This window comes from Streptomyces sp. CBMA123 (assembly GCF_014596465.1).
In the GTDB taxonomy this organism is placed as follows: domain Bacteria; phylum Actinomycetota; class Actinomycetes; order Streptomycetales; family Streptomycetaceae; genus Kitasatospora.
This window is the reverse complement of the sequence record NZ_MECK01000223.1, coordinates 1-55,733: the sequence shown is the minus strand read 5'-3', so window position 1 is coordinate 55,733 and position 55,733 is coordinate 1. Positions and strand designations below refer to the sequence as shown.

Sequence of the window (55,733 nt, the reverse complement as noted above, 5' to 3'; positions counted from 1 at the left end):
CTCTCGCGGTGGTCACCTTGGATGGGAAACCTGTTCGCCTAAGGTGATCAGATCAATTCGACCAGGTCGGCAATCGACTTGACCACATGGGTCGGGCGGTAAGGAAAGCGCTCGACGTCTTCGGCCTGGGTCAAGCCGGTGAGAACCAGGTAGGTCGACATTCCGGCTTCCATGCCCGAGACAATGTCGGTGTCCATACGGTCGCCGATCATCGCGCTGTGCTCCGAGTGGGCGCCGATGGCGTTCAGGCCGGCGCGCATCATCAAGGGGTTCGGCTTACCCACGAAGTAGGGCTCCACGCCCGTCGCCTTCGTGATGAGCGCTGCCACGGCCCCGGTAGCGGGAAGCGCGCCTTCGGCGGAGGGGCCAGTCTCGTCCGGATTAGTTGCGATGAATCGAGCGCCGTCATTGATGAGGCGGACGGCCTTGGTCATCGCCTCGAAGGAGTAGGTTCGCGTTTCTCCGAGAATTACGAAGTCGGGGTCGGTGTCCGTAAGGACGTAATCGACTTCGTGAAGCGCCGTAGTCAGGCCAGCTTCCCCGATAACGTAGGCGGTCCCGCCAGGGCGCTGATCGGCGAGGAACTTCGCCGTCGCCAGGGCGGAGGTCCAGATGTGCTGGACCGGAACGTCCAGTCCCATTCGAGCGAGCCGGGCGTGCAAGTCGCGCTGGGTGTACATGGAGTTGTTGGTCAGCACCAGGAACGGCTTACCGGACTCCCGCAGCTTCCGGAGGAATTCGTCGGCGCCGGGGATCGGGGTGCCCTCGTGGATGAGGACCCCGTCCATGTCGGTCAGCCAGGACTCGATGGGCTTGCGCTCTGCCACGTTGGTGTCTCCTTGGTCTTGCGATGGTTCTGATCGCACCGAACCGGACACCAGCGGCCGGCCGGGCGCCACTGGCTGCCCCAACTCGGGCCAGCCTAGTCGCCCCGGGGCTTCGCTCGTAGGGGTGTTCGGCTGGTGGGGCTGTACGTCATGCCTGCAGGGGATCTCCTCGTCTGGCCACGGTCCGGGCGGTGACCCAGGGTGGGTTGGGCCTTTGCTTCTCTTTCGAAGCCCCAGTGCGGAGAGCGGTGTGAGACGCGGCACGACCACCGTGGAACAGGGGGCGGTTCATGTGATGGCGAGACCGACCGCACCACCGCTAAGGAGTGCGCCGTTGAACGCCCGTTCGGTCTTCGGAGCAGGGGCGGCGTCGTCAACATGACCGTATTGCCGCCCCTCGATGGTTTGTATCGGGATCGTTGCCCGTGCCTCTTCAAAAGGGCGCCTCGTTGGGGTTAGTCGGTCGAGCCGTGCCGTGCGGCGCCGCGAAGTTGCGATGGGGGCCCGATGCCGGGCAGGTTCAGGATCACCAGGCAGGAGTTCCAGATCGACGGAGCCTGGGACGGGCGAAGTCACGACGCGTTCCTGAGGCAGTTCAAGGCCGGCATCGGCGCGGGGTGCAGCACGGCGGCGGAGGCCGCCTTCGCGGCGCTGGGCGCATCGTCGCCTGTGCTGACCGGGGTGATCGTCGACCAGGTCGAGGCGATCCGGGACACCGTGGAGGTCGACTCCGGGACGTGGACCGTCACCCTGGACCTGGCCCGTCAGGAGGTCACCTTCCTCAACACTGGGACGGGGGAGATCGAGGTCCTCCCGGTGAAGTCGAACGGCGGGCAACGTAGCGCCGGCTCTTTCGCGTTGGAGTTGATGGGCATCCCCGCGGTGGAGACATCGCGCGGCTGCGTCACCATCGACAGCGTGATGGCGCTGCTGTACCTGAGGCAGGCGTACGCGGGTGTGCGGGCCTTCGGTGGCGCGACCGCCCAGGACATGGCTGTCACCATCGAGGTGGTCTTCGGGCTACTGGACGAGAAGGCAGCCAGGCTGAAAGCGGAGGCATCGTCCGCCGGGCGCCGAGCGACCCGGGCGGCGACAGACCTGCGCAAGGCGGAGGAGCAGCGGCTGGCCTATGGCCTCCCGACCGCCGCGGACCTGGATACGGCGGCAGCCACCCTGGCCAAACGGGCGGACGCGGCGGCGGCCGACGCACAGCGGCTCGCGGGTGAACTCGACCCACATCGAGCGGCGCTGACTGGCCGGGAGCAGACAGCCGCGCGGGCCCGTCAGCGCATGTCGCAGTGCGCGACGGACGCCGACCGCGCCCAGAAGGCACTCGGCCCCCTGCATGAGGCGAGGGGCCTGGCCCGCCAGACACTGCAGCGCGCGCAGGAACGCTGCCAGCCGATCACGCAGTGCCCGGAGTGCGAGCAGAGCCTCGACCAGCGAACCGGACCGGGGGAAGCCTGCCCGTTGTGCCGCCAGCCGGACCCCGGCCGCGCTGCCCGCCTGGAGCGGAGGGTCAGGGAACGCGAATCCGCCCAGAAGGCGGCTCACGGTGCGGACGACGCGCTGCAGGCGGGGAACACTGCAGTGGAGAAGGCCGTGGCAGTCCGACGCAAGGCCGAGGAGGACGTCAGCAACACGGCCGGCCAAGCGGAGGCGTACCGCCTCGCGGAGGTGGCACCACGCGAGGCGGCGCTGGCCCAGGCGATCGCTGCTGAACGCGAGGCGAAGGCCGAGTACGCCGCAGTGCTCGAACGCCGCAAGGAACTGGCGCGCATCGTCGAACTGCAGCGTGCGGCCGACCAGGCGGCGAAGCACGCGGACGACGCGCGGGCGGCCTGGGCCGAAGCGGAGGGCGACGCGCAGGAGCGCCGGAAGAGGACGGCTGCGGACCTGTCGCTGATCTTCGCCGAGAAGATGATGCAGATGGCCCCGGACAAGGTGCGCTCCGCCAGTCTCGACCCGAAGACGTTCACTCCGCGGGTGAACGGCCGCTCCCTTCGCCACGTGGCCCTTTCCGCTGGTCTGATCAGTATCGCGAACCTCGCCCTCCACCTGACGCTCCTGGAGGCCGCCAGCACCATGCCGGACGTACTCCTGCCGGCCATGCAGTGGCTGGACGCCCCGATCGACGGCGTGGGCGGCGGGCCGGAAGGCGAGCGCCTGGCTTCCGCGGTTCTGCAGGTGACCGCCGAGACGGCAGCCACTCACGGCGCCGGCGGCGCCCAGGTCATCCTCACGACGCCGCAGGATCTGCCCGTCGACGTCCCCGGCGCCGAGATCACCGAACTGAACAGCGAGAACCGCTTCATCCCGCACACCCGTCCCGACAACGACGAGACCGGAACCCTGCAGCATGTCCCTGCACAGTCCACCCACCGAGACTCCGACAGCCACGACCGCGCCGGGGCGCACTGACACCTCCGACACCAACGTCCAGACGCTCGGCATCGACGACTTCATGCTCGTCCACACCAGCGAACAGTGGATCGACCCGTACTTCGACGACGGCGTCGACCAATGGGAGGTGGGCATCTACACCAAGTGGGACGGCTGTCCCGACGCCCGTGTCGGCGGCATCCGGATCACGATGGTCGACACCACCGACTGCGCCAACCCGGTCGCCGCCCTCGACGAGATCAGCGAAGACCTGTTCAACGTCGCCAAGGCGTTGTACGACGAGGCCGAACCCGGCAGCCTGCGCAGCGACCTGGACGAGCAGCTGGCATTGCCCTACGGGAAGATCATCATCGTCGACGAGGTGAAGCTCGACAGGCGCCTGCGCGGGCACGGGCTCGGGGTCTTCCTCACCGGCATGGCGCTCAAGCACCTCAACCACGGCACAGGGCTCTTCGCCCTCTTCCCCGGGCCGTTGGAGCGTGACGACACTCCATACGAGCAGGCCGTCGAACGGCTGGGCAGGGCCTGGTCCCGGATCGGCTTCGAACCCTACCGGGACGGCACGTGGATCCTCGATCCCGGCCTTGTCACACTCCACCGCGCCATCCAGGACGAATACCAACGCCTCGCGGACCACAGCTGGTGCTTCACGTTCCAGTACAACCCCGACAACACCGGCAGCGACATCATCGACATCACGACCATCGGCGGACCCGCCGACCTGACCCTGCCTGAGGCGAACAGCGGCGGATGAGCACCGCCGGACAAGACGGCATGGTGCCTGCCCCCGTTAGATCCGAACAACTCCCTAGCAGGGCCCAGAACGGAGAGGACGCCGGGCTCGGGGCCTTGCCGGTGCCGGATCGCAGTTGCCAACTCACCGGGCCCGCAGGGCTACCTCGCACGCTCGGCACCGCCGATCGGCCAGGTGCGGCGGGTACCAAGGTGCTCCTGGGCGGGCGGGGCGGTAGTTGGCGTGCTCCATTGGGCCGGTGTCCAGTCCGCACAGAGTGCGCGGCAACGGGTCCTCGGGCACGTCGGGGTCCGAGCCTGCAGCGTGTACGGCCAGCACTACCGGCCCGACGTCGTCCGGGCCTGGTTCCTCGCCTTGCCCAAGCTCGAACAACACGATGATCGATCCCATGACGCCGAGCCTCGACCAGACCGAGGCGGGCCACACCTCGGGGATACGCTGTCCGGCCGCCATGGACGGGGTCTGCCGGTCGGGAATTGGGCCGATCGGGTGGAAGGCAGCCGGGCGGCTTGCTCCCGCAGGTTCCACTCCGACAATCTTTGTCCAGGTCTTGCGGGAGATCCCTTCGCCCCACCGGAACCGACCACTCGGTGAACCGCGGCGAACCAAGCCGGTCAGGCAGCCCGCGCCCACCCCTCAGCACTCGCTGCACCAACACCCCGTTGTCGTGCTCCGAGGTCGGCGGCAGCACGGGAACAGGACCCTCATGCGCTCGCGCGCCAACCGCCGACTCCTCTGCCGGTACACCGGCGACTCGGCCTGGTACTTCGCCCGAAGCGGCCAGGACGCCCGCGCCGGGATCCGGGCCGCCGGCGACGACCAAGCCCTCATCGAGCACCACTTCCTCACCAAGTTCAGCGGCGGTTTCGCCTACGCGGCCCACCCGGTTGCCATCCGTGCCACCCGTGTCCTGGACGATCGCACCGACGTCCTCCTCGACGACCACGCGTACACCAGCCGCCCTGACCACCCCTACGACGTCGCCGACCATGCGATCAGGAGCATCCTGCCTTCCGGCACCAGCCCGCACCAGCTCCTCGGCGTCTGCGGACTACGGGTCGGACACATCGACGACCGGGGCCTGCACCTTCGCCTGCTCCAGGCCCCGACCGCACACCTCACCCTCACCGGCCCTCCGCCCAGCCGCTGGCGCCAACTTCTCGCCGACCTGCGGAACGACACGACCGAGGACGGGGTGCCGGTGCTGTGGGATCGTCCGCAACTCGCGGCGGTGGAGCGCGACTTCCGTAATCACCACGGTGAGTGGGACGACGAAGAGGCCGAGATGCGCTGGCTCACCAGCGGTCTCTTGCGCCGCATTGGGCTGTGGCACACCGTCTCCACGGCTTTCTGCAGTCGCTACTGGCAGCGCGGAGACCAGACCATGATCTGGGAACTGCGCCACGCCTACGGCGTCCGCCCGGCCCACGACGAACTCGCGGCGGCGTTCCGCAATCCGGTATGGGGGCAGCCGCTAACCATCTTGAAGTCACACTGCGACTGCCACCACCGCCGACCCGACCCGGGCAACCGACCACACCCGGACTTCGGGCGGCAGTGCCTGTTCGAGTTCCACCACCCCGACCACCCTGGCGTCATCCAGGTACGGTTCAACACCGAGGCCCCTCGGCTTGAGGACGAACCGAAGGTCCACGTCGCCCTGACGGCCGCCCGCGCGAACGCGGTCTGGCTGGAACGGGTGCTCCCGTCCCGCAGGTTCAGGGCCACCGGCTGAGCCAGCCCGCCCACCTGTCATGAGAGCGATGCCGACAGCCCCGGCTGCCCAGTCTCCTCCAGTTCGACGAAGCCGCCTTTGGTGACGGCCGGGACGGTAGGACGAGTACTAACGTCGGGCCGCGGAACCTTGCCCGCGCGAAGACCTCCCGCCGCATCGTTCCGTGCACCCCGTGGCCCGGCGTGGCGCTGACTGGTTGGCGCCCCGCCCGCCGTATTTGCAGATCCGGGGGCCCGTTAACCCCTGGCACCGTCCGCTGGGCTACGTGGCGGCGAGGGCGGCGCGAAGTGCAGCGTGGCCCTCCCGAGAGAAATCGTCATGGCCCGCGGCGGCAGCGGAGACGGCGATTGCGGCGGCGTCCCCAACCCCGCACCACCGGATGAGGCGTTGTTCCTCCTCCGTGGGCTGTCGGCCGTACCCGTCGTAGAAGGCGGCGGCGAGGTCGGACCGAGTGCGCAGGGTTCGCTGGGTGATGCGGAGGAAGTCCCGGCCGATGGCCTCGTAGCGGCTGGTCTCGAAGTCGATCACAGCGATCCTGAGCCGCCCGCGCTCGTCGGCGTCGACGAGGAGGTTGCGGGCGGTGAGGTCCAGGTGGGAGGGCTGGGACCTCTGCGGGGGCAGGCTCTCCAACTGGTCGATGGCCGCCAGGGCGAAGTCGAGTTCGTAGGGGGCAAGGGGGTGGGTCGGTCCGGTGAGCTGGGCGCGCAGGTAGGCGGCGCGCTGGCGGCCGAAGTCCGCGATCGTTTGCTGCGGGCCGGCTTCGTGAAGGCGGCGCAGAAGGCGACCGGTTTGCCGGTAGGCGTCCTGTTCCTGGGCGGTGGTGAGGACGGCGAGGTCGAGTCGGGTGCCGGGCAGCGCAGTCATGAGCAGCACGCGGGCGTCCTCGTCGGCGTCGATCAACTGCGGTGCGGATTCACCGAGGGCGGGCGTCCAGGTGCGCAGCGCGTGCAGCTCGCGGATGAAGCAGGCCGGGCTGCTGTTTGCCTTGACGATCAGGCGCTGGCCTCCGCTGCGGCGCAAGAGGCGGACGGTTGCGGTGGTGCCGGGCCAGCTGAGGTCGGTGACGACCTCGGCTGGCCCGGTGAGGCGCGCTATCGCCTCGGAGACGCTGCTGGTCACAGGGTGCCGATGATCTTCAACGCCTGGTCGGCGACCTGGCGGGGGGTGAAGTGGGTGGTGTCGATGACCTCGGCGTCGGCGGCGAGCCAACTGTCGTACGCCGCGGTGTAGATCGGCAGCTTCTTGCGGCGGAAGGCGCGGACCTTCTCGCTGCGCGCCTCGTCGTCGGGGAACTCGACGCTGGAGTCGATGCGGGCGCTGACGGTGTCCGGGTCAGCGTGGAGCAGGAGGTGCTGGAGCGGGACGCCGGCAGCCCGGACGGCCCCGTGGATCTCGGCGGCGTAGTCCTGGCGCAGCAGGGTCATCGGGATGATCACCGGGTGGCCGTCGTTCTCCTGGTGGCAGCGGAGAGCGACCTCGGCGACCAGGGGGCGCCAGGCCGGGATGTCCTGGAAGTCCTTGTACTTGCCGGGGAAGATCTGGCGCAGGAGGAAGCCGACCTCCTCGGCGTCGAAGAGGACGGCACCGGGCAGCTCCTGCTGCAGGGTGGTGGCGAGGGTCGTCTTGCCGCCGCCGAAGGGGCCGTTCAGCCAGATGATCACTTTGTCTCGCTTTCGTCGCTGGATGTTGGTGTTTGGGCCAACTGCGTTAGCTGGCCGGCGGTTACGACGCGCGGGTGCTCCTATCAGGGTTGCACCCGGCGGGCAGGACGGGCACACGCCGCTGGTGGAGGGCGAGGCGGAACCGGTCGGCGTGGACGAGCCAGAGCCGGTCGAGTTCGGGAACCAGGTCAGTGGGAACGTCGAGGTCGATGGACAGCGGTCCTTGCGCGAGGTCGGTGGTGGTGTGGGCGTAGCTGCCGGAGCGGCTGCTGCGTGGGCGCAAGTGGACAGCGAGCAGGCCGCGTTCGGGTCCGTCGAGGGTGAGGGTGAAGGGCTGGCCGGGGTGGACGGCGGCGGGGGCGTGGACGGTCAGCAGGGGCTGGCCGGCGGGGTGGCTGTGGGCGGGCCCGCAGCGCGGGCAGGTGACGGCGATGCGGTCGCAGGGGCCGAGCACGCTGGTGAGGTGCTCCGCGGTCAGCGGCATCGCGCAGTGCGGGCACGGCGGGGCCGGTGTCGTGTGGAGGGTTCGGTGGGTGGCCCGCAGGGCGGTGAGCTGGCGGCCGAACGCTCCGCCGCGGGTTCGGGTGAGCAGGGCGAGCGCCTGTTCGGCCCACTGGCCGGCGAGGCGTTCCAGCTCCTCCTGGTTGAGGCCCCGGGTCGGGGCGGCGCGCCGCAGGAGGGTCTGGGCACTGCTGCGCGCTTCGCCCATGGAGCGCAGGCACTGGTCGAGTCCCGGGTCGGAGCGGTGAGCGAGGGAGTCGCCGAGGGCTGCCTCGAACAGGGCGGCCTCGGTGGTGCGCTGCGTCCAGTCGGCCAGGGCCCGGTCCTGCTCGGGGGTGGGGGCGGCGGGTGGACGGGGGTGGCTGGTCCGGGGTGCGGGGGGCGCGGGGCGGTCGCTGTGCACGGGGTGGGGGTGGTGGTCGGGGTCGCCGAGGAGGATCGCGGCCCCTCCGGTGAGGCCGCGTTCGGCGGCGCGGCGGTTGGCGTCCATGGTGACGGTGCCGAGGTCGGCCCCGGTGTGGAGGAGGTCGGCGGCTGCATGGGGGTCTTCGGCGGTGGTGTCGGCGTCGCCGCGCACGAGACCGAAGACGGCGGCCGGGTGTCCGTCGACGGCATCCAGGGCGAGGTTCACCGTGGTGGGGTACTGCTCGTCGGGGCCGAGGCAGATCGCGTTGCAGATGTAGAGGCCAAGGATGTCGGCGTGCAGGTCGTGGGGGTGGTGGACGGTGGTGCCGCTGGACGGGGAGGTCTTGCACCGGCCGGGGGTGCAGCCGCCGGGGACGAGGTGGCCGGTGCGGGTGGTGCGTTCGGCGTCGCCAGGCAGGCCGCACAGGACGGCGGTGCCGAGGTGGGCGTGGGCGGCGGAGCCGTGCGCGTCGATCAGCAGGGTGCGCCACGGGGTTGTGATCGCGTCGGCGGTGGTGATCCGGGGCGCGCCGGGCCGGTGGAGGTGGCGGGAGCGGCCGGTAGTGCCGTCGATCAGCGCGGATACCCCGTCTGGGGTCGAGGGGGCGGCGAGGATCTTGGCGAGGAGGAACACAGCAGCGGGCGCGTCGCGTCCGGTGAGCAGGCCGAGGCGGGTGCCGCGACGGGTCCACGTGTCGTGGGCGGGCAGGAGGTCGGCGAGGGTCAGGTGGGCGGCGTCGGCGGTGAGCAGGACACTGCCGCCAGCCGGGCCGGGGTCGGCGAGGGCCTGGGTGAGGGTCGGGTAGTGGTGGTGGGGGCGGCCGAGCGCGGTGGCGGCGAGCCGGCCCAGGCGCGGGTCGTCGCCGGTGGACACGACGCGGGCGCACGCCCGGGCCGCGCGCGGGAGCGGTCCCGCGGCGGGCCCGTAGCGGGCGAGTACGGTGGCGATCCGCTCGTCGCGCTCCCGATCGCCGGTGGCCAGGAGGGGGACGATCGCGTCGGTGAGCAGGGCGTGGGCGTCATCGAGTCCGGTTGCCCAGGCGTAGCCGTCCGGCAGGCGTGCAGGGGCGTTCACCGCGTCTCCAGCCGGGTGGTCAGAGCGCGCAGGCGGTAGCGCACCGGCCCTCCCGCGAGCGGGAGGGTCTGGGCGAGTTCCTCGGCGGCGGCCATCCCGGCGGCGTGCTGCTCGGTGTCAGCCTGGTGCTGGTAGGGCCAGGCCCGGGCGGCGAGCGTGGCCAGGGCCTGGGCGGGGCTGCGGTGGTCGTCGTACTCGGCGAGGAGTGTGTCGGTGGTGGCCAGACCGTGGTCGGCGAGGTGGGTGGTGACGAGGTGGTCGGTGCCCTTGCCGGTGATCAGCGGAGCGGGCCGGCCCTGGAAGGCAGCCTTGCGGTAGGCGGCGTCCAGGTCGGCGGCCGGGTCGTCGCCGTGGGCGTGCAGGAGCAGGCGCACGAGCACACCGCCGGGGCGCAGCACTCGCAGGGCCTGGTCGGTGGCGGCGAGCGGGTCGTCGGTGAACAGCAGCGCCTCGTGCTCGACGACCGCGTCGGCGCTGGCGTCCGGCAACGGGATGGCGAGGGCTGTCCCGAGGAACAGCCGCACTCCGGACAGGTTCCTGGCCGCCAGGAGGGCGGCCATGTCCGGGGACGGTTCGAGTGCGGTGTAGGTCGCGGGCCCGGAGGCTAGGCGGGCGGTGATGCGACCGGTGCCGGCGCCGAGTTCGAGGACGTCTCGTCCGGCGAGGTGGTCGGCGGCGAAGGCGCGCAGGGCGTCGGCGAGAGCCGGCGCGACCGGCCGGTGGTCGTCGTACGACGTCGCCAGGCCCGTGCCGTACAGCACGTCGGGCACGGGCGCGGTGAGGGTGGCGTCGAGGAGGGGGATGAGGTGGCGTTCGAGGTCGTGCCAGGGCCAGGCGGCTTCGGCGCCGAGCAGCAGGGCGGAGTTCTGGCGGAGGCGGCCGAGTAGGTGGAACAGGGCGGTCACCGAGCGGGCGAGCCCGGTGGGGGTGGTCGGGTCGGCTCGCAGGGAGGCGTTGAGCAGCGCGGTGGTGGCGTGGCCGAGGTAGCGAGTGATTGCGGCGTCGGGCCAGGGGCGCGGCTGGCGTCGTGCGAGCATCGCGGCGAGGCGGGTCAGGGCGCGGCGTGCGCCATCCAGGTGCAGCGCCGCGGACAGTCGGTCGCCGACGCCGTGGGCGTCTGCGGCGTGGGTGAGGGCGGCGGCGGCCTCCGTCAGCAGAGCGGTGGCGTGCCGGGCGGCCGAGGCCCGGGTGGCGGCAGTCCAGGGCGGCAGGTACTCGGCACCGGGCGGCGCCGGCTGCGGCATCCAGGCCCCCGGGTGCCCTGCCGCGTGGGCCGCCTCGGTGCCGGGCGGGACGAGCCGCCACTGCGTGAGCTGGCCGTTGTCGTCGCCGGAGGTCAGCGTGTGCTCGCCGGTGGGCTGCGCCCAGGCGGCGTCGCAGGTGGTGAGACGGGTGGCGACGGTGTCGGCGGGCAGGCCGGTGGCGAGGTAGCGGGTGCGCACGGTCCGGTGGTCGTCGTGCTCGGCGTGGCCGGGCGGCGGCGCGACGGCTTTGACCGGTTCGGGCGGGGCCGGGCGTCCGGGATCGTAGGGAAGGGCGACGCCGAGGTCGGTGAGGTGCCGCTCGAAGGCGTCGGCGCCGCCAGGCTCGCGGAAGTGGTGGGCGTGCAGCCCGACCGCGCGGGCCGCTGCGGTGTTGATGTCGGAGTCATCCGTGAAGGCGACCTGGCCGGCGGCCAGTCCCATGGTGGCGAGGGCGTGTTCGTAGGCGCGCGGGGACGGCTTGGTCAGGCCGGTGATGGCCGAGTTGAGGACGTGGTCGAAGAGATCGTCGAGCCGGTGGTGGGTGAGGTCGGCGGCGAGGATCGTGGTGTTGTTGGTGAGCACGGCTGTGGTCAGGTCGGCGGCGCGGGCGCGGCGCAGCAGGGCGACCATCGGCGCGTTGGGCTCGCCGCGGTCGGCGCTCCACAGGGCGAAGGCCCGCTCGGCCCGCTCGGCGCCGAGGCCATCGGCCATGCGCTCGCGGACCCCGGTGGTCCACTCCTCCCAGGTGAGCGCCCCGGCGTGGGCGGCGTCGCTGTGGCGGCTGGAGGTGTAGGCGCTGAGGGTGCGCGGCGGCAGGCCGAGTTCGGCTTCGGCCGCTGCCGCGCCCTGGCGGCGCCACAGGCGCACGACGCCGTCGAGGTCGACGAGGATGCCGCGGATGCGGGGCGGCTCGGCGGCGGGGCGGTTCATCGGCTCCTCCGGATGGTGTGCAGCAGGTGGGTCGCGGTGGGGTCGCCGGCGAACTGGGCGATGGTCAGGTCGGTGTCGTAGTGCTCGTTGAGGCGGGCGAGCAGGGCGAGGGCGCCCAGCGAGTCGCCGCCGGCCGCGTAGAAGTCGCCGCACTCCGGGGCGGGAGTGCCGGTGGCGTCGTGCCACCAGGTCGCCAGCGGCTCGGGCAGCACGGTGCCGGCCGCCTTTGGCGGGGTGTTGGGGTCGGGGGGTTCGGTGGCGAGGGCGTGGCGGTCGAGCTTGCCGGTGGCGGTGCGCGCGAGGTGGGGCCGGCAGGTGATGCGGGCGGGGACGGCGGCCGGCGGCAGGTGCTCGGCGAGGTGGCGGCGCAGCGCGGCCGGGGTGAGGCCGGTGGCCGTTTCGGCGTGGAGGGCGATCTGCTGCCGGTCGGGGTCGAGGACGACGCATGCCGCCTGGACATCTGGGTGGTCCAGGGCGCGGGCCTCGATCTCGCCGGGCTCCAGGCGCACGCCGTGGAGGTTGAGCTGGTGGTCCGTCCGGCCGAGGAATTCGAACTGGCCGTCCGGAAGACGGCGCACGCGGTCGCCGGTGCGGTAGGCACGCACCGGCCGGCTGGTGGCGGGGTCGGTGATGGTGAGGAACGCGGCAGCGCTCTCCGCGGGCCTGTGCAGGTAGCCGTCCGCGAGTCCGGTCCCGGCGAGGTGGAGTTCCCCAGCTTCGCCCTCCGGCACCGGCCGGCCCTCGGAGTCGAGGACGATCGGGACGACGCCGGGCAGGGGCCAGCCGATCGGGACTGGGCTGGCGTGCGGGTCGACGTCGGGCGCGAGGAACGCCTCGATCCCGGCCTCGGTGGGCCCGTAGGCGTTGGCGATCCGCCGACCGGGCGCGAACCAGGCGACGAGCGGGCGGGTGTGGAGGGCTTCGCCACCCAGAACGATCAGCCGCAGATCGGGCAGATCGCGGGCCGGGGCTCCGGTGGCGGCGAGCTGGCTCGGGGTGCACGTCAGCGCGGTGATTCGCTGCTCGGCGAGGAACCGTACGAGGGCGGGCCCGGGAGTGCGGGCAGCGGCCGGGGCTGTCACCAGGGTGGCGCCAGTGGCCAGGGCGCACAGCACCTCCCACAGCGCGGCGTCGAACGCCGGGGAGGTGAGTTGGGCGATCCGGTCGTCTGGGGTGAGGCCGGCGGCGGGCGGCATCTCCCGGGCACGCTCGGCGAGGGCGCGGTGGGAGAGGACGACGGGCTTGGGGGTGCCGGTGGAGCCGGAGGTGTGGAACAGGCACGCCGCCGCCTCGTCCGGAACGCGCGGCAGGTGGCAGGAGCTGCGGGCACTGGCGGCGATGGCGGGCAGAGCGGGCGCCCAGTGGGGGGCGGTGCCGTCTGGGGTGACCGCCGCGCGGGCCCGGCAGCCGTCCGCAAGACGGGCCAGGCGGGCGGGCGGGTGCCCGGCGTCGAACGGCACCGCGACCGCGCCGGCCCGCCACGCCCCGAGCAGCGCGGTCACCCAGTCGGTGCCGGGTGCCACGGCGAGCAGCAGCGGTCCACCCGCGCATCCGGCGTCCAGTAGCGCGGCGGCGAAGGCGCGGGTCTCGGCGTCCAAGTGCGCCCACGTCCAGGAGGTGCCGTCAGGGGTGGTGAGGGCCATGGCGTCGGGCCGGGTGCGGGCGGCAGCCCTGATCAGCCGGGTGAGGGTGCTCATCGTGCGGCCCCCACCCGGTTGAGTTCGTGACGGGCGGTGCGCAGCAGGTCCAGGGTGTGGACGAGGTCGTGGTGGGGGACGGACAGGTTGACGCGGATGCGCGGCTCGCCGGGGTAGAGGGCGTTCCAGGAGGCGAGGTTGCCGCCGAACAGCAAGCTGGGGTTGAGCTTGAGGTCGAAGCGCCGACCGACCGTGTTGACCCAGCCCACCAGGTCCTGCGAGGTGGGCAGGTCGACGTTCAGGCGCGGCAGGAGCGAGTACCCGGCGATGGGCCGCATGTCGTCGCTGACCTGCAGGAGGCCCATGCCGTGGTGGGTGAGCAGGCGGAACGCCTCGGCGAAGTGCCCGGCCATGCGGTCCAGGTGGTTGGTGATCGCCCGGCAGGTGGACTCGGTCGGGCACGTGGACACCCGATGGCGCCTGTACTGGGCGCGGACCCAGGCGTGGCGCCGGGTGAAGGTGCCCGGGGCGCTGTCGTGGGCGGCCTCGGCCATCAGCAGGACGGTGAGGTAGAGCAGGACGAGCTGGCCGGTCATCGGGTTGGCGCTGGCGGTGCGGTCGAACACGTCGTCGCGGCTGGCGGCGATCAGGGTGGTGTCGCCGCTGATGAGTAGTCCGGCCCGCAGGCCGGGCAGGGACAGGTCCTTGGACGGGGTCATCAGGACGGCGGTGTCGGTGAGTCGGCCGGCCAGTGCGGTGCGGGCGTGGTCGGCGACCAGGTGCCGCCTGCTGCTGTGCCCGCCGGCCTGGAAGACCAGGTCGACGAGGCGGAAGTCGGCTTGGACGGCGGGTGGGCGGAAGCCGGTGCCGGTGACGCCGTTGGGGAGGATCTCGACGACGGCGGTGTGACTAGCTCCGCCGCCGGACCAGTGGACGGCGCCGTCGCCGCGGTAGCGGCCGGCGACGGCCAGCGGGTGGCGGCGCGGTGTCTGCTCGAACGCGAAGTAGCACGGCGCGGGCAGGAGCATGGCGGTGTCGCACGCCGTCAGGTACCGGGAAACCAGGCCGATTCCCTCGCTCGCGCCCGCGCAGAACATCACCTGGTCCTCGTCGACGGCGACGCCGAGGTACTCGCTGGCGAGGGTGGCGGCGAGGGCACGGTCGTGTTCGTCGTGGACGGTGCCGTACTCGTGCATCCGCCCGTCGCGCAGGCACGCTTTCAGGACCTGCTGCAGGTGCCGGGAGGTCGCCGTCGAGATCGGGTAGAGGTTGTAGCCGTAGCCGATCTGCGCTGAGGAACGGGCCACCCCGTCGCGCAGATCGCGGTACACCGCGACGCACGAGGCGTCGGCCGCCAGCTCGGGTGCGGGCAGTGCCATCAGCTCGTCCCCCCTACCTCGCCGCCGAGCAGCGCGGTGACCTCGCCCAGGGCAGTGGTGGCCGCTTCGTCGGGGTGAACGGCGAACGGGAAACGCTCGCCGGTGCGCAGGACGGCGACGTCGGTGGCGATGTCGGCCGGCTCGCGGGCGCCGGTGAGGGCCTGGTCGATGAGTTGGGCGAGGAAGGGCATGTCCGCGGGTGCGAGGCCGCACCACACGGCTTCGGCCAGGCCCAGGCGCAGCGCCGGGTGGCCGAGCGGCAGGTCCTCCAGCCAGTTGACGCGGATTCCGGCCGCGTACAGGCGCTCGGCTGCGACCCGGGCGGCCAGGCGCGGGGTGGTGGTGACCCACAGCTGGTGGGTGTGGGTGTAGCCGATGTCCGCGCCGGCGACGTCCCAACCGGCCGAGGCGAGGTGCTTGCCGAGGGAGCGGGCGCAGGCGACGACGGTGTTCGCGTAGTCGCCGGCGCGGTCGGCGAAGGATGCGAGGGCCAGGCCCAGCGCTGCGACGGAGCCGAAGTGGTGGCTGGAGATCAGCTGCGGTTGCACCAGCTGCCACGAGGCCGCGATGCCGCTCCGGTTGGTGGCCAGGATGCCCTTCTGCGGGCCGGGGAAGGACTTGTGGGTGGACGCGGACAGACTGTCCGCGCCGCAGTCGAGCGGGTTCGGGACGGCGCCGCCGAGGACCAGGCCGAGCAGGTGGGAGATGTCGGCGTGCACCACGGTCCCGGGCGACGCCTCCTTCACAGTGTCGGTGATCGCGGCGATGTCGTAGGGCATGAGGGCGTGGCACTGGTCGATGTAGAACAGTGCCGGGCGCTTCGTGGCGCACAGCCCGGCGAGCTGCCCGAGGTCGAGGCGGTGCGGGTCGGGGCCGGTGACGGTCAGGACGTGCTGGCCGAGGCGGCGGGCGATGTCGGCGGTGGCGTAGTGCCCGCCCTGGCTCGGGGACAGGACCGCGACGGGTGCGCCGGCCGGGTAGCAGGCCAGCGTCATCTCCATGGCCTGCAGGCCGGACAGCGGCCTCACGTTGACGTGGGCGGAGCCGAGCATTCGCTGCAGCAGGGGGACGGTGAGGCCGGTCTCCAGCCACTGGGCTTCGCGGGCGCCCGGGAAGCGCCACTGGGCGCAGTCGGGGTCGGGGTGCTGGTCGAACATGTACCGGCTGGCGAGGTCCGCGATGAGCGGCAGCCGGGCGATGGGCCACATCGCGTTCTCGGCGGGCACCAGGTTGATCACCTGTCGGGCCGCGCGCTCGTGCCCGGCGAGGATGGAGAGGGCGGTGGTGAGCAACTGCGCACCGCTCGGGTCGTCGGTTTCGGGGTCGATGCCCAGGTCGAGGTTGGTGGTGAGGGTCATGCCGTGCTCCTGGCGTGAGGTGGTGGACGGGCGTCAGACAGTGGGGCGGGTGGTGAACAGGGCGCGCAGGAGCAGGCGCGGGGCGGCGGAGTTGTCGGTGAAGGGGGTGCGGCCGTGGCAGAGCTTGTCGTTGGCCAGGACCAGGGCCTGCCCGGCGGCGAGGGTGAAGGTGGTGCGGTGCCGGGAGCCGTCGTCAGCGGCGTCGGCCAGCGCGGCGAGGGCGCGGTCCAGGTGCTTCTGTCGGCCCGGGGCGGTGGGGTGGTAGGAGTCGGTGGCGGTGAGGCTGTAGCGGGTGATCAGGTCGCCGGACGGATCGCGGCCGAACGCCGGGCCGGCGGTGGACAGGCCGTCGACGAAGGTGGAGGTGCGCCGCAGCGCCCCGGGGTGGGTGAGCTGGGCAGCCGCTTCCGGGTCCACCGCCTGCAGCTCGGCGAAAGCCTGGACGGCGTTGAAGAGCTGGGTCTGGCCGCCCGAGCGGCCCGGGCGCACGCAGATCATGACCGTGGTGGCGACCTGGCCGAGGTGCTGGAGCGTGGCGTCGCAGTGGAACCTCTGACCTGCCCGGTTCTGGAAGGGGTGGGCCGGGTCGGCGGTGGCGGTGAGGCGGCTGACCGCGCCCTGGGTGTGGGTGCTGCCCCGGTACTGGGGCGGGCTGAATGCCGGGCCGAGCCCGAGTGCGTCGGCCAGCGCGGTGAGGTCGGCCTCGGCGGGGACGGTGCCCGGAACGTGGACGACGGCGTAGCCGCGGGTGCGGTAGCCCTCGGCGATCTGCTGGCGGGCGGCGGGCTCGGGGATGCCCCAGCTGCTGGCGACGGCGGGTTCGGCGGGGGCAGGGGCGAAGCCGGGAAGCTGGAGGGGTGCGGTGACGCGGGCCGGGGTGCGGCGGGTGATGGCGGGAGCGGGCACGGTGGCCTCCGGTCGGACGCGGGGTCAGATGATGGCGGGAGAGCTGGTGGTCAGCGCCGGGGTGTCGGCGAGCAGGCGGGCCACGGCGGCACGGTGGGCCGGATCGTCGCGGTCGGGTGCGGGTCGGCCCTCGGCGATCAGGTGCAGGAGCGGCTGCAGGTGGCGTTCGAGGTCGAAGCGGGGCGCGGCCAGGTCGAGCGCGGCGAGGTGGCCGGTGCGGGCGGGGCCGTCGTCGGTGGCGGCGAGCAGCGCGACGGCGAGCGCCTTCGGGTCGGCCGGGTCGGCGACGACGCCAATCCCGAGGGCGGCGACTGCCTCGCCCGTGGAGCCGTACGGGTCGGCGACGACCGGCAGCCGGTACAGGGCCGTGTCGCGAAGCCGCAGCCGGTGGCAGGTCTGGTTCTCTGCCGTGCGGCTTCCGGTGATCGCTAGGGCGCGGGCGCCGTTGAGCATCCGGTCGCGGTCGCGGTGCCTGAGCGGCCCTTCGGGCAGCTGCACCTGGCCTTCCAACTGCAGGGCGTGCACCTGGGCGCGGAAGGCGGGGCCGGGCTCGTATAGCAGGCGCAGCGTCAGCTCCCGTCCCAGGCCCCGCGCGTGGAGCAGTGCGGGCAGCAGCGGGGAGGGGTGGCAGTACTCCCACGCGCCGCCGCTCCACACGATGTCCACTGGCGGCCCGATGGGAGCTTCGGCGGTGGCCTGAGCGGAGTGCCGGTTGTAGCCGAGCGGCACCAGGCTGAGCAGATGGTCCAGGGCAGGACCGGCGCGGTGGTGGATGGCGGACAGGCGGCCGGTGGCCACCAGCGCGCCGAGGGTGGAAGCGCGTTCGGCCTCGGAACGCACCAGGAAGTGGTCGGCGAGCATCAGCTGCAGCCGCCAGCGCGCCACCGTGTCCGCGTACAGATCCTGTCCGTCCGGGCCAGCCAGCGCGTCGTAGTGCAGGTGCTCGATCGGCGGGGCGTTCTCCGCGACTAGGAGCAGGCCGGCGGCGTGGGCGGCGAGCAGCAGCCTTGTGTCGGGCAAGTCGGTGGTGACCAGCACCCGGTGCCCGGCGAGGAGTTCCCCCCACGACCGGGTGGTGACCGTGACGCCCTCGTGGGTGAAGCCGGAGGGGCGCGGGGCGGCGATGGTGACCCGGTGCCCGGCGTCGGCGAGGACCTGGGCCGACTCCCACAGGCGCAACCCGATGCCGCCGAGCCCGTCGTCGACCGGGTAGGGACCAGCGTGGAAGAGGACGGTCGTCACAGGACGCTCCCGGTGATCGCGGCAGCGAGGCTCGGCCAGGTGCCCAGGTCGGTGAATGGGCCGACGTCGAGCGTCGGCGCGCCGAGCAGCGGGGCGATGCCCTCGGGCCCGAACGGCTGGCGCAGCGTCGCGCGGTGCAGCACGTCGAGCACGGCGGGGCCGTGCCTGTGGGCGAAGGCGTAGGCGAACCAGACGGCGTTGAAGCGGTCGGCCTGGTCGAGACCCGGCTTGTCCGCGAAGTCCGCCACGTTCGGCCACGCCTGGTCGGCCACGGTCTCCAGGCGCAGCGCCCCATCGACGGCCAGCCGCTGGCGGTCGCTCTCGGCGGCGGTGAGGAACGCGGCCCGGTGCCCGGCGCGGACGAGGTCGAGGAGGTCGCCGACCGCGCTCGGGGCCGGTGCGTTGAGGATCTGGTCCGGCAGCAGGACGGCCGTGGCCGGGCCCCACCATGCGGCGCAGCTCAGCACCGCACCGGTCGACTCCGCCAGCTTCGCGTCCTGCGAGCAGAGCGCGAGCGGCAGGGCGAGGTCGGCGCAGCGTGCCGTCAGGTGGCGGGCGGTGGCCTCCCGGCCGGGGCCGAGCACGGCGACCAGGCGCAGCCGCTGGGCGTGCGGGGCGAGCAGGTCCAGCGTGTGGTCGAGGGCGACCCGGCCCGGCCCGGTGGGGACGAGTTCCTTCGGGATCGGCAGGCCGAGGCGGCTTCCGGTGCCGGCGCACGGCAGCACCACGGTGTCGCGTCCGCCGGTCACCGCGCACCTCCTGCGACGGCGTGGAGGGCGTCGGCGACGGTCCGGGCACCGGCCAGAGCGTCTTCCTCGTCGATGACCAGCGGCGGGGCGATCGTGAGGACCGGCCCGAACGAGCGCACCAGGACACCGGCCTGCTGGGCGAGCGTGGCCACGTCCTGCGCTGCCTCGATGGAGGCCGTCTCCACGCCGATCAGCAGTCCGCGGCCACGGACCTGCCGCACCACCGGGCAGCCGACCAGATCCTTCGACAAGTACGACTGGACGACCGAGCCGACAGCGGCGGCGCGAGCCGGCAGACCCTCGCCCTCGACGATGTCCAGGACCGCGAGCGCCGCCGCGCACGCCGTCGCGTGCCCGCCTGTGGTGTGCCCGTGCCGCAGCCCGCCCAAGTACGGATCGCCGGCGAACGCCTCGTAGACGCCTTCGTGGACCGTCACGGCGGCCAGCGGCGCGTACCCCCCGGCCAGGCCCTTTGAGGTGACCACGATGTCCGGGCTGGCGTCGGCGGCGAGGTCGTGCTGGAAGCCGAGCATGTGCCCGGTGCGGCCGATCCCGGTGGCGACCTCGTCGGCGATCAGCAGGATGCCGTGCCGGTCGCACAGTGCCCGCAGCTCGGCCAGGGTGCCGTCTGGCGGCACGATGACCCCGCCGACGCTCAGCACCGGCTCGACGACGATCGCCGCCACCCGGTGCGCGCCGATGGCGGCGATCTGGGCCTCCCACTCTCCGGCCCCGGGAATCCGGCACTCGTGCCCGCCCGCGCCGGTGGCGCAGCCCGTGCACCGAGGCGTGGCCAGGTGGAGGTAGCCGTCCGGCAGCGGCCCGGCGCCGTCGCGACGGAACGCCGCCCCGGTGGCGGCGATCCCGGCAGTGGTGGCGCCGTGGTACCCGTCCGCCCAGGACGCGACGACCGTCCGCTCCTGGTCGCTGCGGTTCCAGTGGAACATCCGGGCGATCTTGAGCGCGGCTTCGATGCCCTCGGACCCGGAGTTGCAGAAGAGGGTGCGGGACAGGGGCGGCGGGCAGACGGCGGCGATCCGCTCGGCGAGCAGCGCGGCCGGCTCGGTGGTCACCTCCGCCAGGTCCCACGTCATCAGCTGCCCGGCCTGGCGGCTGATCGCGTCGACGACGCGCCGCTCGCCGTAGCCGAGGATGGCGTTCAGGGTGCCGGCGCGCAGGTCGAGGTAGGTGCGGCCGGTGTCGTCGGTGACGCGGCAGCCCTCGCCGCTGGTCAGGACGAGTCGGGGAGCGTCGGCGCGGATCGGGCTCCACGGGTGCCACAGGTGGCTGGTGTCGGCGCGACGGACCGGGCTGGGCAGGGCGACGGACATGGGTGGATCACCTCCGGGTGAGGTCGTGGGGGGCGGTGGGTGGGCGCGTTGGTCAGCGCGCGGTGCGGAAGGGAAGGGCGAGGATGGCGTCGGCGATTACGCGGGCCACCTCGGTCACCTCTCGGCCGGTGGTGTCGACGACGAGCAGGCGTTGGTGACGGCGGCCCATCACGGCGAGCGCCTGGTGGAAGCGGTCGGAGAACGGCTCGTCGAGTGCGCTGCGCAGGTCGCGGACGTCGACGTGGTCGCGGCCGTGCAGCCGATCGGCGCGGGTCTTGATGTCGGCGGTCACGTGGACCGCGAGGTCGAAGCGGGCGAACATCCCAGGCCAGCGCAGCGCTGCCCGGGCCGCGAGGTACGGGCCGCCGGCGAGACCGAAGGCGGCCGTCCGGTCCACGTAGCCGTCCACGATCAGCACGTCGCAGCCCCCGGCCAGGGGCGGGCAGACCCGCATCAGCAGGTTGTCCAGGGCGAACCCGGCGAACAGGTACGCAGCGGTGGTGAACGCGCTGTCCGGCTGCCGAGCCATGGACAACTGGCGCAGCGACCGATCCAGCGGGTGCCACCGGGTCAGCATCCCGCGGTGGCGCCGCGCCACCACACCGTGATCGGCGAGGTAGCGCACCACGGCCTCGACCAGGGTCGTCTTGCCGGCCAGGTCGATGCCGTCGAACATCACAAGACGCATCGAGACTCCTCGTACATCGTGGGCAAGGCTGTCCGTCCTTGAACCCACTGTCGGGAGGCACAAGGACACACCGAACCGGTCACGCTGAACAGGGCGCTTTCGGGGGCTCTTTCCCGCACGCTCGGGCCAGGCGGCCTCATTTCGTCGCCGCGCCATCCGCGTCGGCGACGCCGCCCCGAGGTTCATGAAAGCCGCCCCCGGAAAGCCGGGGAAGGCGCAGGCGAGCACCTCGCACACCGTGTGCAAAGGCTGCAAATTCGGTGAACCGGCCCGGGCGCAACGGCAGGCCAGTAGCGTTGAAGCAAAGGCGAGTTGGAGGTCCTCATGGCTGCCGCGACCGAGGAGTATCGCCTGCTCGGGGCAGCCATGCGGGCGGCCAGGTCCGCCAACCGGTGGACCCAGGGCGACCTCGGCGCCCGGTGCGGCTACTCCGCCTCCTCGGTGAGCCGGATCGAAGCCGGCACCCTGCATCCCTCGGCGGAATCGCTCGACAGAATCGTGACCGTACTGGCGCTCGACCTGGCCGAGCTTGGACTCCACGCCCTGGCATGGATGCTGACGGCCCATCGCGCCACAAAGGCATCGTCCGGCGCTATGGTGGCGAGAAGTGCGACGGACGAGGAGGACTCCATGCGTCGTAGAAGCCTGCTCACCGGGGTGGCCGCAGCCTCAGCCGCGCTCGCACTGCCACGGCCGGCGGTCGCTGCCGCCCAGGAAGCCGGGCCGCACGATACGGCGGCAGACCTCGAACGCCTCCTGTTCGCGCCGCCGCCCACACAGCTGCCCCTCGCGGCACTGCGCCGTGAACTGGCCTCGGCCCGCGCGCACTTCACGGCCTCGCGCTACCACGACCTCGGCGCCGGCCTCCCGGACCTGATCGCCGCCGCCGAGGCCCACCGCGACACCTCAGTCGGCCGATCGCGCGAAATCGCTCATGCCATCACGGCGCGCGGCTACGTGCTGGCCACCGAACTCGCCGCCAAGACTCACAGCGAGCTGGCCTGGGCAACCGCGGACCGCTCCCTGCGTGCCGCCCGCCAGAGCGGCGACCCGGTCGTCGTGGGTGAGGCCGTCCGCGTGCTCGCGATCACCATGCGGCGGGCCGGACGCCCGGCCGCCGCCGTCGACCTTCTGCGCCGGACCGCCGCCGACCTCGACACGCAGCCGGACCCAGCCGCACGAGCAGTCGCCGCCACCCTCTGGATGACCGCCGCCTACACCGCCGCGTGTAACCACGACCCCGGCGGCGCTCACGACCTGATGGCTGGCGCCGCCGAAGCCGTCAACCGGCTGCCCTCTGATCTCCCGGCGCAGCCGCTCTACACGGTCGAGGCGACCACCGCCCAGGTCGACCTCTACCAGGTCGGCGTGCACACCGCGCTCGGCACCCCTGACCTGGCCGTGCGCTACGCGGCGCGAATCGACCCCGCAGTGCTTCCGACTGCAGAGCGCCGGGCCCGCCTCGGCACCGACACCGCCCGCATGTGGCGCGCCCTCGGCGACGCCCCCCGTACCCTGGCCGCGCTGCAGTTCGTGGAGCGGGTGGCTCCCGAGGAGGCCCGCCGCCCGGCCTTGCGGGCCCTGGCCGCCGATCTGGCCTTCGCACCCATGCCACCCGCTGGCGCGCAGGAGTTCGCACGCCGGATCGGCGTACCAGGCTGAGGCAGCGCATCGCCGCCGTGCCCGTCAGCCCTCCTCCGGCCCGAAGCGCCGTATGGGTCGAGGGAGGGCTGGACGAGGGCGCGGTTGCTCAGGCCACGGGTGGGAGTTCGGTCCTCACCCGATGCGCGAGGTTACGCACCCTGGCGTCCTCCTTCCACGGGGCGAGCCGCCCCACAAGATCGTGGAGGTAGCTATGGGCCCGCGGGGAGTGCACCGCGCTGAGGATGTCCACCGACCGGTGCCCGCCGGCGACGGCCTGTTCGAGTTCGCGGTCGATCGCGTAGGTGGTGGCCACCACGGCGGCCCGGATGCCGACAGCCCGCGTGAAGCGGTCCACGGGCATGCCGCCCGCAGGCTCCGCCCACTCTCGCGCGGAACGGGTGAGACCCAGATCCCGATGGATCTCCACGCTGTCCGTCGCGAGACGCTGCTCCGTCATGTAGGAGATGTACGACGGGTCGTGTCCGCCCGGACGGATACCGGACAGCAGGGTCTCGCAGTGGGCGAGGGCCGCTCCGGCGCCGGCGCCATCACCTTGACGGGCAAGCGCGCGGGATTGGGCGAGCCGACAGAACGCAAGGACCCGGGGAGCGGCATGTCCCCGGCCACGCTCGTAGGCGGCCGAAGCCATCTCGGCGGCCTCCGACGGACGCCCACTCAGGAACGCCGCCAGCGACATCGTGGCAAGGACGTAGCTGCCCAGCTCGATGTCGCCAGCGGAGCGGGCCAGCCGGAGTGCCTGGATCAGTAGACGGTCCGCCGCGCCGGGATGGCCCGCGTCCAGCGCCGCCCAGCCCACCACCCGCGACAGCTCGCCCAACGCGGCGTGCAGCGCCTGCCCGGTCTCGGCGCTGTATGTCCCCTTGAGTAGAGGCGCTGCCCCTCGAAGGCAGGCCAGGACCTGACTTGTGCGCCAGTCCCCGCCCCCGTAGTGGGAATCCCACACCTGGGCCTCGGCTGCGGTAGCCCACAGCCGGTCGACGTCGCTCTGCGCGACGTTCACGCCCTCCGCCTGGGCGGCCGGTTCGTCGGCGGGCTGTGCCAGCCAGCGCATCGCGGGCACGGTGAAGGCCGCAGCGCCCGGCAGACGGAGAACTTGACGACGGTGCACGGTGCTCCAGCAGGTCATGGCGCCCTCAAGGGCGGCTCGGCGGTCCTGGGGAAAATCCAACCCGACGTTGGCAATCGGGATGGCCGAACCGCCGAGGCCGGCATCCGCAAGAGTGACAACCCGGCCCAGAAGTTCACCGAGAACCGCGACGATCCGTTGCGCCACGGCCTCGTCCTTGGGCTTCACACCGCCCAGCCACCGTCCGACGTGCGTGTGGCTGTAGGCGGTTTGGCGCCCGGTTGAGGGAGATTTCGCGTTGACGCGCCGGGCCAGCTCCTTGCGCGATACGCCCGTCTCGTCGAAGAGCGCGCCGAGTAGCCGGTTGGGCGCCAGCTCGTGGGACTGCATGGAAAGCCTTCCGGTTCCTATCCGGGGTAGGGAAGCCGCGCACCTGCTCGAACCGATGACGCGAGGAGCACCGATCCGATGTGACGTTGATCGAGATGGAAGACGGCCCTCACGGGTGAGAGCGGACAGGTGCGGTGAGCGGAGCCGACACGGCGGACTCGACCACCGAGCGGTGGCGGGTGAGCCACAGGGCCGCGTCGTCGAGATCGGCGTCGGTCGGGACCAGGTCCTCGTCGGCCAGGACCTGCTGCAGTAGGGGGTGCCCGCCGGCCTCGATGACGGCGGCGATGAACCGCTCGCCCGTGTTGTAGCCGGGCTGGTTCGTCGGAGCGGCGGGGTCGGCCTTGAGTTCCTGGTACAGGCCGCTGGGTTCCGGCTCGCCGTGGATGGCGCCAATCACGGGCTCTCCACACAGCCTCTCGGCGACGAGGCGCTCGACGTACTGGCCGTGCCCTTCGATGAGGGCAGCGGCGTTGCGGTGCTGCTCGTGCGGAAGGCCCACGATGGCGTCAAGAAGCTTGCACCTGAGCGGCGCGAACGCCAGCTCGGGCCGGACCGCGAACTGCGCGAGGTGGGTGACCTCATGTGCGAAGACCGTCACCAGCTGGCGCTCGGAAGGGTGCAGGTGCTGGTCGTAGACCTCGGGCATGAACGTGAGTTCGGCGTGCTCGGAATCGCGCCACATGATCGCTGCACGGTTGGTCGGGTAGAACCTGGAGACCATCGTCTCGACGTTCGTGCGGACGTGGTCGATCATGGCCGTGGCAGCCTCGGCGGGAACGGCGGAGACGGTGTTGAGCGCGAGGCGGTTCAACAGCACGGAGTGCTCGATCTGCCGCTGGATGAACTGGGCCGGGGTGACCGCAGCAGCGGTGATCCGTTTGGGCAGGGCGAGGCCGGACAGATCGGCCACCAGGGAGGCGGCGGCCTCGACGAGACCGCAGTAGCGGGCGTGGTCGTCGGCGTCGAGATCGGCGTCGTTGCGGAACTCGAAGGTGGTCATTGGCATTCCAAATCACTTAAGAGATAAGGGTGTTCTTGCTCAGAAGGCCGGGGCGGTAGGGGCGTCCGGGTCGGCCAGCAGAGAGGGAGTCCGCGCCGATCATCCTCAGCGCCGGGAGGCGGCCCCGGCCGCTCTGGTCCGAGGTCAGCTGGAGCAAGGTCCAGCCGCCCCACACCGCGGAGCGGGCGATCAGCCCGTTGTGGCGGGCCTCGACTCCCAGCGCCATCTCGACCGGGGTGGCGAGGTAGGCGCTGGAGGTCGTCGAGGCGCCGGGGAGGGCGCAGCGGACAAGTTGCTCAGGATGCGGCCCGCCCGGGGCGTGGACCTCGGTGCGCAGGTCGTCCTCGTACAGCGCGGTGGTGGAGATGTAGCGGAGCGGGTTGCCGCCGGTGCCGGCGGTCAAGGTCGGCACGCCGACCAAGCCGGCGAGCAGCAGTACGGGAATCCCAGTTCGGCCGACGAGCACGGCCGCCTGGTCGCCCGGAACGGCCGGCGGGTCGCCGCTCACGCTGCGGCTGGGCGGTGTCTTGTCGTTCATCTCCGAACTTTCGCTAGTCCTCCGAACCGGAGGGTGGGGAGGTGCTGGTTGGGTCAACCACGCTGCTTCCCAGCTCAGTTGAATGCGACTGTGGCAGTTGGCTGTCCATGCCTGGGGCGAGCTGGGGGTTCGCCGGCGGGCCGCGCCGGGTCGTGCGTGCGGCGCGGCCCGCGCCCTCACGGCGACCGTTGGGCATGGGGCGAGGGTGTACCTCAGAGAGGCTCGGCCGGCTCTAGATCAGGTTGCTGATCAGGGCGCGCGCGTCGTCGCCGTAGACCGCGGTGCGGCGGAGGCGGTCGAAGACGTCCCGGAAGCGACCGACCGACGCCGGATCGGTGACGGTACGGGGGCCCTCGTACTGGTCGATCTCGACCCTGACCGAGTTGATAATGGTGAAGTCCCAGTAGGTGCCCACCAGGGTGCCGGTGGGGATGACGCCGAGCGTCAGGCCCGGGCGCTCCATGCACTCCAGCAGGTAGGCCAGCTGCTCGCGGAGTACGGCCGTACCCGCGACGTCCGCCGTCAGGGCTCGCGTGGTCGTGATCATCTCGAACTTCCGCTCTCCGTCGAAGAGGTCACGCCTGGCCATCCTCGCCTGGAGCGCGGTCTCGATGTCCTCGCGCGAGACCGGGTAGAGCTCGTGAGCGTGCTCGAAGATGGCGCGAGCGTAGTTCTCGGTCTGCAGGGTGCCGTGGACGATGCTGTTCTCGTACGACTGGACGGTGGTGGCGGAGCGGTGCAAGTCCAGGAGGCTGTTCTGGATGGGCGCCAACACGGTGCTCACGGGGTTCATGCTGTCTCCTCTTTCGGTTGTCCTGCGGGGCAGGGGGATTGCGGAGCGGCCTGTCGTCGGTGACCGGCCTGTGGCTGGGGGCCCGCCGGGACGGTCGGAACCGGAACGGCAGGCAGGCGCTGGCTTGTGGTCGCCGCGCCGGGTCAGGTGGTCACCGCGGCTTCCGCCTTGGCGCGGGAGGCAGAGCGCCAGTGCCACGGGAACGGCGGCAGGGGGGAAGTGAGGATGGTGGCCAGCCGGCGGTCCGCCTCGCCCTGGAGTTCCGGGTCGATGCGGGTGTACTCGGCAAGGAAGAGCCACGCGCCGAGGGCGAAGAGCGGGGTCATCGCACGGTAGGAGTGGCCGTCGTCGTCGCCGGTGACGTCGTGACCGTAGGCGGTGAAGAACTCGCTGCTCTCCTCGCCAGGCGTGGCGAAGATGTCACGCCTCCACCCGGCAGCGGCCTGGTCCCACACGCCGGGCCCGACAGCCGTCCGCTCGAAGTCGATCAGGGCGGGACCGCGCGGGGTGATGATGCAGTTCGTCGGGGTGGCGTCGCCGTGGATCACGCACATCGGGCCGGGCGGCGTGGCGCGCCAGGTGGCCCGGGCGCCGGCCAACAGAGCGCGCAGGTGCTGTTCCTGGTCGGAGGACAGCGTGCCCGGGGGCAGGTTCCTGATGCGCTGAGACAGCGTCGTGAACGGGTTGAACTTCGGCAGACCCAGGCCCGCGGGGACTTTCAGTTGGTGCAATCGCCGCAGGACGTCCGCGAGGTCGGCCGGACGGGGCGGGCGGTCGCCGAGGTCCTCGGCGAAGGTGACCTGGAGGTGGTAGCGGCCGGAGTGCACGAGCGGGTAGGCGGACGTGCCGGCCGGACGCGGGGCCTGGATGCCGTTGCGCAGCAGCCATCGTGCGATCCGGGTTTCACGCAGGGCCGTCTCGGCCTCGGTGCCCGGGCGCCAGACCTTGGCGACGGCCCCCGACTCGGGCAGACGCCAGGTGTGATGCGGTCCACCCTGCAGGAGGACGGCGCGCCGCGGGTCGAGGCCCGCGCGCCAGGCCGTTGCGACGACTGCGGCGCAGCTTTCCTCGGGCTTCACAATGCTCCGATCAGTCAAGAAAGTTGGCGACTATTCGAGTGCTACGGCAGGCAGCGGGGGAGGCCCCCGTCCGGCCCTGGCTGAGGTGGGTCTGGCCTGGCGGTGCGCCGAGGTGCGCGAGGTCGCGGCGGCCGGTTCGTCGTGGTGTCCCGGTGTCGGCAACGCCTCAGGGGCAGCGGCCGACACCGGGAGGCTTCACTGGTTGAACTGGCCCGCAAGGGAGACGAGTTGGGATCTGGCGATGCTCACAGCCTCGGAGAGGCGGTACGGGTCGGTAAGTACCGCCGGGCGGCCCGGCAAGGCCCTCGGCAGGTAGAGCCAGTCCCGTCCGTCCGCACGGCGGCTGGGCGGAGGGCACTTCACCATCTGCCTCTCCAGCCGGCTCCCGTCGATCAGCTCGGCCCCGGTGCCCTGCCACACCGCCGGGGCAAGGGGTACGAGGACCTCGATGACGCCCGCCGAATGGTCGGCGAGCACCGGCCCGACCAGGCTGGGGGTGCCACCGGCCAGCGCGCGGACGGCGGCTTGGCCTAGTGCTTCCGGAAGCCGCACCACGGCGAAGCCGTCGCCGATCGGGATGGGGACCGCGCGGCCTTCCGCCCACACCCTCCAGGTCGCCTCCGGGTCGCGAGTGTGCCCGCCGAGCCAGCGCATGCCCTCGATCACCTGACGCATAAGCGTGGTCGGGACAATCGTGGCAGCTGTCATCGTGCCCTCCGTGCCTGGTTGTTGGAGTCATCGGCCTGGGGCTTCGGCGGTCGCGGCCCGCGCTGGCGAACGTCAGAGGAGAGGTCCCGCCTTCGCCCGCGTGGGGAGGAGCGCCGCACGACGGCGCGCACCCGGTGCAGCGCGACTGCGAGATCCGAGTGACGGGTCAGCATCCCCGTGCCGTCCGGCTCGACCAGCCACTCCAACACCCCGACCCGTCCAACGCCAGGTGCCGGCATCGCGACCAGCGGTGGCTCGCTACCGTCCGCTGGAGCGGTCAGCAGTGTGGTGGACGACATCTGCCAGTCCAGGTCGGGGCGCACCGGCACCAGCCAGGAGCTGACGTGGACGCCGTGGTCGTACAGGACCGGACCGATCGCGTGCTCGCTGGCCCGTAACTCGTCTACCACCGCCCGCGTGAGGGCGGCGCCGACAATCGCCACCACGTCGAATCGGCAACTCACCTGTATGGGGGCGGGCTGTCCGCACCGCCACATCCCGCGGATTTGGCCGGGGTTGCTGCTGACGCCGGCGAGCCAGGCACCGCCGAGCACATGCGAGGGAGGCCGGGTGAACGCGATCATCGTGGCCTTCCCGTCATAGGAATTCGGAAGAGCTGCCCAGTCGCCGCTACCGGGGAGGCGCGCTGGGGGTGCCGGGCAGGCCGCCGTCGTCCCCCTGCAGGACGGGGGGAAGGTGGCGGCGTGGGGACGGATGCGGAGTGTCCTAGGTCTGCCTCGCTGCGCCACTCACAACGGCGCGATCGCAGCTGTCCTACGGCCGGAGTTCAGGAAACGAGCCGGCAGTTGATCGGAGACCACTGGACACATGCCGCGTCGCCTAAGCGGCGAGCCACTCCCTGGCTCGCCGGAGCGGCCACCCTGCCTTGGTCAGCCGCTTGCGGACGGCGGACATCCTCGCGGCGTGCAGCCTTCGAGGCTGTGTCGAGACCGAATCATCCGGCTGCACTTCCGCCTCAGCGGTGGCCTGACCGAAATCCGGCAGCTCCTGCACCTCAAGTTCGAACCACACGGACCATCCGTCCACCCCGCCTTCCGGGTCGAGGCGTTGGCCCCAGCCGACGTCGTCCGCGTAGCCAGCAACCACCACGAGGCCCCGGCCACTGGTCGCGTCCAGGTCGTCGACGCGACTGTTCATCGTCGGCACGGACTGACCGGGGTTCGTGAACGTGATCCGCAGTCGGCCGCGTTCCTGGTCGACGTCGCCCTCGATCAGCAACACGGCGTTGCTGCCGGGGGGTACAGGACCGCGGTACTTGATCGCGTTGCCGAAAAGCTCCGACGAACCGACCCGAAGTGCATAGGCCCGGAACTCGTCGAGGACGATGCCAGCCTGGGCGACCCGGCTGGCCAGCAAGTTGCGGATGTTGCCCACAGAAGCCGCTCTGAGCGGCGCTGTGAGCCGTAAGACGTGATGCATGACAGTTCCTCCGGGGCCGGTGAGGCGGCATCAGATGGTTCCGAGGAGGCAACCCCGCGGGTCGCCGGCGAGGCGAACGAACGGCCCCGCCCTGGATCTGGACATGCTCAAGTACGCGACTCGCCGATCACTGCCCGAAGGCAATGGCGTGCGATCCGTGACAGTGAGGATGGCAGTCGGATGCGTGTCAGTTCAAGTCGTTCCGCAAAATTTGAGAATTCTCATTGGATCTTCCATAGCTCGCACGCCGGACTCGGGGGCGGTTGGCGAGCGGTGCGACGCAGAGGGCAGACTGGCTGCTCGATGGTCCAGATCTGAGAAAGGGGTACTGCCGATGGCGCCGGCCACGGTTCGGCAACGCCAACTCGGCAACCAGTTGCGGGCGCTGCGCGAGAAGCGCGGTCTCACCCTGGAGGCCGCCGAACAGCTCACGGGCATCACCGTGGCGAAGCTGTCACGGCTTGAGCTGGCCAAGACGCCGGCGAAGCACGCCGACGTCGACAAGATCGCTCGCGCCTACGAGTGCGACGTCGAACTCCGCGAATCACTCGTGGCGGTCGCCAGGGAAGGCAACAGGCGAGGTTGGTGGTTCAACTACCAAGACGTGCTGCCGCCCTGGTTGGCGGACCAGATCAGTTTGGAGTCCTCGGCGCTCTCGTTCCACACCTACCAGGTGCAACTCATCCCTGGACTCTTCCAGACCGCGGACTACGCGCGCGCTGCCATCAGCCGACTGGCGATAGGCGCGTCGCCCGAGGATGTCGAGGCGCGGGTACGCATCCGGCGCGAACGGCAGGCCGTACTCACCCAGCCGAAGCCGCTGGAGATGTGGGCTGTCATCCATGAAGCCGCTCTCCGCAGCCTCGTGGGCGGAGCGCAGACCATGCGCGGGCAGCTGGAGAAGTTGTTGGAACTCGCCGTCCTTGCGAACGTCACCATCCAGGTGATGCCCGCGACGACCGGGGTTCACCAGGGCATGAATGGGCCGTTCTCCAAACTGGGATTCCCCGGCAGTGACCTCGACGTGGTCCTGCTCGAAGGTCTGCTGACAAGCGAGTGGGTTGAAGACCCGCAGCGGGTGAGCGTCTTCGATCGGGCGTTTCGCGAGATCGCCGCCGAAGCGTGGCCCGTCAGCCAGTCCCTCGACTTCATCACTGAGCAGAAAGACCGATTGAAGTGAGCATCGTGCCAGACTCCACGGCCTTGCAGGTCGTATGGAGGAAGTCCAGCTACAGCGGCGGCAATGGAGATTGCGTTGAAGTCGCTGCCGCCAACTCGACGATGTACATCCGCGACTCGAAGGACCCTCGGGGCCCGGCGCTAGCCCTTCCCGCAGAGACCTACGCTGCCTTCCTCCAGACGGTGGTAGCCGGAAGGTTCGACCTCGGCATTCTGTGACATCTCCCTGAACAGGCTTACGGCCCGACACGCCCTTGGAGTGTCGGGCCGCCGGGGTCGGCAGGGGCAACGGGCGGCCCCTGACCGACCTACTCCGCCGCGGGTGTCTTCTGGCGTGCCTGCGACACGGCTCGCAACAATCGGAAGCGTCAGACGCCGTGGAAGGCGACGATGAACCGCAGCTGCCTGTTGCGCAGAGGGGCCAAGGCCATGATGCGGACGGGGACCTCGCCGGCGCCGCCGTGCGGGATGCGCATGTGTCGGATGTCGCCGTCCGGGTGCTCGTAGAAGTCGTGCCGCTCCCACAGCTCCTGGGCTTCCGGGCAGCCCTCCAGGATGTCCGCGACGAGCTTCTTCAACTGGGAGTTATCGGGGTACTGGGCGGCGGCGGTGCGGATCTGGGCCAGGAAGGGGACCGCCCAGGATTCCTTCCAGTTGACCAGCTGCTCGCGGGCGCCGGGGTAGAGGAATGCCCACCTCATGATGTTGCGCTGGTAGACCCAGGGGTACATCTCCCGGGACGGGTTGTTGTGCGCCACGACGTTCCAGGCGACGTCCGAGATGTACGCGGGGTGGGGGAGCATCTTATCGAGGAGGCGCTGCATGTCCGCGTCCATGGCCGCCATCGCGTCGGGCTCGGTGTCTCGCGGGGCAGGGGCGCGCCCGGTGGCGTGGTGGTACAGGGCCAGACGCTCCGCATCGCTGAGCCGGAATGTGAATGCCAGGCTGTCGAGGATTTCGTCGGAGAATTGTGCGGGCTCTCCGTTTTCCAGCTTCGAATACCACTTGACGCTGATGCCGGCCAGTTTGGCGACTTCGGTCTTGGTGAGTTCCCGCTTGCGGCGGCCCGGGGTTGTGACCAGACCTGGAATGGAGTTGGGATCTGTTCGCTGTCGCCAGCACTGGATCATGGCGGCGAGCGTTTGATCGCGAGCCGCGAGGCGCTCGAAGTCGGTGCTCATGGCAACCGAGTCTAGGCATCACTAAGGCGCCGTACGGCACTGGAGGGCGTGTGGGGAAGGCCACAGAAGCGCAATTGTGACCCTTTGGTTCAATCTTCAATATTACTCGTTTATGGAATGACGACGTGTTATTTGATCATGTGGATGCAGTGGATTCGTGATGGGTCGTCAATGCGCCGTCGGTGCTTCTGATGTGGCGCAAGCCGGGCGTTGCCCAGAATATCCAGGAGATCACCCTGGGTGATCTATGCGTGTAGTCGGGAACTGTGAGTTCGCGAACTGGGACTTCCGGAACTGGGACTTCTGGAAGTCCGAGTTCCAGTCGGGGACTGGCATCGTGGAAGCCGCCGGGCAGCCCGGCGATCCGAACCATGAAGGAGAGTTCCCATGTCCCGCTCGGCCCTGGTCATCGGAGGCAGTCGAGGCATCGGTCTCGCGGTCGCGCAGCGGCTCGCCGCGGACGGCGCCACCGTGGCGGTCGCCTCCCGCGGCGGCCTCGCGCCCGAGGGCCTCCTGGGCGTGGAGTGCGACGTGACCTCCGGCGAATCCGTCGACGCTGCGTTCACCGCGGTCGAGGCCGCCCAGGGGCCGGTCGAGATCCTCGTCGTCAACGCCGGCATCACCCGCGACACCCTGCTGCTGCGCATGGCGGAGGACGACTTCGCGGCAACCCTGGACACCAATCTGACCGGCGCCTACCGGGCCGCCAAGCGCGCCGCCCGCGGGATGCTGCGCGCGAAGCACGGTCGCCTGATCTTCATCTCCTCTGCCGTCGCCATGACCGGCGAGAGCGGACAGGCCAACTACGCCGCATCCAAGGCCGGCCTCGTGGGCTTCGCCCGCTCCCTGGCCCGCGAACTCGGCCCGCGCGGCATCACCAGCAACGTCGTCGCCCCCGGTCTGACCGAGACCGACATGACGGCGGCGCTCACCGAGACGCAGCGCGAGGCGCTGCTCCAGCGTGTGCCGCTCGGCCGGATGGCCCAGCCGGAGGAGATTGCCGCCGCGGTGTCCTTCCTCGCCGGCGACGCCGCAAGCTACGTGACCGGAGCGATCCTGCCCGTCGACGGAGGCGCCGGCATGGGGCACTGACCCGCTTGCCGGGCCTGGGCGCGCGAGGGGACGCCCAGGCCCGGTGAACCACCCTCACCACTCGCATGCCCGGCGCGCCCACGGCTCCAGCTGCGACCACCTTGTACTGGACCCGCCACGGGACCAGGCGGCCCAGGCGATGCCATCGGCCTCACCTGCGTACGCCGACCAGCGGTCGGATACGGCCGACCGGTCCCCGGCGCCGCACACCTGCGAGATCCCCTTGTTCTCTCCTGCAACACCGGCGCCCCCGGCGCCCCGCCGACAGGCCGCCCCGGCGGCCGGCACCCACGCCCGCGTCCTCACCGTCCTCCAGGCGGTCACCCAGGGCAGCGGTGTCCAGGGCGTACTCGACCTCACCAGGTCCACGGGCATCCCCGACTCCACGGTCCACCGCATCCTCCAGGCCGGCGTGGAGACCCGCACGGTCGACCAGGTCAGCCGAGGCCGCTACCGGCCGGGCCCCGCCATGATCGAGATGGCCCTGCAGGCCATGACCTCCACCCCCGCAGCGGGCGACGTCCAGCGGATGCTCGACGACCTCCAGCGCGCCACCGGTGGCATCGCCATGCTGTTCACCGTCACCGGCTTCGGGGGCCTGCGCCGCCTGTGCACCGACTACACCCTCGGCGACCGCGACCCGGAGACCCTCAAGGCCCTGACCTACCAGATCGGCTCCATGCCCCGCTCGCTACGCGTCGGCGCAACCGGGCGCGTGATCCTCGCCCACCTGCCGACCCACATGCAGGAAGCGGTGCTCGCCGAAGCCCCGCCGCCCTCCCCGGCCCCGGGCGCGATCCGGGAGGAGGCCGTCCTGCTCGCCTCCCTCGCGGACATCCGCCGGCGTGGCTTCGCCATCGGCCGCCAGGAGGCGCTGGCTGGATGGGACGGCATCGCGGCGCCCGTCATGTGGGGGTCGACAGTGATGGGATCAATCGGCTTGGGAATGCCTGCCGAGGAGATGAAGGGCGACCTGCGCGATGTGATCCGGCGGACCTGTGATGCCGCGCGCGCCATGAGTCTAATTGCCGGTGGGCGTATGGCCGCGTAGGCGGGCGTCGTGTTTTCGTTGTGGCCGAATTGGCGGCCGACAGGAGAAGCTGTCGGCCGCCAATTTCTTTTCCGGGATGCGAGAGCTGCCGGAGGGGATGCGGAGATTGGCTGATGCAGTCCGGAGACGTCGGAACGGCTGGGTCATTGTGGTTAATGTGCATCTCTCATTCATCGGGCAAGATCATTTCCCGCCAGGCGGGAAATGGGAGCTGCTACTCGCGTAGATGGCTTGAGATTCTTGACCGGAATCAATTGGCGATCATAAGGTTTCTTTGATGTCGCGGGGGCCTGGAATTCTTGGTCCAGCCCTTGGCTCGGGGTTGCCGTAGGTGACAGCGGCCGGCACCAGGACGAGCCGAGATCGTGAAGCTTGCCCCCCAGGGCCTGGCACTCCCGGTGCGGCGAGGGGCGCGGGGGCGGTGCACGCACGAGTCTTCCCCGCTGGGGGAGTTAAGGACTGGATGTGTGGCGCCGAAGGCCCTAAGGTTCTCACCCCGCCGCGGAGGCGACAGGTGGGCAGAGAGGGGGAGTCGATGCAGTAGGACACGTCCGGAAAAGAGAGCCGGCGCCCTGGAGCTACCAACTCCTGGACGCCGGGCCAGCGCCCCGAAGGCCGCTGATTCACTACCGCGCGAGCGGCGGGACTTCTTTTGCACGAGAGGCCGCCGCGCGCGTTTCCTACGAAACACGGAGTATCGCATGCCTGCCCTGTCCAGGGGAACCCAGTACGTGGAGCCCAGCCCGAGCCAGCAGCGGCTCGGGGCCAAGCTCGCGGACATGATCCCCGGTGCGGTCGCCGTCCGGGTCAGCCTCGCCCACCCCAGCCGCCAGTGGCCCCACCCCTACACCGTGGCGGTCGACGGGCGCGGCGAGCAGCTCATGCTGAGCGGCAACACCACCAAGGTCGCCGCCCGCTGGGTGCTGCGGTCCTGGCCGGAGGCGGACTGGACGCGCCCGCACAGCCTCGACCTCGCCACCGGGCGACTCGCCATCACCTCGGTTCGGGGCCGCTGACATGGCGCGTATCCGACCCGTCAAGCCGGAGACCTGGGTCTCCGAAACGCTCGCTGAGGTGTCCATACCGGCGATGCTCACCTTCATCGGCATGACCAACCACTCCGACGACAGCGGTCGGCACCGCGACAACGCGGCGGTCGTCTACGGCCTCATCTGGCCGATGCGCGACGAGATCAACCGCGCGGAGGTCGAGGACCACCTCCAGCAGCTCGCCGCAGTGGGCGCGATCTGCCGATACACGGGCTGCGACGGCCGCCGGTACTTCCATTACCCGACGTGGCGCAAGCACCAGAAGATCGACAAGCCGAGTCTGTCCCGGCTGCCCGCGTGCCCGCACTGCGAGCCGGAGCGGTGCGGCGTGTGCAAGGGTCCCTGCATCCAGCGGGCCGCCCTCGCCGACACCCCGGGGTCCGGAGTCGTCGCCGCCGCGAGCGCTCCCCGAGTGTTCGGCGAAACCTCGGCGAAGGCTCCGGCAGCTCTCCAGCAGCCGAACGAGTCCTTCTCAGCGCTGGCCACGGAGGCAGTTCCGTGCACCGCCGAAGCGGTCGTCCCGGTGGTCGACGCCGAGCAGAAGCCGGTTCCGACTCCCCGGAAAACCACAGGTCAGACGGCATTCGGCGAAGTCTCCCCGAAGGTTCGCCGAACCCTCCCGGGGCCCTCGGCGCCTGGATCTAGGATCTTGGATCCTGGATCTTCTTTCCCTACGGGGCGCGAGGCGCCCGACGAGGACGCCGTCTCGGCCGGTCAGCTGATCGGCGAGTACGTCGCCGCCTGCGCCGAGCGCCCGCCGGGCAGCGTGCTCGGCCACCTCGGCAAGGTCGTCAAGACCCTGCTGGACGAGGGCATCGCAGCCGAGCACGTCCGGTCGGGGCTGCGGCGGTTCGCCGAGATCCAGGGCCACCCGTCCCGGCTGCCGAGCCTGGTCAACGACGCCATGAACGCACGAGGCTCCGGTTTGGCTCGGCCGGGATTCCGGCCTAACGTGCCCGCTCACCAGGCGTGGACCAACCCGGTCGACGCCGTCGCCGCCTACGCCGAGGAGCTGTGATGCGAACCCGCCGCGACCCGCAGACCCTCGCCGACGCGCCCTCGGTCCTCGACCGGATGGCCCGCATCCTGGCCGCCCGGGGCATCGAGCAGCACGCGGTCGACGCCCTCCCGGACGAGCCGGAGCCGTACTCGGCAGAGGAATTGCTGTCCGCCGGGCTGCCGCCGCGCTACCGCGAAGCGGTCGCCACGAACCCGCAGGTCCTGGCCTGGGTGCGGCAGGTTGCCGCCGAGGCCACCGCGCCGAGCCTCGGTGCCCGACGCCAGGTCGCCACCGGTCCCAGCCTGCTGATGGCCGGGGTCGTCGGCGCCGGGAAGACCCACGAGGCGTACGGCGCCGTCCGCCGCCTGGTCGAGGCCGGCATCGGTGTGCGCTGGCGCGCCACCACCGCCGCGGACCTCTACGCCGAACTCCGCCCCGGCTCGGACACCGACGCCGAGCGGGTCCTCGCGGCCTACAGCCGGGTGCCGCTGCTGATCCTCGACGACCTCGGCGCCGCCAAGTCGAGCGAGTTCGTCGAAGAGCAGACGTACCGGCTGATCAACCGCCGCTACAACCACATGCTCCCGACCCTGATCACCAGCAACCTGCCGATCAAGGACCTCCGCACCTGCCTCGGTGACCGCGTCACCTCCCGGCTCGCCCAGATGACCACCCGGGTCAGCTTCGAGCCGGTCGACCGCAGACGCCTCCAGCGCGCCGCCTGAGCCGCCGCCGCGCCCGGCCGCCCCACGGTGAGCCGCCCGACCATCACCGACCCAGCGCACCTCTCCGCCGACGCCGCCCTGCGCGCGGAGAGCGATCGGAGCAACCCCGCATGACCACCACGACCCGCCCAGTCCGCCACCGCGCGCTCGGCGACCAGACCTGGCAGGACCAGGCCGTCTGCACCCCGACCGAGTACAACCCCGTCGACCCCGAGGTGTTCTTCCCCGGTCCGGAGGACTCGGCCGCGATCACCACCGCCAAGGCGCTGTGCGCCCAGTGCCCGGTCGCCCGCGCCTGCCTGGACGCCGCGCTGGAGACGGGCGACACCCACGGCGTCCGGGGCGGCCTCACCGAGGAGGAGCGCGAACCTCTGCACACCAGGCTCAACGACCGCCTCGACTACAGCCGGGTCAACGCCGTGCTGGCCGGGCGCGACATCCACATCACCCGCGCCGAGCGCCGCGCCGTCGTCCTCGCCGGCTACCGCCAGGACGTGCCGGTCGAGCGCCTCGCCTGGCTCCTCAAGATCAGCCCGGAGCACGCCCTCAAGCTCTACCGCGAAACCCGCCGCGCGATCCGCCACCGCCAGATCGCCGAACAGGCCACCCGCACCGCCTCGGCCGACTACGACGCCACCAGCACCGAGCAACTGCACCGCGACGACTTCGGGACGGCCGCATGAGCACCACCACCGCGACCACCCCGAACACCGCGCCCGTCACCGGCTGGGACCGGGCCGTCGTCATCGCCCTCGGCGGTGCCGGGTGCGCGCTCTCGTACGACGCTCTCCAGCAGATGGCTGTCGCCATCCACGTCCGAGGCTTCCTCACCTACCTCTTCCCGCTCGTGATCGACGGCTTCATCGCCTACGGGGTCCGCGCGCTGCTGGTGCTGCGCGATGCCCCACTGCGGGCCCGCGCCTACGTCTGGCTGCTCTTCGGCGCGGCCACCGGGGCGAGCCTGTGGGCCAACGCCCTGCACGCCGTGCGGATGAACGAGCAGAACGCCACCACCGGCCTGCGCCTCGGCGACTCGGTGGTCGCCGTGCTCTCCACGATCGCCCCGCTCGCCCTGGCCGGCGCCGTCCACCTCTACATCCTCATCGCCCGCGGACCGGTCAGCCCCGCCGACCGGGACGGCCAGGGTGACCGAGGGCCCGACGCTGACCGAGGTCAGGTCACCCCTGACCTCGGTCAGGTCAGCGCCGAGGCCGGTCTGACCGACCGGCTGGCAGCGCTGAGCGGCGGTCAGGACAGCGGAGGTCACCCCGGTGCGCCGAGGCCGGTCGGCCACCCGGTCACCGCACCCGGCGGCCAGCCGGTACTGACCCCGGTCAGCGCGGTCAACCTGACCAAGCCCTCTGACCTGGGCGGTCACCCGGTCACCGGCCGACAGGCCACTGACCGACCGGCGGACAACAGGCCGGTCGCCACCGCGACGGCCAGCCGCGCCGAGGCCACCGAGCCGCCGGTCACTGACCCGCCAGTCACTGACCCGCCAGTCACTGACCCGCCAGTCACTGACCGGGACAGTGGCCGCCGTCCTGACCTGGACACAGATGGCCTGCTGGCCATCGCCCGGAAGGCCGCGCCGGAGAACGGCAGGCTGACCCGCAGGGTGGTCGCCGAGGCGATCCGAGGTCAGAAGATCCCTCTGTCCAGCGCCACGCTGACCGAACTGATGGCCCAGCTCCGGCCGCAACCCGGTCAGCCGGTCACCGCCGACCGGAGCTGACCGACCCGAACGCCGGGGTGACCGACCAGGTCACCCCGGCCGGTCACCCGCCCGTACCACCAGCATCCGGGAGTACCCCACCATGCGCACCACCCCCGCCACCTGGGCCGAGGCGGACTCCTGGCTCGCCGTCCTCACCCAGCAAGGCCACCTCCACCGCGTCGAGACCGGCCCGGACGGTACCCGCAGCGTCCAGCGCGGCCGGCACTCCCGCCCCTGGACCCTCCACCACCCCGTCCTCGCCGTCGACTACGTCGAAGACCTCCTCCTCGACCTCCGCCAGCGCGACACCGAGGCCAGCCGATGACCGCACCCGGCCACGACGGCACCGCGCAGGTCCCGGGGAACGACCCCAACGCTGCCCCTGGCGGAGCAAGTTGTGGGGTAAGCGATGCTTACCCCGCCCGCGCCCCGAAGGGGGCACGGGCACCCTGGTCGTCGGCGGACCCAGGGGGGCCCACCGACGACCAGGGAGTCGACCCGTGGGTGTCGACGGACGGGACAGACACCGCGCCCGCTCCCCAGCGCGCCGCCTCCCGACGCCGCCGTCCCCGCCACGCCACCCAGCGCCGCACCTGCGTCAGCCTGCGGTTCAGCGAACCCGAGTGGGCCGCCGTCCGGAAGGCCGCCGACCACGCCGACCTCGCCCCCGGCGGCTTCTGCGCCGCCGCCACCCTGGCCGCCGCCACCAGCACCGACCCGGGCGCCGCCATCGCCGACTACCGACGCGGCATCCAGGAACTCATGGAGTCCAACCGCCAGCTCGCCGCCATCGGCAACAACGTCAACCAGGTCGCCCACTTCCTCAACGCCGGCGGCCAGCCCACCGCCGACCTCCGCCTGCTGCTGCAGCGCGTCGAAGCCTCCATCGGAGCCGTCGACGAAGCCGTCGCCTGGATGGTCCGCCGATGATCCCCAAGATCCGCACCGGCACCGGCGGCACCTACGGCCTCATCCGCTACCTCTACGGACCGGGCCGACGCGACGAACACACCGACCAGCACCTCGTCGCCTCCTGGAACGACTTCGCCCCCGACCCCGGACGCAACCCCCACCACACCATCGCCCAACTCGCCGCCCAACTCGACCAGCCCGTCAAGGCCATCGGCCACCGCGCCCCCGCCGACACCATCTGGCACTGCTCGGTGCGCGCCGACCCCGGCGACCGCCACCTCGACGACAACGACTGGGCGAACATCGCCCGCCGCATCGTCCACGCCACCGGCATCGCCCCCGAAGGCGACACCACCGCCTGCCGCTGGGTCGCCGTCCGCCACGCCGACGACCACATCCACATCGCCGCCACCCTCGTCCGCCAGGACGGCCGCCTCGCCAACCTCTCCTTCGACCGCCGCAAAGCCCAGGCCGAAGCCCGCCTCATCGAGAAGGAGTACGGACTGCGCCAGCTCAACCCCGGCGACGGCACCGCCGCCAAGAACCCCACCAGCGCCGAACGCTTCAAAGCCGAACGCACCGGCCGCACCGAGAGCCCGCGCGAGACCCTGCGCGAAGCCGTCCGCCAGGCCGTCGCCGGAGCCGACAGCGAGGACGAGTTCTTCACCCGCCTGCGCGAGGCGGGCCTGCGGGTGAAGCTGCGCCATCTGCCTTCCGGTGACCTCGTCGGCTACAACGTCGCCCTGCCCGGCGACCGCAACGGCGCAGGCGAGCCGATCTGGTTCCCCGGGTCCAAACTCGCCCCCGACCTCTCCCTCCCCAAGATCCGTCACCGCCTCGACGCCGCACCCGCCACCGGCACCCCCACGCTGGACGACCGTCCGGCCCGACCAGGCCAATCCGCTCCCGCTCGCCGCCGCCGAGACGCCGCCCACGTCGCTGAGCGCGCCGTCGCCGCGCTCGACCAGGACGACGACGAAGCCGCCGCCCACCTCGTCGGCGCCGGCGAGATCCTCGACGCGCTCGCCCAGACCTCCCCCGCCGCCACCCGCGCCGAACTCCGGGAAGCCGCCCGCGCCTTCGAACGCGCCACCCGCAGCCACATCCGCGCCGAGAACGCCGACAACCGCGCCCTGCGCTCCGCCGCCCGCGGAATCGTCCACGCCGGCAGCGCGCTCGGCCGGGGCGAGGACGGCGGCGCCACCGCCATGGTCCTGTCCACCTTCGTCCTCGTCACCCTGGCCGCCGCCCGCTGGCACTCCGCCCGAGGCCACGCCCAGCAGGCCGCCGCCTCCCGCCAGGCCGCCGACCACCTGCGCTCCGCCTACCAGCAGGCCGCCGCCACCCCCATGCGCACCATGCGCGAGATCGGCCGCGCCCTCCCGGACGGCGAGCGCCGCCGCCACGACACCACCATCCGCACCGTCCTCGGCGACACGGCCACCCCGAAGGGCCCGGCCCGCGAGCATGACGCCCTGGCCGCCGTCCTCGCGGAAGCCGAGAAGGCCGGCCACGACCCCAAGGCCCTCCTGGAGAAGGCCGCCGACCGGCGGGAACTGGAAACCGCCCGCAACACCACCGACGTCCTCGTCTGGCGCATTCGCCGCCTCGCCGACCTGCCCGCCAACCCCGGACACCCCCGCACGGCCCGTGGTGCCCAGGCCCGGACCGAGCCCGTACGGCCCCGCGCCACGCAGCCGGCACCGGCCCAGCCCACGACCGACCCGCGCCGCCCGGCACCACGCCGCTGAACCGGCCACCCACCGGGCAGCCCTCCCCGAACCCCTCGACACCCGCTTCCACCAGGTGTTACCCAAGTACCCGAGCATCACGAACGGAGAGCCCGTGACCAGAACCACCGAGAACACCAGCACCGCCCCGGCCCCGATCACCACCCCGGTCCCGGCCGGCTCCGACCCGCTCCTCCAGCTGGAGTACGAGACCCAGACCCCCAGCGGCCCGGAGGTTGTTCGCGGTCTGCTGCACCCGGCCGAACTCGCGCTGCGCGGCATGCCGGTAACCTGCTCCGCCTGCCGGGCCGGCCGCGACTGGCTGCTGCTCAACCACCGCCGCAACGTGTGGGTCCGGTGCCGCTGCGGCAACGAGTGGCTGGAGCTGGAGATCACCCGCAAGGACTTCGACGCGATGATCGCCAACCCGACCTGGACCCACCACCCCGACACCGACGCTGCACGGGTGGCCCTCGGCTTCGACGGCACCTTCGCCGGCATCTACCTGGACTAACGAGCGGAATTGCATCCGATGCAACACAAATCGGGTGCCGCGAACTGCCTCGACCTGGGGCTGTATCAAGGGGGGCCGACCGAAGTCGGCCCCCCTTGGTACGTCTTCCGCTACCCGATCGTGAGCAGGGCGAGGAGGAAGGATGGGGCAAGGAGGCGCATCGCCTCGCGGCCGTCGTCGTCGGTGGTTGTGAGTGTGGTGTTGAAGGCGTCGGCCATGAGGATCAGCTGTACGGCGGTGGCGGTCTGCTCCGCCAGCGTCGGGTTCGGCTCGGACAGGCCGGTCAGCAGGAAGGACCGACTCGCCCCGAAGATCATGCCCATCGCCCACTGCTCGGTGGCCTCTGCTGGTTGGCCGGCGAACAGCTCGGCCTCGACGGCCGCGCAGCTGGTTTCTGCCCAGGACGGGATCTCCCCCGCCGCTGCCCAGGCCGCTCGCAGCCGCTCGATCGGGGCTGCCCGGGCCACGGCGTAGAGGTGGTTGGCGATGCTGTCGGCAGGTAGCCCCGGGAGCTGGTGTTGCGGCGAGGCTGCCAGAGCCGCCAGTGGCTCTCGGGGGTCGGTCTCCAGCAGATGGGCAGCCCACTGCGGGGTGCCGTCCGTGACGAAGCCGCGGGCTGCTCGCGCGAGCGTATCGGGGCTCATCTCGCTGGGCCCGGCCATGGCCGTGATCGCCGAGTGGAACGCGAAATCGGTCCTGCCCAGTGGGTCGGCCTCGGCCGCTCCCGGATCGAGTTCGGTGGCGAACTGCCACGCCGGGGCGAGACCCGGCTTTGCCCGCACCTGCCGATCGATCGCCTCGACGCGGCGCTGCACGGCGGTAAGACGGCGCTCCTGAGTGCCGACCAGGTCGGCCGCGCCGTCGTACACCCACTCCTGGAGATCACCGTCCACCGGCAAGGGACCGAAGCCACGGCGCAGTTGCTTGGCCAGGTCCTCGGCCGGACGGGCGAAGGCGTGGCGGACGGTCTCCTCGGGTACGGGCAGGCCAGCGCCGAAGGCCCGCAGGGCGAGGTGACCGCGGTCCGCCCCCTGGCGGCGGTTCTGGGCGAGCCAGACCACCAGCGCCACCAACTGCTCGTCCGCCGTCGAGGAGCTGCCGCCCGAGGGACGGCCGGGGTAGTCCCGGTGGTGAGCGGGGAGCAGCGGGTTCGGACGGCTACGCCAGCGTTCGAGATGGCGCGCCGACACCTCAACGCCGTGCTGTGCCGCGAGGTCGATCAAGCGCCGGTCGGCGGGACTGTGGGAGGTTCTGGCCATGAGCCGAACGTAGTGCTGCCGCATGCGCGCTGGCCGGTCTGCGGCGAACTCCCGGCGGTCGGCTGCACCCCGGTGTAGTGTCCGCCCGCCGTAGAACCCCCCGATGTTCCCCCGGTTTGGGCGGAACGCCACTTGCTTCGATGAGGGCAGGCCGGACAACCAGGCCAGTGGCGCCCACATGCGTAGGAGGGGTAGGAGATGGCAACAGGCTCTGTTGAGGCGGGGCAGGCCCGTGGCGGCAAAACGAGGGGCCGCAGGACAGTTGGAGTCCGGTGGCGGCGGTACCTGCGGATGGCCGGAGTCCACGCGCTGAGGGGCGCGTCGTCGGCGGCGGGTGCGGCTGTCGTCAGCGGTGCGCTGTGGTGGCTGGGCCATCGGTGACCGACCGAGTAGGTAGGCCGGGCAGCGAGAAAGGCCGGCACCGACGTCGGTGGCGGCCCTGCTCGATTCTGGTCAGCGTCCCGAGTCGGGATGAGCTGTCGGGGGGAGCCGGTGGGTTGCGGCCAGTCGGTGGAGGCTGAGCCGGACGGTGGCCGGGCGCAGCCCGAGGTCAGCGGCGATCCCCTCGGGGGTGAGACCGGGGCTGCGCTGCAGGCGTTCGAGGACGGCGTGGTCGGTTCGGTTCTCGGTGGCGCGGACGGTGCGGTAGGCGGCCAGCGCTCCGCCGCCGAGGGTGAACAGCCCTGCGGCGCACACCGCGTACGTGCCGGTGACCGCAGCGCCGATCGCGGTGGCGGCGCCGATCGCAGCGGCGCAGCACCAGGCGACCAGGGCGACGGGACGGCGGGCCAGGCGGTTGGGCATCGGCAGGTAGTCCTCTTCGTACTCGTCGGCAGGTGCCGGCCGGTCAGCCGGAGGCGGGCTCGGACGGATCGCCGCGCAGGTCGCTGCGGTGGCCCTGGCCGAGGGGCTTCCAGCCCTGGAAGGTGGAGGGCTTCCAGCGGGGGCGGTCCGGGATGCTGGTGTCGTCGGGGTCGGGCAGGGTGCCCCGGTTCTTGCGGTTGCGGGCGGCGCCGACGCTGATGCCCAGGTGCTTGGCGACCTCGGCGTAGCCCCAGAGCTGCTGGTCGTCGGCCATGCGCGTGTCCTAATCCTCGGTGTTCCGGTGACGAGCGTACGCGCCGCCGGTCGGGCCGGTGAACGCCGAGGCCGCCCCGGCTGGTCGGCGCGGGGCGGCCTTGTGCGGTGGTGTTCAGGAGTCGGTGAGGCGGTTGGCGAGTTCGAGGGCGGCGGTGGCGACGGCGAGGGCGGAGCACAGGCCGGTGACCTCGTGCAGGGTGGGGCGCACCAGGCGGGGCCAGTCGTCGGGGGCGGCGGGCCAGGTGGCGAGGTGGACGTCGGTGGTGGCGAGGCCGAGGCGGGCGGTGACGTCCCAGCCGGCCTCGGGGGCTTTCTCCCACCGCAGCAGGATGCGGCCGAAGGGGGGTCTGGGGGCGCTGTCCGGGAGCCAGAGGACCTCGATCGGCTGGCCGGGGTCGGCGGGGACGCGGCGGACGAGCGCTCCGCTCGCCCACGGCGGCAGGGGGTGAAGCGCGAAGCGGTCGAGTGGCTGCGGGCGGGTGGGGCGGTGAGCGGTCGGGATGCGGCTCTCCTTCGAGCGGGGTGGTTCAGGCCCAGGCGAGTTCGTCGCGGACGGCGGTGGGCAGGTAGCCCTCCTGGCCGTCCTCGGCCAGGTAGACGAGGCCGTCGTGGACGACGACGTTCGAGGCGAGCAGGTGGGAGAACGGGAAGTCGGGGTTCACGGCGAGGCGGACCCGCAGGCTCGGGTCGACGTTCTGGAGCTGGGCGATCAGGTGGGCGACGGTCAGGTACTGGGGCACGGTGATCTCCTGGGTGTCCGGTGGAGGGGAAGGATGAGGACGGGTTCGTCGGCGGGCCACGGGTCGCAGCACTCCCAGGGGACGTCCCGGGTGAGGACCACGGTCCCGTGCGGGCCCTCGACCTCGGGCAGACCGCAGACGCCGCACCCGCACGCCGGGTCGTACGGTTCGGGGGCGGCGGGGTAGGGACCGCTGGCGAAGTAGTCCGTGCGGCGCAGGCGGCCGGGGTCGGCGGGTGCGAAGGCGGAGACGATCAGGTCGCCGGGGCGGACCTCGTCGGCGCGGGCGACCCGCAGGGCCGGGCTGGCGAGGACGCGGCGGGCGGCGCGGTGTTCGGTGGCGGCGGTGACGACGAGCGGATGCAGGGCGACGCGGTGAGTGTTCGCGGCGGTGTCCCTTCGTTGGCCCGCGGTTTCGGCGGGACCCGTACTTTGACATGCGGTGTCCCGAAGTTGCTAGTCCTTTTCCGGTACCGGTGGTCTGCCGTGGACGAACCGGACGGGAATGCATCGCGGGCTCGGAGTGCTGAACCGAGGTTGCGGCGCAGGGCTGCACGGAGTCTGAGGGGGACGAAGGCATTGGTGACGGGCAGAGGCCGGGACATGGCGGCGCTGGAGCGCAAGATCCGCAGCGCGGGCCGGGCGTGGACGATGGGCGACGTCGCGATCATCGCCGAGGGCCAGTGGGCCGTCGCCACGGACCGGGCCGGGCGCGAGCGGAGCGTTGAGGTCGAGGACCGGCTGGCGGACGGCCGGCGGGTGGAGCTGACCCTGGAGGAACTGGCCCGCGTGGTGGGCGCCACCGACCTCGGCGCTCACCACGACAGGGCCGCGGACTGACCGGCGGCTACCGCCGGTTCGCCACCAGCGGGGCCGGAGCGGCAGCCGGCGGGGCAGGTCGGTCGGCAGGCGGCCCCAGGGGGCGAGTCGCCTGCGAGGTGCGGGCGGTGGCGACCCGGACCCGTTCGGCCTCCGGGCCGCCTGCCGCCGTGAGCGCGTGCTCGCGGGCGTCGACAACGTGGCGGATCATCTGGACGGCCGTGTTGCTCTCGGCGTAGGCCGCACGCAGGGCGCTCGCCGAGGTGGTGATCCGGTCGAGGTCGTAGAAGGCGGGGACATGGCCGGGCCGGGTGAGGGCATGAAGCCGATCCTGGTGCACGGCGATGGAGTTGGACACCACGACCAGATGGGCCCGGTGGTGCATGGCCGAGCGCAGCATCGGGTCCGTGGCGGCCACGCGGGACGCGGACTCCTCCAGGTCGGCGATCGGCCACCCCCAGGCTTGCTCGATCATCGCGTCCGCGCAGTCGAGGGCGGTGGCGTCGGACACAGTGCTCTCCGGTTGGTGACGGGGTGTCAGTGGATGGGGCGGGCGGTGGAAGCCGTTCTGGTCCTGGTGCTCACGAAGGTCACCGGCCACGTGAGGGGTGGGAGGCCGCCGTCACGGCGGCGGGGACACGCGGCGGCTGCACCGGAGGGTGGCTGAACATCGTGGAGGGGGCGGCGCTGCGGCGCAGTGCCGCCGCGGTCCGCGCGGACTGCGCGGGGGAGGTGAGGGTGCGCTCGGCGGCCGGCACCGCAGGGGCCACGGAGGAGGTGTGCCGGTTGTCCCACTGTCGGAGGGCGGTGTAGACGGGGGCGAGGGCGTCTCCGGCGTCGGTGAGGACGTACGGGGCGCTGTGCCGGTCGCCGGTGCGGGCGACGAGGCCGTCCGCCTGCATGCGGTTCAGCCGGGTCGCCGCGAACTGCTCGGAGGCGCCGAGGCGTTCGGCCAGATCGGGCAGGCGCATGCTCCCGTGCTCCGAGAACAGGCGGACCGTCTCGGTGGTGCCGGGGAGCTGCAGGCGCTGCAGGGCGTCCTCGACCCGGTCGTAGCGGCCCTGCGGGGTGTGGTCGACGTGGTCGGAGGACCACTGGGCGAGCGTGCGGTAGACCGGGCCGAGCGTGCGGGCGGAGGAGGAGAGCCGGTAGGGCGCCGCACGGTCGAACGTGCCGTCGCGGGTCACCAGGCCGGCCTCGGACATCGACGCCAACCGCTTGCTGACGTACGACGGGGACAGCGCAGTGAGGTGCTGGGCGACATCGGCAACCCGCATCTCCGGGCCGTACTTGGCGATCGTGTGGACGACGTGGGTGGTCCACTTCGGTGCGATCCGGTGCAGGACGGCCTCGACGCGCTGCGAGTCGGCGGCGCTCATGGGAGTGATCTGGGCGGACATGGCCGGGAGTTCCTTGCTCAACGGGTACGGGCGGAGACGGAGGGCTGGGCCGCGCCTGGCGAAGGCACGGCCTGGGCGGCGCCGGCCGAGATGGGGGTGATGCAGCGGTAGAGGGCGGCGACCTGGCGAAGCCGCTCCGTGCGGGCGGCGGAGTTGACCGCTACGCCTTCGGGAGTGAGGGAGAGCATGTGCCCCATCCGGGAGGCAGAGGTGTTGGTGTTGACAGCGACAAGGCCGGCGCCGATCAGCCGCTCGACCGCCTCGGCCTCGATCGGGGCATCGCGCCCGGAGCCCCAGATCACATACCTGTCGCCGTGCGCGCTCTCGCGCAGCCACAGGTCCCCGTCCTCCATCGCGTTCAACGCCGCCCGGGCGGAGCCCTGCTCGTCGTCCCAGGCGGCGGTGGCGGGTTGGGTCCGCTGGTCGGCCGGGGCCGTTGCGCCGTTGGCGTGCGCGGAGTCGTACCGGAGTTGAGGTGCGGCGGCGGGCCGGTCGGCCTCGGCGCCGCGCTCGTAGGCGCCGAGGACCTTGTCGAGCTGTCCGTAGGCCGCTCCCCTGCGGGCGGTGAGCAGCTCGACCTGGAGCCCCGCGGACTGGATGATGCCGTTGACGCCGCGCATGCTCGCGTGGTCGCCGCGGGCGATCGGCTGCAGGCGCTCGATCACCGTCTGCGCGCGAGCGGTGAGGTCCTGGTGGAGCCGGTCGACGTCCCGGGCGCACGAGGCGACCACGGAAGCGAGGTGGGCCAGCGGGCTCTGGTGAGGGTGCCGGCCGGACAGCTCCCCGGCATCGCCGGCACCGAGGCGCTCGTAGACGAGGTGGGCACCGGGGTGGGTGAGCGGGTTGTGCGGGTTCACCGGGCCTCCTCCAGGCGGGAGAGGAGGGAGCGGACCAGGGTCGGCAGACTGTCGGGACCCTCGCCGTCGAGGCGCACCGCGCTGACCGACTCGTCCAGGAGGCGGTGGGCGTCCTCGGTCAGCGCGCCGATGATCTCCGCGCACGCTTCCGTGAACTCCGCGCAGGCGAGCAGGGCCCGGCCCAGGAGCCGGAGGTAGAGGCCGGGCGGCAGGGCGGCCTCGGCGGCGAGGACCGTGATGGCCTGCCGGTCCTGCGGGGCGTAGGCCGACAGGTCGACGCCGGAATCGCCGTCGTCGTCGGCCTGGTCGGCTTCGGTGACCAGGAGGTCGACGGCCTGGGTGAGGTCGGCGAGCGACTCGGTGAGCCAGCCCAGGGCGGAGACGTAGGAGGCGAGGGTGAACAGGGAGGCGGGGGTGGTCGGCAGTCGCGCTGCCTGCAGGTGCTCCAGGCGGTCGGCGAGCGCGGTGATCGCCTTCGGCCCGGCGGTGAGCGGCCCGAGGACGGGGTGGAGGTGAGAGCGCGAGGGCGGGGCGGTGTGCCGGGCCGTGGCGATGCCGGAGACGGCCTCGGCGGCTTCGACGAGCCAGAGGGCGAGGTCGGCATGGGTGGGGGCGGTGGTCATCATCGGGCCCTTCGGGCGGCGGTGCTGGTGGCGAAGCCGGGGGAAGCGGTGGTGTAGGCGGGGCTGGCGCCGGCCTGTGCGGGGCGTACGGATTGGGCGCGGGCGGCCCGGACGCGGGCTTCCTCGGCCGGGCCGGGGCCGGTCGGCAGGTTGATCCCGGTGCGGCCCAGGCGGTTCTGGGCGGAGCGGTACACCTGGTAGTCGAGCCGGGGTCCGGCGGCGACGAGGTGGACTTCGCGCCGGTGCTGGGATTCGGGCGGGGAGTCGCGGAACTGCACGACCAGGCGGTGCGAGGCCCAGTTCTCGGCGACGCCGAGGTAGATCTTGTGGCAGCCCTCCAGCCGGCCTTCGAGGCGTTTGGCGACGCGCTCGCCGCGGACGAGGTCCTGCAGGTGCAGCAGGGCCTGGTCGCGGATGGCGTCGGGGAGCTGGCGCAGGTCGGAGATCGCGTCGGGGTGGGCGGAGAAGCCGAACTTCGCGCGGGTCACAGCGACCGCCCCCGATCGGGCTGCGCGAGGGCGGCTGCCGCGGGCGCGGCGGCCACGATCTCGGCGACGCCGGGCGCGGTCGGGGCGGCGCTGCGGGCGAGCGCGGCGCGGGTGCGCAGCGCGTCGGCGTCGTTGCGGTACTCGGGCGGCTCGGGCAGCGGTGTGTTCCGCTCGGCCAACCACGCCTCGGCGCCGGCGCGGTCGGGGAAAGCGCCCTCGCGGATGGTGTAGGTGTTCTGCTCCGCGTCGGAGTGCTCGATGAAGAGCCGGACGGGCAGTTCGATGGCGTTCCGGTCCGTGACCATGGTCCACGCCTCGCCGGGGCTCTCGCGGGCGGCTGCGAGGTCGATCAGGTCGTAGCGCTCGCCCGCGCGGTGGATCTGGTCCTCGATCCGGTAGGTGAGTTCGTCGGCGCCGATGAGGTCGCCGTCCACGGTCATCGCCCCGGGCGGGCAGCCGCGTTCGGCGAGCCACTTCTGGGCGAACGCCACGCCCGCGTGCGCGGAGGCGTCCAGTGCGAAGGTGCCCTGGGCCTGGTCGCGCCGGACGTCGAACGTGAAGAGGTCCGGCAGGTTCCGTCCCGGGCCCCAGGCGGCGCCGTTGTCGAAGGCGAGCAGGTAGCTGCGGTTGCCGACGTCGTGCCGGGCCAGGAGGTCGAGGTCGCTCTGCGCGGCGATGTCCCGCAGGAGGCCGGAGCGGTCGTCGGCGGGCGACAGGCCGGCGAGGTCGAAGTCGGCGCTCATGCGGCGAGTCCCAGCTGGTCGGGGGTGGACAGGACACGGTGGGCGGGCCGGGACGGGCTGGTGGCGCACGCCGCGAACGGGCCGTCCGGGGCGCGGAGCTGGGCGAGCGCGTGGTCGAGGTGGTCGCGGTGCCAGGTCGAGGGCCCGCTCTGGCCGGCCTCGGCGGCGGTCAGCTGCTGCCACGCGAGCCACAGCGCGTGCAGGCGGGCGACGGCTTCGGGGTGCTCGTGCCACTTTGCGCACCAGGGGCGGGTGGAGCCGATCTCCCGGCCGTAGACGGGCAGCAGGAGGTGGGTGACCCAGGCCGAGAGCTCGGCCAGCTCGGCGGCGTACTGCGCGCCGCCCATGGCGAGGATGAACAGCGGTGGGGCGGAGCCGGGTTCGTCCCCGGCCCCGGGGTCCGGCCCGGTTGGGCCGGACCCCGATTCGTCCTCGGCTTCGGAGCCGAGGCGGTCGAGGATCACGCCGTGCTGGCGGACCTCGGCCATGGTGCGGGTCAGGGCACTGACGAGGTCGTCGAGGTCCTCGTCGGCGATGCGGATCGGCTCGGGCTCGGAGGAGCCCGGCGGCGGGATGGACTCGGACATGGCACATCCAAGAGGCTCGGACGGACGGGGAGGGCGAGGCCGGAAGGCGTTCTTCGGGTCATGGCGGGGCTCCGGTGAGGCGCGGTGGTGAGGGACAGAATCCGCAGGATCGGCGGTTTGGTCAGGCCGCCGACTCGTGCTAAGCGCAGGCCAGTTGGGCGCCGCGGTCCTGGATCAGGCGCAGGCCCAGGGCGACCGCGTCGGCGAGAGTGTCGGTGAGCGGGTGGCCGGCGGCGGCGAGCTTGGCGGGGTGGTGCAGGCCGCCGGTGTGCAGCACCGCATAGGCGCCGTTGGCGTGCGCGGCGTCCGCGTCGTCGACGGCATCACCCACCAGCAGCACCCGGTGTGCCTGCCCGGTGAGGCCGAGGGCGTCGAGGTGCGCGGCGAGCGGGGCGGCCTTGGTGCCGCCGGAGGGCCCAGTGCGGCCCTCGAACCGGGTGAAGAAGTGCCCGATGCCGGCCTGCTCGACCTCGCGCACCAGGGTGTCGTGCGGGCACAGCGACAGCAGCGACTGCGTGTGGCCGGCCTCGCGCAGCGCGGCCATCAGCTCGGCGGCGCCCTCACGCACCCGCACCGGCTGGCCGCGCAGGTGAGCGAGGAAGGCGTTGTCGCTGGAGATCCACTCCTGCTCGGTGATCGTGCGCCCGAGCAGGCGGGCGTAGAAGTTCGGGATCGGCACGGTGTGCTTGGCCCGGTAGGTCTCCCGGTCGACCGACTCGCCGCCGAGGGCAGGCAGGGTCGCGTTCAGCGCCGAGACGTGGTCGTCGAGGTCGTCCTTGACCGTTCCGTTCCAGTCCCACACGACGTGCATGCGGATGGCGGGAGTCGCGGCGGCGAAGAGGGCGGTGTTCACGGCGGTGTCCTTCGGGATGAGCGTGGTGGTCAGGAGGAGAGGCGGTCGTTGAAGCGGTGCAGCAGCCACAGCGCGAAGGCGGCCCCGGCGAGCGGGACGGCGGCGACGAGCAGCGGGCCGGGGGCGACGGAGGCCAGGGCGGTTCCGGCGGCCTGGCCGACGCCGATGCAGGCGATCAGCCAGGCGAACGCCTCGGTCGATTCGCCCTCGGGAGCGAGGCGGTCGACGGTGAGGAACGCGGCCGTCAGCAGCGGCGCGAGGAAGGTGCCGGGCAGCACGGCGCCCAGGACGGCGACGGCGGGCGCGGGGTCGGGCAGCAGCGGCAGCCACCCGGCGGCGAAGCCGATCGAGGCGGCGACCAGGTGCCGGGAGGGGGCGCCGGGCCAGGCGTGGCGGCCGTAGGCGAGGCCGCCGAGCATGCTGCCGATGGACAGCGCGGCCGGCATCACCCCGGCCAGCCACCCGGCGTGGTGGCGCTCGGCGGCGGACAGCGCCAGGACGTTGACGGCGCCGAGCGCGACACCGGTGCCGATCAGCGCGGCGAACAGCACCCGCAAGCCCGGCACCCGCAGCGGACCCGTCCAGTGCACCCGTTCGGTGAACTCCGCAGGCGTCCAGGCGCGGGAGGGCTGGGCCGTGACGACCAGGCCGGTGCCGAGCAGTCCGAGCGCCGCGGTCGCCACCAGCGCGGTGGTCGGCCCGGCTCCGGCCGCGAAGCCGGTGGCCAGCAGGGGACCGGCGACGAACACCAGGCCCTGGGTGCTGCTGTCCAGCGAGAGCGCGCTGCGCTGGCGCCCGGCGTCCGGCAGCAGCACCGGCCACAGCGCCCGGAGCCCGGCCTCCAGCGGCGGCGTCGCCAGCCCCGCCACGAGCACGGTGAGCGCGGCGAGCACCGGGTGGCGCGCCGGGCCGGTGCACGGCAGCAGCAGGAACGCCGTGCTCGCCGTGGCCGTGGCGGCGACGAGGACCCGGGTCTGGCCGTGGCGGTCGACCAGGCGCCCCAGCAGCGGCTGCCCGAGCGCCGAGGCGAGGCCGAACAGGGCGCCGAGGGCTCCGGCCAGGGCGAGCGGGCCGTGCTCGGCGCGCACCAGCAGCAGGATCGCGATCGGCGCCATGCCGGTGGGAAGCCGGCCGATCAGGGTGCCGCCCAGCAGGCGGGCGACGTACGGCGCACCCAGGACAGCTCGGTATCCGCTGTCCTGGGCGGGGCCGCAGGCGGTGGTGGTGCTCAAGGAGGAGGTCCTTCGGTCGTACGGCCGGCGGCGCGCGGGCGCGCCGGACCGGGGCATGCGCAGGCATGACAGCCCCCTCGGGTCGGTGCGGCTGCGGGGAGAAGAGTCCGCGGATTCCGGGATTTGGTACGGCCGGGAAAAGCAGGTAGAAGCCCCTCAGTCGGTACGGCAGCGCGGGCAGCGAGCGAAGGCCGGGGTCAGCAACTCCAGAGCCTTGGCCGCCTGTTGGGGAACGACACCGTTGCCGAGGGCGGTGAGCTGCGCCGGGCGTCCCAGTCCCGGGGTGGCGGTCACCCAGCCCGGCGGAAGCCCCTGCATCCACTCGACGAACTCCGCGCGCAGCCGCCCGCCTTCGTCGGTGGGCGGCGGCGCCGGGCGGGTGAGCGTCTCCCATCGGGCGACGGCTACGGCGTACGGTCCCCACCGTCCGGGGTCGAGCAGTCCTGCGGTGCGGCCTCCCCCCACAGGGGCAGTGCCACCGCTTCCATCGCGGGCGCGGACGGCCTCCTGCGGGAGCGCGAGGCCGGGTTCCGGGGTGAGGAGGGCCGGAGTGAGGCCGCCGCCGAGGGCAGGGTCAGGTCCCCGCCGCCGTGCCGCTGGTTCGGCGAGCCCTTGATCCCGTCCGACGCCTTCGGCGTGGGCAGCAGCCACTCCACCTCGTCCGCCAGGTTCGGGCCGTGACCGCCGCGCTTCCTCTTCGACGGGTGCTGGCTGCCGCCGTTCGTCGCGATGTTGCTCGTGGGGGTCTTGAGCAGCGCCGCTGTCGGCGGGCCAGGCGGTGAGGAAGATCCGGGCCCGGTGGTGGGGTGCTCCGACGTCGGAGGCGCGAAGCACGAGCCACCGCGCGTCGTACCGGAGCTGGGCCAGGGTGCCGAGTACGGCGCCAAGTGCCCGCAGATCAGACTGAGCTGGGTCGTTTCCCAGACACCACGGGCAGCGTTCCACGTCGCCAGTGGAGGCGGCGACGGCGGGGGAGGTGAGGAGTCCTCGTACATTCTCGACCACCAGGAGGTGCGGGCGCAGGGCCTCGACCGCACGCGCTACGTGCAGCCAAAGACCCGATCGGGTTTCGGCGTTGAGGCCGGCGCGACGGCCGGCGACCGAGACGTCTTTGACAGGGGAAGCCCGCCGTGAGGACGCACACCCGCTCAGCATCGGCCCAGTTGATCTTGGTGATGTCGCCCAGGTTTGGCAGTCCCGGCCAGTGCCGGGCCAGGATCTTCGAGGCGCCCGGGTCGACCTCGGCGTGCCACGCGACGGAGCCTCCGAGTGCGGCCAGCACCCCGAGGTCGAGTCCCCCGTACCCGCTGCACAGGCTCCCGATCACCGGCCCGGGTCCGGTGGCCGTGGGGTTCGGCGTCACCGCCGGTGCCGGGTGGTGTGAACGGCCGCCGCAGCCGGAGCGGGAGCGGTCGGAGCAGTTGGAGCAGGCGCGGCGGTCGAGCGGTGTGCCGCCGCCAGGTGTCGGCCGGCGGCCAGCCAGGGCAGGACCGTGGCGGTGTTGTTCAGGACCGTGACGGCCTGCAGGAGTTCTTCGCGGGCGCCCGCGATGGCCTGGCGGCTCACCGCCGGGGCCTTCGCGCGCAGGTTCCGGGCCCACGGCAGGTGCTGGTCCTCGTTGGTCCTGGCGATCAGGGCGATCTGGCCAGCGGCGTCGCTGAGCTGGGTGGATGCCCGGCTGACATGGCTGATCGCGCTGGTGTACGCCTCGGCGGCCCGGGCGATGTGCTCCGGGGCGGAGGGAACGGTGGAGAGGAAGGCGAACGCGTGGCCCATCTCGTTGATCAGGGAGCCGAGGTGGGCGACCTGGCGGCCGAGCGCGACGGCGTCCGGCAGCTCGTCGGGCGCCACGTCGGGAAGCCTGTCCGCCTGGTCCCGCAGGGTGTTCGCGTGTGCGGTGAGGGCGGTGGCTGTGGCGGTGGTCACGAGGAACTCCGAAGGTGATGGCGGATGGCGGGGAGGCGAACTCCCCCGGGGAGCGGAGGCGCTGATGGACTGGGCTCCGGGCCCGGTCGCGGGGACGGCTGCGTGGGGCTGCGGGCGCGGGCGGCTTTTACGCGGGACTCCTGATCGGGGGCGAACCGGGGCTGGGCTGCGGGAGGCGAGGTGGCGGTGCGCCAGCGGGCCCGTACTTCCTCCAGCGGGCCGAGGGCGTGCAGGGCGTGGCTGATCAGCTGCCCAGGGGCGAGGCGCCGGTCGTCGGCGTGGGCGGCGATCTGCTGCGCGGCGCCGGCGGCGGCGCGGGTGAGGGAGGAACGCAGGAGCTGCTCGCCCAGCCACTCCGCTGACCCCGCCGCGCCGTCGCGCAGCACCGGCCCCAGCTGTTGCTCGGTGAGCACGCCTTCGGCGAGTAGGCCGCGCCGCTGGACCTCCCACAGCGTGGTGACCGGGTCGATCGGCTCGCCCCGGTGGTGGAGCGCACCGAGGCAGCGGTAGAGCTGGCCGTGGCCGGGGACGGCGAAGTCCTGGGGGCGCAGCCAGTCGAAGACCTCGCCGATCGCGCCGTTCTGGTGGACGAGCAGGGACAGCAGGAACTGCTCGTCCTCCGTCTGCGCCGCCGCGGGGGGCTCTCCGGCGGCAGGGAGTGGAGGTGTCCTTGGGGCGGCGGCCCGGGGGCGGGTTCCCCAGCGCGTGGCGAGGTCGTCCAGGACGCCCGCGAGCACGTCGGCCTGGGCGGCGGTGCCGTGGACCTCGTGCTGCCCGGCGTCCTCCCGGGCGACGGCGAGCAGACGGTCGGCGTGCTCGGCGACGGTGCGGTGGATCGACCCCTCCAGCACCATCCGCCCGTACAGGGGCGCGTGGGCGGGGCGCGGGCAGGCGGCGACGAGGGTGTGCAGGTAGGAGGCGGTGAGCCCGCGCACCTGCTGGCCGGCCTCGGCGAGGGTGTCGGTCAGCCACGCCACCGGCACCGCGCCCTGCGTACTGAGGGCCGGATGGTCCTCGGTGCGGAGCTTGCGCAGCGCGGCGAACAGCGCCTGGTGGCCGGGCCGGTAGAAGTCGCGCGGCTCCAGCCAGTCGAGGCCGCCGAGCTGGCGGGGGTCGAGCAGGACCGCCCCGAGGACGGCCTGCTCGCCGGTGAGCAGCGGGTCCATCACCGGCTCCGGCGGCGACGGGTGCCGCGGTCGGCGCGCAGCTGGGCCACCGCGAGGTCGGCGGCGGCCTTCGCGGCGGCGAAGCGGTCCAGCTCACCGCTGAACGTCGGGTCGGTGGCCAGGATCGAGCCTTCGCCGGTGATCAGCCACCACTGGCCGCCCCGGCGGACGACCGGCGCCCCGGTCAGCGGAGCCGGACGGTGCTGGGCAGCGGAGGAGTTGGTGTCGGACACGGGGACCTTTCGGGGAGTCGATCGGGTCAGCGGCTGCGGCGGGCGGCGGCCGGGCCTGCCGCCTGGCCGGC

The 55,733-nt window shown here is 72.3% G+C and carries 57 protein-coding genes and 2 pseudogenes; 18 read left to right on the top strand and 41 right to left on the bottom strand.

Features of this window, described 5'->3' with window-relative positions:
* Positions 1-47: 47 nt before the first annotated feature.
* Positions 48-827 (bottom strand): HAD-IIA family hydrolase, encoded by a 780-nt coding sequence (locus BG452_RS23675; RefSeq protein ID WP_188306365.1) that lies wholly within the window; start codon positions 825-827, stop codon positions 48-50.
* Positions 828-1,334: 507 nt separating this feature from the next.
* Between BG452_RS23675 and BG452_RS23670 the strand changes: the two genes are divergently transcribed.
* The 3 genes from BG452_RS23670 to BG452_RS23660 all read left to right on the top strand — a co-directional run bounded on the left by BG452_RS23670 (position 1,335) and on the right by BG452_RS23660 (position 5,719).
* Complete coding sequence (locus BG452_RS23670) at positions 1,335-3,248, top strand: hypothetical protein (RefSeq protein ID WP_188306364.1); 1,914 nt, start codon at positions 1,335-1,337, stop codon at positions 3,246-3,248.
* Positions 3,187-3,984 (top strand): hypothetical protein, encoded by a 798-nt coding sequence (locus BG452_RS23665; protein ID WP_188306363.1) that lies wholly within the window; start codon positions 3,187-3,189, stop codon positions 3,982-3,984. The genes BG452_RS23670 and BG452_RS23665 overlap by 62 nt, the downstream gene beginning before the upstream one ends.
* Positions 3,985-4,690: 706 nt before the next feature.
* Positions 4,691-5,719: a hypothetical protein gene (locus tag BG452_RS23660; RefSeq protein WP_188306362.1), complete on the top strand. Its 1,029-nt coding sequence runs from the start codon at positions 4,691-4,693 to the stop codon at positions 5,717-5,719.
* A 261-nt stretch (positions 5,720-5,980) separates the two neighbouring features.
* On the opposite strand, the gene BG452_RS23655 is transcribed toward BG452_RS23660, so the two are convergent.
* The 12 genes from BG452_RS23655 to BG452_RS23600 form a co-directional block, all read right to left on the bottom strand.
* Positions 5,981-6,838 (bottom strand): phosphotransferase, encoded by an 858-nt coding sequence (locus BG452_RS23655; RefSeq protein WP_188306361.1) that lies wholly within the window; start codon positions 6,836-6,838, stop codon positions 5,981-5,983.
* Entirely contained in the window at positions 6,835-7,380 is a 546-nt protein-coding gene (locus BG452_RS23650; protein ID WP_188306360.1) for an AAA family ATPase, read from the bottom strand. The genes BG452_RS23655 and BG452_RS23650 overlap by 4 nt, the downstream gene beginning before the upstream one ends.
* A gap of 61 nt (positions 7,381-7,441) precedes the next feature.
* Positions 7,442-9,361 (bottom strand): hypothetical protein, encoded by a 1,920-nt coding sequence (locus BG452_RS23645; RefSeq protein ID WP_188306359.1) that lies wholly within the window; start codon positions 9,359-9,361, stop codon positions 7,442-7,444.
* Positions 9,358-11,535, bottom strand: coding sequence for an HAD-IA family hydrolase (locus BG452_RS23640; RefSeq protein WP_188306358.1), 2,178 nt, complete (start codon positions 11,533-11,535; stop codon positions 9,358-9,360). Before BG452_RS23640 ends, BG452_RS23645 begins: the two co-directional genes overlap by 4 nt.
* On the bottom strand, positions 11,532-13,232 hold the full coding sequence (locus BG452_RS23635; protein ID WP_188306357.1) for an amino acid adenylation domain-containing protein: 1,701 nt from the start codon (positions 13,230-13,232) through the stop codon (positions 11,532-11,534). The genes BG452_RS23640 and BG452_RS23635 overlap by 4 nt, the downstream gene beginning before the upstream one ends.
* On the bottom strand, positions 13,229-14,551 hold the full coding sequence (locus tag BG452_RS23630) for a hypothetical protein (RefSeq protein ID WP_188306356.1): 1,323 nt from the start codon (positions 14,549-14,551) through the stop codon (positions 13,229-13,231). The genes BG452_RS23635 and BG452_RS23630 overlap by 4 nt, the downstream gene beginning before the upstream one ends.
* Entirely contained in the window at positions 14,551-15,909 is a 1,359-nt protein-coding gene (locus BG452_RS23625; RefSeq protein WP_223242637.1) for a hypothetical protein, read from the bottom strand. The genes BG452_RS23630 and BG452_RS23625 overlap by 1 nt, the downstream gene beginning before the upstream one ends.
* Before the next feature lie 33 nt (positions 15,910-15,942).
* On the bottom strand, positions 15,943-16,815 hold the full coding sequence (locus tag BG452_RS23620) for a TauD/TfdA family dioxygenase (protein WP_317621191.1): 873 nt from the start codon (positions 16,813-16,815) through the stop codon (positions 15,943-15,945).
* A 24-nt stretch (positions 16,816-16,839) separates the two neighbouring features.
* Positions 16,840-18,057 (bottom strand): hypothetical protein, encoded by a 1,218-nt coding sequence (locus BG452_RS45885; protein ID WP_223242636.1) that lies wholly within the window; start codon positions 18,055-18,057, stop codon positions 16,840-16,842.
* Entirely contained in the window at positions 18,054-18,806 is a 753-nt protein-coding gene (locus tag BG452_RS23610) for a hypothetical protein (protein WP_188306355.1), read from the bottom strand. The genes BG452_RS45885 and BG452_RS23610 overlap by 4 nt, the downstream gene beginning before the upstream one ends.
* Entirely contained in the window at positions 18,803-20,137 is a 1,335-nt protein-coding gene (locus BG452_RS23605; RefSeq protein WP_188306354.1) for an aspartate aminotransferase family protein, read from the bottom strand. The genes BG452_RS23610 and BG452_RS23605 overlap by 4 nt, the downstream gene beginning before the upstream one ends.
* Before the next feature lie 52 nt (positions 20,138-20,189).
* On the bottom strand, positions 20,190-20,825 hold the full coding sequence (locus tag BG452_RS23600; RefSeq protein WP_188306353.1) for a hypothetical protein: 636 nt from the start codon (positions 20,823-20,825) through the stop codon (positions 20,190-20,192).
* Positions 20,826-21,149: 324 nt separating this feature from the next.
* Between BG452_RS23600 and BG452_RS23595 the strand changes: the two genes are divergently transcribed.
* On the top strand, positions 21,150-22,487 hold the full coding sequence (locus BG452_RS23595) for a helix-turn-helix domain-containing protein (RefSeq protein WP_188306352.1): 1,338 nt from the start codon (positions 21,150-21,152) through the stop codon (positions 22,485-22,487).
* An 88-nt stretch (positions 22,488-22,575) separates the two neighbouring features.
* Here BG452_RS23595 and BG452_RS23590 read toward each other — a convergent pair whose 3' ends face one another.
* From BG452_RS23590 to BG452_RS23555, 8 genes are all read right to left on the bottom strand, one after another.
* Positions 22,576-23,946, bottom strand: a complete 1,371-nt coding sequence (locus BG452_RS23590; protein WP_188306351.1) for a hypothetical protein — start codon at positions 23,944-23,946, stop codon at positions 22,576-22,578.
* 109 nt (positions 23,947-24,055) lie between these two features.
* On the bottom strand, positions 24,056-24,949 hold the full coding sequence (locus tag BG452_RS23585) for a hypothetical protein (RefSeq protein ID WP_188306350.1): 894 nt from the start codon (positions 24,947-24,949) through the stop codon (positions 24,056-24,058).
* Between the two features lie 16 nt (positions 24,950-24,965).
* Positions 24,966-25,487, bottom strand: coding sequence for a hypothetical protein (locus BG452_RS23580; protein ID WP_188306349.1), 522 nt, complete (start codon positions 25,485-25,487; stop codon positions 24,966-24,968).
* A 232-nt stretch (positions 25,488-25,719) separates the two neighbouring features.
* A complete protein-coding gene (locus BG452_RS23575) occupies positions 25,720-26,280 on the bottom strand; it encodes a DUF5753 domain-containing protein (RefSeq protein ID WP_188306348.1) in 561 nt (186 codons plus the stop codon).
* Between the two features lie 143 nt (positions 26,281-26,423).
* Positions 26,424-27,359, bottom strand: coding sequence for a phosphotransferase (locus BG452_RS23570; RefSeq protein WP_188306347.1), 936 nt, complete (start codon positions 27,357-27,359; stop codon positions 26,424-26,426).
* A gap of 195 nt (positions 27,360-27,554) precedes the next feature.
* Positions 27,555-28,067 (bottom strand): hypothetical protein, encoded by a 513-nt coding sequence (locus tag BG452_RS23565; RefSeq protein WP_188306346.1) that lies wholly within the window; start codon positions 28,065-28,067, stop codon positions 27,555-27,557.
* Positions 28,064-28,651, bottom strand: a complete 588-nt coding sequence (locus BG452_RS23560) for a hypothetical protein (protein WP_188306345.1) — start codon at positions 28,649-28,651, stop codon at positions 28,064-28,066. The genes BG452_RS23565 and BG452_RS23560 overlap by 4 nt, the downstream gene beginning before the upstream one ends.
* 256 nt (positions 28,652-28,907) lie before the next feature.
* Positions 28,908-29,507 carry an ATP-binding protein gene (locus BG452_RS23555; RefSeq protein ID WP_223242634.1) on the bottom strand — a complete coding sequence of 200 codons (600 nt, stop codon included), beginning with the start codon at positions 29,505-29,507 and terminating at the stop codon, positions 28,908-28,910.
* A 334-nt stretch (positions 29,508-29,841) separates the two neighbouring features.
* Between BG452_RS23555 and BG452_RS23550 the strand changes: the two genes are divergently transcribed.
* Both BG452_RS23550 and BG452_RS23545 read left to right on the top strand, forming a co-directional pair.
* Positions 29,842-30,687, top strand: a complete 846-nt coding sequence (locus BG452_RS23550; protein ID WP_188306343.1) for a helix-turn-helix domain-containing protein — start codon at positions 29,842-29,844, stop codon at positions 30,685-30,687.
* Positions 30,684-30,905 carry a DUF397 domain-containing protein gene (locus BG452_RS23545; protein ID WP_188306342.1) on the top strand — a complete coding sequence of 74 codons (222 nt, stop codon included), beginning with the start codon at positions 30,684-30,686 and terminating at the stop codon, positions 30,903-30,905. The genes BG452_RS23550 and BG452_RS23545 overlap by 4 nt, the downstream gene beginning before the upstream one ends.
* Before the next feature lie 149 nt (positions 30,906-31,054).
* Here BG452_RS23545 and BG452_RS23540 read toward each other — a convergent pair whose 3' ends face one another.
* A complete protein-coding gene (locus BG452_RS23540) occupies positions 31,055-31,867 on the bottom strand; it encodes a helix-turn-helix transcriptional regulator (RefSeq protein ID WP_188306341.1) in 813 nt (270 codons plus the stop codon).
* A 387-nt stretch (positions 31,868-32,254) separates the two neighbouring features.
* Here BG452_RS23540 and fabG point away from each other — a divergent pair, with 387 nt between their 5' ends.
* From fabG to BG452_RS23485, 11 genes are all read left to right on the top strand, one after another.
* The gene (gene fabG / locus BG452_RS23535) at positions 32,255-32,959 is read left to right on the top strand and encodes a 3-oxoacyl-ACP reductase FabG (protein ID WP_188306340.1); all 705 of its coding nucleotides are present in this window, start codon (positions 32,255-32,257) and stop codon (positions 32,957-32,959) included.
* 223 nt (positions 32,960-33,182) lie between these two features.
* A complete protein-coding gene (locus BG452_RS23530; protein ID WP_188306339.1) occupies positions 33,183-34,010 on the top strand; it encodes an IclR family transcriptional regulator in 828 nt (275 codons plus the stop codon).
* 701 nt (positions 34,011-34,711) lie between these two features.
* Entirely contained in the window at positions 34,712-35,026 is a 315-nt protein-coding gene (locus BG452_RS23525; protein ID WP_188306338.1) for a transcriptional regulator, read from the top strand.
* A 1-nt stretch (position 35,027) separates the two neighbouring features.
* On the top strand, positions 35,028-36,077 hold the full coding sequence (locus BG452_RS23520) for a hypothetical protein (protein WP_188306337.1): 1,050 nt from the start codon (positions 35,028-35,030) through the stop codon (positions 36,075-36,077).
* Complete coding sequence (locus BG452_RS23515; protein WP_188306336.1) at positions 36,077-36,784, top strand: ATP-binding protein; 708 nt, start codon at positions 36,077-36,079, stop codon at positions 36,782-36,784. The genes BG452_RS23520 and BG452_RS23515 overlap by 1 nt, the downstream gene beginning before the upstream one ends.
* Before the next feature lie 110 nt (positions 36,785-36,894).
* Positions 36,895-37,467, top strand: coding sequence for a WhiB family transcriptional regulator (locus BG452_RS23510; RefSeq protein ID WP_188306335.1), 573 nt, complete (start codon positions 36,895-36,897; stop codon positions 37,465-37,467).
* A complete protein-coding gene (locus tag BG452_RS23505) occupies positions 37,464-38,519 on the top strand; it encodes a DUF2637 domain-containing protein (protein WP_188306334.1) in 1,056 nt (351 codons plus the stop codon). The genes BG452_RS23510 and BG452_RS23505 overlap by 4 nt, the downstream gene beginning before the upstream one ends.
* Positions 38,520-38,601: 82 nt before the next feature.
* Complete coding sequence (locus tag BG452_RS23500; RefSeq protein ID WP_188306333.1) at positions 38,602-38,826, top strand: hypothetical protein; 225 nt, start codon at positions 38,602-38,604, stop codon at positions 38,824-38,826.
* Positions 38,827-39,005: 179 nt separating this feature from the next.
* On the top strand, positions 39,006-39,431 hold the full coding sequence (locus tag BG452_RS47765; protein WP_317621190.1) for a MobC family plasmid mobilization relaxosome protein: 426 nt from the start codon (positions 39,006-39,008) through the stop codon (positions 39,429-39,431).
* The gene (locus BG452_RS23490) at positions 39,428-41,164 is read left to right on the top strand and encodes a relaxase/mobilization nuclease domain-containing protein (RefSeq protein ID WP_188306331.1); all 1,737 of its coding nucleotides are present in this window, start codon (positions 39,428-39,430) and stop codon (positions 41,162-41,164) included. The genes BG452_RS47765 and BG452_RS23490 overlap by 4 nt, the downstream gene beginning before the upstream one ends.
* A 94-nt stretch (positions 41,165-41,258) precedes the next feature.
* Positions 41,259-41,657 carry a hypothetical protein gene (locus BG452_RS23485; protein ID WP_188306330.1) on the top strand — a complete coding sequence of 133 codons (399 nt, stop codon included), beginning with the start codon at positions 41,259-41,261 and terminating at the stop codon, positions 41,655-41,657.
* Between the two features lie 110 nt (positions 41,658-41,767).
* Here BG452_RS23485 and BG452_RS23480 read toward each other — a convergent pair whose 3' ends face one another.
* The 4 genes from BG452_RS23480 to BG452_RS23460 form a co-directional block, all read right to left on the bottom strand.
* Complete coding sequence (locus BG452_RS23480) at positions 41,768-42,916, bottom strand: hypothetical protein (RefSeq protein ID WP_188306329.1); 1,149 nt, start codon at positions 42,914-42,916, stop codon at positions 41,768-41,770.
* A 453-nt stretch (positions 42,917-43,369) separates the two neighbouring features.
* On the bottom strand, positions 43,370-43,720 hold the full coding sequence (locus BG452_RS23475) for a hypothetical protein (protein WP_188306328.1): 351 nt from the start codon (positions 43,718-43,720) through the stop codon (positions 43,370-43,372).
* A gap of 43 nt (positions 43,721-43,763) precedes the next feature.
* Positions 43,764-43,994 carry a MarR family transcriptional regulator gene (locus BG452_RS23470; RefSeq protein ID WP_188306327.1) on the bottom strand — a complete coding sequence of 77 codons (231 nt, stop codon included), beginning with the start codon at positions 43,992-43,994 and terminating at the stop codon, positions 43,764-43,766.
* 529 nt (positions 43,995-44,523) lie between these two features.
* Positions 44,524-44,736: a hypothetical protein gene (locus BG452_RS23460; protein ID WP_188306326.1), complete on the bottom strand. Its 213-nt coding sequence runs from the start codon at positions 44,734-44,736 to the stop codon at positions 44,524-44,526.
* A gap of 581 nt (positions 44,737-45,317) precedes the next feature.
* Here BG452_RS23460 and BG452_RS23455 point away from each other — a divergent pair.
* Entirely contained in the window at positions 45,318-45,575 is a 258-nt protein-coding gene (locus tag BG452_RS23455) for a hypothetical protein (RefSeq protein WP_317621189.1), read from the top strand.
* Between the two features lie 7 nt (positions 45,576-45,582).
* On the opposite strand, the gene BG452_RS23450 is transcribed toward BG452_RS23455, so the two are convergent.
* The 15 genes and pseudogenes from BG452_RS23450 to BG452_RS23390 all read right to left on the bottom strand — a co-directional run bounded on the left by BG452_RS23450 (position 45,583) and on the right by BG452_RS23390 (position 55,662).
* Entirely contained in the window at positions 45,583-46,065 is a 483-nt protein-coding gene (locus tag BG452_RS23450) for a hypothetical protein (RefSeq protein ID WP_188306325.1), read from the bottom strand.
* A gap of 79 nt (positions 46,066-46,144) precedes the next feature.
* Positions 46,145-46,954 carry a winged helix-turn-helix transcriptional regulator gene (locus tag BG452_RS23445; RefSeq protein ID WP_223242633.1) on the bottom strand — a complete coding sequence of 270 codons (810 nt, stop codon included), beginning with the start codon at positions 46,952-46,954 and terminating at the stop codon, positions 46,145-46,147.
* Between the two features lie 17 nt (positions 46,955-46,971).
* A complete protein-coding gene (locus BG452_RS23440; protein WP_188306324.1) occupies positions 46,972-47,811 on the bottom strand; it encodes a hypothetical protein in 840 nt (279 codons plus the stop codon).
* The gene (locus BG452_RS23435) at positions 47,808-48,434 is read right to left on the bottom strand and encodes a hypothetical protein (protein ID WP_188306323.1); all 627 of its coding nucleotides are present in this window, start codon (positions 48,432-48,434) and stop codon (positions 47,808-47,810) included. Before BG452_RS23435 ends, BG452_RS23440 begins: the two co-directional genes overlap by 4 nt.
* Entirely contained in the window at positions 48,434-48,922 is a 489-nt protein-coding gene (locus BG452_RS23430; protein WP_188306322.1) for a hypothetical protein, read from the bottom strand. The genes BG452_RS23435 and BG452_RS23430 overlap by 1 nt, the downstream gene beginning before the upstream one ends.
* Complete coding sequence (locus BG452_RS23425) at positions 48,919-49,665, bottom strand: glycosyl hydrolase (RefSeq protein ID WP_188306321.1); 747 nt, start codon at positions 49,663-49,665, stop codon at positions 48,919-48,921. Before BG452_RS23425 ends, BG452_RS23430 begins: the two co-directional genes overlap by 4 nt.
* Positions 49,662-50,252: a DUF4913 domain-containing protein gene (locus BG452_RS23420; protein WP_188306320.1), complete on the bottom strand. Its 591-nt coding sequence runs from the start codon at positions 50,250-50,252 to the stop codon at positions 49,662-49,664. Before BG452_RS23420 ends, BG452_RS23425 begins: the two co-directional genes overlap by 4 nt.
* Before the next feature lie 139 nt (positions 50,253-50,391).
* A complete protein-coding gene (locus tag BG452_RS23415; protein WP_317621188.1) occupies positions 50,392-51,105 on the bottom strand; it encodes an HAD family hydrolase in 714 nt (237 codons plus the stop codon).
* Between the two features lie 29 nt (positions 51,106-51,134).
* Positions 51,135-52,337 carry an MFS transporter gene (locus BG452_RS23410; RefSeq protein ID WP_188306319.1) on the bottom strand — a complete coding sequence of 401 codons (1,203 nt, stop codon included), beginning with the start codon at positions 52,335-52,337 and terminating at the stop codon, positions 51,135-51,137.
* 156 nt (positions 52,338-52,493) lie between these two features.
* Entirely contained in the window at positions 52,494-52,802 is a 309-nt protein-coding gene (locus tag BG452_RS47760; RefSeq protein ID WP_317621197.1) for a hypothetical protein, read from the bottom strand.
* 333 nt (positions 52,803-53,135) lie between these two features.
* Positions 53,136-53,492 (bottom strand): annotated as a pseudogene (locus BG452_RS47755) (DNA cytosine methyltransferase); the annotation flags it as partial.
* A 25-nt stretch (positions 53,493-53,517) separates the two neighbouring features.
* Positions 53,518-53,619, bottom strand: a pseudogene (locus tag BG452_RS47210) (DNA methyltransferase); the annotation flags it as partial.
* A gap of 77 nt (positions 53,620-53,696) precedes the next feature.
* A complete protein-coding gene (locus tag BG452_RS23400) occupies positions 53,697-54,263 on the bottom strand; it encodes a hypothetical protein (protein ID WP_188306318.1) in 567 nt (188 codons plus the stop codon).
* Entirely contained in the window at positions 54,260-55,429 is a 1,170-nt protein-coding gene (locus tag BG452_RS23395; RefSeq protein WP_188306317.1) for a DnaB-like helicase N-terminal domain-containing protein, read from the bottom strand. The genes BG452_RS23400 and BG452_RS23395 overlap by 4 nt, the downstream gene beginning before the upstream one ends.
* Entirely contained in the window at positions 55,429-55,662 is a 234-nt protein-coding gene (locus BG452_RS23390; protein WP_317621187.1) for a hypothetical protein, read from the bottom strand. Before BG452_RS23390 ends, BG452_RS23395 begins: the two co-directional genes overlap by 1 nt.
* Between the last annotated feature and the right edge of the window lie 71 nt (positions 55,663-55,733).

Excerpts from the sequence above, each read along its gene's own strand:
- BG452_RS23670 (WP_188306364.1), top strand. The coding sequence starts at position 1,335 with ATGCCGGGCAGGTTCAGGATCACCAGGCAGGAGTTCCAGATCGACGGA.
- BG452_RS23665 (WP_188306363.1), top strand. The coding sequence starts at position 3,187 with ATGTCCCTGCACAGTCCACCCACCGAGACTCCGACAGCCACGACCGCG.
- BG452_RS23660 (WP_188306362.1), top strand. The coding sequence starts at position 4,691 with ATGCGCTCGCGCGCCAACCGCCGACTCCTCTGCCGGTACACCGGCGAC.
- BG452_RS23640 (WP_188306358.1), bottom strand. The coding sequence starts at position 11,535 with ATGAACCGCCCCGCCGCCGAGCCGCCCCGCATCCGCGGCATCCTCGTC.
- BG452_RS23635 (WP_188306357.1), bottom strand. The coding sequence starts at position 13,232 with ATGAGCACCCTCACCCGGCTGATCAGGGCTGCCGCCCGCACCCGGCCC.
- BG452_RS23630 (WP_188306356.1), bottom strand. The coding sequence starts at position 14,551 with ATGGCACTGCCCGCACCCGAGCTGGCGGCCGACGCCTCGTGCGTCGCG.
- BG452_RS23625 (WP_223242637.1), bottom strand. The coding sequence starts at position 15,909 with ATGACCCTCACCACCAACCTCGACCTGGGCATCGACCCCGAAACCGAC.
- BG452_RS23605 (WP_188306354.1), bottom strand. The coding sequence starts at position 20,137 with ATGTCCGTCGCCCTGCCCAGCCCGGTCCGTCGCGCCGACACCAGCCAC.
- BG452_RS23600 (WP_188306353.1), bottom strand. The coding sequence starts at position 20,825 with ATGCGTCTTGTGATGTTCGACGGCATCGACCTGGCCGGCAAGACGACC.
- BG452_RS23595 (WP_188306352.1), top strand. The coding sequence starts at position 21,150 with ATGGCTGCCGCGACCGAGGAGTATCGCCTGCTCGGGGCAGCCATGCGG.
- BG452_RS23590 (WP_188306351.1), bottom strand. The coding sequence starts at position 23,946 with ATGCAGTCCCACGAGCTGGCGCCCAACCGGCTACTCGGCGCGCTCTTC.
- BG452_RS23585 (WP_188306350.1), bottom strand. The coding sequence starts at position 24,949 with ATGACCACCTTCGAGTTCCGCAACGACGCCGATCTCGACGCCGACGAC.
- BG452_RS23580 (WP_188306349.1), bottom strand. The coding sequence starts at position 25,487 with ATGAACGACAAGACACCGCCCAGCCGCAGCGTGAGCGGCGACCCGCCG.
- BG452_RS23575 (WP_188306348.1), bottom strand. The coding sequence starts at position 26,280 with ATGAACCCCGTGAGCACCGTGTTGGCGCCCATCCAGAACAGCCTCCTG.
- BG452_RS23565 (WP_188306346.1), bottom strand. The coding sequence starts at position 28,067 with ATGACAGCTGCCACGATTGTCCCGACCACGCTTATGCGTCAGGTGATC.
- BG452_RS23560 (WP_188306345.1), bottom strand. The coding sequence starts at position 28,651 with ATGATCGCGTTCACCCGGCCTCCCTCGCATGTGCTCGGCGGTGCCTGG.
- BG452_RS23555 (WP_223242634.1), bottom strand. The coding sequence starts at position 29,507 with ATGCATCACGTCTTACGGCTCACAGCGCCGCTCAGAGCGGCTTCTGTG.
- BG452_RS23550 (WP_188306343.1), top strand. The coding sequence starts at position 29,842 with ATGGCGCCGGCCACGGTTCGGCAACGCCAACTCGGCAACCAGTTGCGG.
- BG452_RS23540 (WP_188306341.1), bottom strand. The coding sequence starts at position 31,867 with ATGAGCACCGACTTCGAGCGCCTCGCGGCTCGCGATCAAACGCTCGCC.
- fabG (WP_188306340.1), top strand. The coding sequence starts at position 32,255 with ATGTCCCGCTCGGCCCTGGTCATCGGAGGCAGTCGAGGCATCGGTCTC.
- BG452_RS23525 (WP_188306338.1), top strand. The coding sequence starts at position 34,712 with ATGCCTGCCCTGTCCAGGGGAACCCAGTACGTGGAGCCCAGCCCGAGC.
- BG452_RS23520 (WP_188306337.1), top strand. The coding sequence starts at position 35,028 with ATGGCGCGTATCCGACCCGTCAAGCCGGAGACCTGGGTCTCCGAAACG.
- BG452_RS23515 (WP_188306336.1), top strand. The coding sequence starts at position 36,077 with ATGCGAACCCGCCGCGACCCGCAGACCCTCGCCGACGCGCCCTCGGTC.
- BG452_RS23510 (WP_188306335.1), top strand. The coding sequence starts at position 36,895 with ATGACCACCACGACCCGCCCAGTCCGCCACCGCGCGCTCGGCGACCAG.
- BG452_RS23505 (WP_188306334.1), top strand. The coding sequence starts at position 37,464 with ATGAGCACCACCACCGCGACCACCCCGAACACCGCGCCCGTCACCGGC.
- BG452_RS23500 (WP_188306333.1), top strand. The coding sequence starts at position 38,602 with ATGCGCACCACCCCCGCCACCTGGGCCGAGGCGGACTCCTGGCTCGCC.
- BG452_RS23490 (WP_188306331.1), top strand. The coding sequence starts at position 39,428 with ATGATCCCCAAGATCCGCACCGGCACCGGCGGCACCTACGGCCTCATC.
- BG452_RS23480 (WP_188306329.1), bottom strand. The coding sequence starts at position 42,916 with ATGGCCAGAACCTCCCACAGTCCCGCCGACCGGCGCTTGATCGACCTC.
- BG452_RS23475 (WP_188306328.1), bottom strand. The coding sequence starts at position 43,720 with ATGCCCAACCGCCTGGCCCGCCGTCCCGTCGCCCTGGTCGCCTGGTGC.
- BG452_RS23470 (WP_188306327.1), bottom strand. The coding sequence starts at position 43,994 with ATGGCCGACGACCAGCAGCTCTGGGGCTACGCCGAGGTCGCCAAGCAC.
- BG452_RS23445 (WP_223242633.1), bottom strand. The coding sequence starts at position 46,954 with ATGTCCGCCCAGATCACTCCCATGAGCGCCGCCGACTCGCAGCGCGTC.
- BG452_RS23435 (WP_188306323.1), bottom strand. The coding sequence starts at position 48,434 with ATGACCACCGCCCCCACCCATGCCGACCTCGCCCTCTGGCTCGTCGAA.
- BG452_RS23425 (WP_188306321.1), bottom strand. The coding sequence starts at position 49,665 with ATGAGCGCCGACTTCGACCTCGCCGGCCTGTCGCCCGCCGACGACCGC.
- BG452_RS23420 (WP_188306320.1), bottom strand. The coding sequence starts at position 50,252 with ATGTCCGAGTCCATCCCGCCGCCGGGCTCCTCCGAGCCCGAGCCGATC.
- BG452_RS23395 (WP_188306317.1), bottom strand. The coding sequence starts at position 55,429 with ATGGACCCGCTGCTCACCGGCGAGCAGGCCGTCCTCGGGGCGGTCCTG.